Origin of the sequence: Mycobacterium cajalii (assembly GCF_045809005.2) — a bacterium.
In the GTDB taxonomy this organism is placed as follows: domain Bacteria; phylum Actinomycetota; class Actinomycetes; order Mycobacteriales; family Mycobacteriaceae; genus Mycobacterium.
The window spans coordinates 3363352-3421022 of sequence record NZ_CM141436.1; the positions used below are offsets into that span (position 1 = coordinate 3363352).

Genomic DNA, 57671 nt, shown 5'->3' on the forward strand with positions numbered 1-57671 from the left:
ACTCGTCCTGGATGGCGACGCCCCCTACCGTGCCGCGGATCCGATCTACGAATGGAGGCTGCGCCAACTGGCGGCAGCGGATGTCAAGAAGCTTGAGCGCAGGGGCAGTCAAGAGAACACGAGGGGATGATGATGACGACAGTCGATCAGGTTGGACCTGCGCTGCCCCACGGCGCAGCAGGATGCACCGACTGGCAGCTGGATGGCGACGAGCTATACAGGATCGTCTATACCGACGAGGAAAGCGTCGAGGGTTACGACGTCGGCGTACACCTGTCCGCCATTCAACACCCCAACGGAGAACTCAGCTCTCATGACTTCGTCGAGATCTACCTTGACATCGCTGGTAATGGTCCGCTGTCCGCGGAACAATCACGTGCGCTGGCTCGAATACTGCTCGACGCCGCCGAACAAGCCGAGCATTGGGCGACGGTGCTGGCGCGCTGAGATTTCAAAGTAGTCAAGCGCACTCGCCGGCATGGATCGTAAAGCACGACGGACACACCGCGTCACCTGAGCGTGTGCCAGCGGACTTCTGATCTATGCGCTGGGCCGCGAGCACCGCTTTCTGAAGCTCGCTCATGACGTGCTTGTTGCGGAGCGGAACATGTCAAGGCCGGTGAGACAGTTTCTTACGCGGATTTGATGAGTGCTTCGGGGGTTGGTTGGTTGATCCAGGCGACGGTGGGCAGTTTCGGTGGGGTGGGTCGGCGGTGCCGGAATCTGGCGGGGTTGGCGGCGTAGGTCGCATCCAGGGTGGCGGCGCGCTGGGCCTGGATCTGGGTTGCGGTGCCGTAGTGCACTGAGGCCGCGGTGTGTAGCGCAATGCCACTGTGACGATGTTCATGGTTGTAGTAATCGAAGAATGCGCCGCAGAAGGCGCGGGCGTCTTCGATGGAGCCGAACCGGGCCGGGAACGCCGGGCAGTACTTGAGGGTCTTGAAATTGGCCTCCGAGTAGGGATTGTCGTTGGATACATGCGGGCGGCTGTGGCTGCGGTCCACACCCAGGTCGGTCAGCAGTTGGGCGACCGGCTTGGAGGTCATCGAAGTGCCGCGATCGGCATGTAGGGCCAGTTGACCGGGCTCGATGCCGTGGCTGGCCAGCGTGTCGTCGATGAACTGCTTGGCCAACTCACCGGTCTCGGTGGCAGCGAGGGTCCAACCGACCACGTAGCGCGAGAAGATGTCGATGATCACATACAGCTGATAGAAGATACCGCGTTGCGGCCCTTGCAGTTTCGTTATGTCCCACGACCAGACCTGGTTGGGTGCGGTGGCGATCAGCTCGGGTTTCTTGCGCGCCGGGTGGGTGCGCTGACGGCGCCGCTCCCGATTCTCCCCGGCAATGGCTAAAAGCCGGTACATGGTGCGAATCGAGCACAAGTAGATGCCGTCATCGAGTAGCCGCGCCCACACCTGCGCCGGTGCCAGATCGCAGTACTCCGCCGATCGCAGCACCGTCAGGATCTGCTGGCGTTGGGCCTCGGTGAGCTTGTTGGGCGGCTCCGGCCGAGCCCGCGGCGCCGGGCGTGGTGGCGGGTTGCGGCGCCGATACAGCGTGGCCCGTGACGCGCCCAGCAACTCACACGCCCGCGTCGTCGACGTCGCCGCCTCCAGGGCGGGCAGATGCTCGCCGATCACGGCTTGCACCTCGGCTCGGAGTCCGCGCTCCCGGAGAGCATCTCCAAGAGCGCGTGTGCTTTTCCCGTGATCTCCAGGGCCAGCTTGGTGCGGCTCAGCTCGGCTTCCAGCGCCTTGGTGCGCCGCCGCAGCTTGTCCAGCTCGACCTGCTCAGCGCTGCGTTTCGGCTTGCCCCGCGACGCCAGCCCGGCACGGGCACCGGCGTCGCGGGCCTTGCGCCACTCGGCGATGTGCGAGCTATACAGGCCCTCGCGGCGCAGCAACGCACCACGCTCGGACGAACCCGCCGGCAGCGCGTCGTACTCATCGAGGATCCGGGCCTTGTACTCAGCGGTAAACGTGCGCCGCCGGGCCCGAGCACCTGGATCCGGCGCGCTGTCCACTTGATCAGTATCAGCGCACCCCTGCAGGGATGCGATCGTCATAGTCACGGAAATGGTGATCCTGTCTCGCCCTGTAGCGATAATCGGCTACTGCTGCTGTCTCACCTAACCCTGTCACACAGGGGAGCAGCCTGCCCACCCGTTCCACAAGTTCGCCAGCCGATAGCGATTGGCCGGCGGACACGGTGCGGCAGTACTGCTGCACCTCCCTCAAAGGCACAATATCGATCGTCCGGGGGCCGAGTTCGCGTGCGACGGTTAATGACTGGTTCCGCAGTCTGAAAGTCCGTGGTTTGTTACCGGACTGATTCAATGGGTTTTCCGACACGATGCGCTGCTGCCGCTCGGCAGCTGAAATAGCCCGATTGAGCAGACGCGAGAACTCATCGTGAGACTCTCGGCCCGTCGCGCACTTTCGGTAGACCTGGTGCAACCGCCACCCAGTCAGAGGACCCTCCGCACCCACGATGCGAACGATGTTGTCGATGACCCGGTCGGCAGGTGTCTGCGAGATCGGTGATAAAGGCTCAGAGAAAACGGGATACCTCTGCAGCGCGGGAGGCGCAGAGCTGGAGGTCTGCGGCCGCGCATCGCTGGTTGAAGCCGGTGATTGAAGGCGTTCTGGAACCACGCGACGGGGTCGGTCCACACGGCTCTCCGAACGAGTCAAGTTCTGCACTGGCGGTCCAGGTCTCACAACGCGGTGACGAGTCGCTGGTGCAGTCGGTCTGACAGATTCCGTCGTGGTCGTTGCCGGTCGAGATACGGTCGGCTTCTCAGTCGGGGGCGACGTCTTCGGTGGCTCATTTGGCGCTGTCGAGGGCGCGGTCTTCACCGATTGACCGAAAAGCCGCTCGCGTTCGGCAGCGATGATGTCGCGTGCGAGTTCGGCCTCTGTGACGTCGTAGGCTTCCGGGGCGCTTGCAGCGGTTTCACTTTCGCGGGCAAAGCTCTCGAAGAGTTCCTTCTTGGTGGCCAGGATCTCACGGAGTCTCTGATCGACTCCTTCGTCGGACAGAAGTCGGTGGACTTGAACGGATTCGAGCTGGCCCATGCGGTGCGCCCGTGCGATGGCTTGCCACTCGGTGGTCGGTTTGAGCTGCGGTTCGCAGATCACAACCACTGAGGCCGCCTGGATGTTGAGACCCACTCCGCCAGCGACGATTTGGGCAACCAGCACGGCCCCCTTGTTGGCAGCGGAGAAGTCGTCGACCATTACCTGGCGTTGGCTGGCGGCGACAGAGCCGGTCAGTGGTCCAAAGACCCGGCCCGGCATATGCCGTGCAACGTCGCTCAAAATATCGAGGAAGTGCGAAAAGACGACGACGCGGCGGCCGTTGGCCTCTGCCTCTTGAACGATCTCGACCAGGCGTTGCATCTTGGTCGATTTGATTCCCTGCTTCATCGTCGCCTGGCGCATCGCCATGAAGTTGCGCTGCTCCACGGCGGAGCGGTACGCCGCGGCGTCGTCGCCCGACATCGGCATCCACTCGTCGACCTCAACGAGTTCGGGAAGCTCGGTGAGGACATCTTCTTGGTTGCGGCGCAGGTATGCCGGCGCTACCTGGCGGCGAAACTTCTTAGGCGCGAATTCGTTCGCATCCAACACGAGGTCCGGGCGGAGGTAACCGACGAGGTTGCGGAACTCGTCAAGTCGATTCTCCAGTGGCGTGCCGGTGAGCAGAATCGCCCGTTCACACGAGTCGATGAGCTGCGCGGTTCGTTGCGTGCGAAGCGCATCGGGATTCTTAATGTAGTGCGCCTCGTCGACGACCACGCAACTGAGCGCCGGGATCGACACCTCATCGTTGAGCCATCGCAGCGTATCGAAGGTCGTGACGCCCACGCCGCCGTTGCGTTGCCAGTTCTTCGCCGCCCATTGCCGGTCGGGGCCGTGCAGACGGTGTACGGGCAGTTTTGACTTCGCGCTGACCTCGCGGACCCAGTTGGTCACCACGGCGGCGGGGCACACGACCAGGAAGTTGTGGTCACCCTTTGCTCGCAGGTGCGCCAGCGTGGCGATGGCCTCGACGGTCTTGCCCAGGCCCATCTCGTCTCCGATGATGACCTTGCGCTGGACCAGTGCGAAACGTGCCGCAAAGCTCTGGTAGCCGCGTAGCGATGCAGTGAGGTAGTCGCCCTTCAACTCGAAATCACGTACTGCTTCGATGATTTCGGTAGGCAGGTCACCGTGAGTCTTCTCGTCGTCCTCGGTGATGAATCCCAGTTCAGCCAGTAGTGCGAAGTAGTCGGCTGGCCGGGTGAGGAAGTCTTCCCAGGGATCGCCGGTTGTTGCGGCGTCTTGGGCGTCGGCGATCGCTCGGGCTGCTCGGGCGACTATCTGAACGGCGTCCCGGAAGTCCGCGACGGTCGACAAGGCGGTGGGGATGACGATGGCGTGGGTGACCGTGTTGTCGATGACTGCTGCGACGGGTGCCAACTCTTCGACGATTGCCATGTCCGCCGACGAAGCGGTGGCCCTACGCGCCGCGTCCCACCCGCGCAGGTGGCGAAGGAAGTCGGTGTGCTCCGGGGTGCGGTTCTTGATGTCGATGCGCATCGGCATCTCGTCGTAGGTGTTCTGCCGCAGCGTCCGGGCGGCTGCGCGAATGCGGGTTGCGGAGGTTTCCCCGATGCCGTCGAAGTGCTCGAGAATGCCTTCGTTAGCCAAGACAGCGAGGACAGTGGTGATGCCGTTGTCGGTTAGAGCGCCGATGCGGATCTTGTCGCGGGTGGCTTCGCGTAGCCGTTCCACGGACATGTCGGCCAGCATGCGATCGGTCTCTTTGGCGCGGACGGCGTTTCCCGCGTCGACCGCGGCTTTGCGCAGCTTGGACTCTTCAGTAGCCGCACGGTGGATGACGGCGGTGGCATTCGGGAGGATCGCGAAGGTCGTCGAGTCGACCAGCTCGGCAGTTTGGCCGTGGTCGGGTAGCTGCTGTTTGAAGCCCACCCAGTCGGTCAGGACGTCGCGGACAGTGAGGGCGCGGATCCGGGGATCGTCGATCGGCTTGGCCTGGTCGATCGCCTGTCCAACACCGCTAGTCAGGAACCACCGTCGGTAGTCGGTGAGGAACTGCGCCGCTTGATTGGCTTTGTCGCGGGTTCCGCCGAACAGCAGCAGGCGGCCGAACCCGGTGACTTTCCTTAGGTCCTCCGTGGCCGCCGCGACTTCGGTGGTGAGCCGGTCAAGTTCTCGCTGGACGTCTGGATGAATTGGCGGGAGGCAGGATGCCCTGGCGATGGTGTGGACGAGCGCCTGATCGTCGGTGCGTAGCGGGATGACGTGCCAGAGGTAGTGGTTGTTGCGCAGTGCCTTCGCGGTGCGTGCTCGTAGCGCGGCGGATTGGGTGGCGGCCGTGCTAGCAATCTCATGGCGTGCGACTGCCACCGCCTTGGCCGCGTCTACCCAGCCTCGTACTTCATCACCAATCGCCGCTGTTGACGGCTGTGCGTCGCTGCTCATGGTCCCCGTTGATCGACTTGCTTCCTGCGGGAGATTAGCGGACCTAGCGACGATTCGCGGACTACCCCGGATATTGTCGGGGAGGTCGACTAGCGTGGGTCAGCTATCTACCGGGGAGGACAAGAAGTGCTGCTGGAAGAGTTGAAGCCTGGCCTGCGGATCGACGGGTTGATCCCGGCGCAGGTGATCACAGTGATCTTTGCCCAGTGGCACGGCACCGACGCTTTGGAGCTGACCTATAAGACCAACGACGGTGCGCTCGGCCAGCAGGTGGTGTTCCGCAAGGACCAGGACAACCTCACCGTCGCCCAGACCGGAAGCCGGGCGTTCGACGCCAACGCCACCGACTTCAAGATGGTCGCCGAGGCCCAACGGATCACCCTGGCCGGATTGTTCGACCCGATGTTGGCCGTGGCCACCAGCGACGTCCGACCGCTCCCCCATCAAATCCGCGCGGTCTACGGCGAGCTTCTCCCCCGCACGCCGCTACGGTTCCTGCTCGCCGATGACCCAGGCGCCGGCAAGACCATCATGGCCGGCCTGTACATCAAAGAGCTGCTGTTGCGCGACGACGTGCGCCAATGCCTGATCGTCGCCCCCGGCGGTCTGGTGGAGCAGTGGCAGGACGAACTGTTCTTCAAGTTCGGGCTGCGCTTCGACCTGCTGACCAACCAGCTCATCGACGCCAACGTCAACCTCAACGTCTTCGAAAGCAACCCACTGCTGATCGCACGAATGGACCAGCTGTCGCGCAACGAGGAGCTCCAAGCCCAGCTCAAGGAGACCGAGTGGGACCTGATCATCGTCGACGAAGCCCACCGCATGGGCGCCCACTACTTCGGGGGCAAGCTGGAGAAGACCAAGCGCTTCCTGCTCGGTGAGATGCTCGGCCGCATCACCCGCCACCTGTTGCTGATGACCGCCACGCCGCACTCCGGCAAGGAAGAGGACTTCCAGCTCTTCCTCACCCTGCTGGACCGCGACCGCTTCGAAGGTAAGAACACCAAGACCGCCAACACTGACGGCATCATGCGCCGCATGGTCAAAGAAGACCTGCTGACCTTTGACGGGAAGAAGCTCTTTCCGGAGCGCCGCGCCGAGACCGTGCCCTACGAACTCACCGAACTGGAGTACTCGCTCTACGAGCAGGTGACCGCCTACGTCCGCGAGGGCATGAATCGCGCCGACCGGGTGGGCGGCAAACGCAAGAACACCGTCGGCTTCGCACTGACCGTGCTGCAGCGCCGCCTGGCATCGAGCCCCGAGGCCATCTACAAGAGCCTCGTGCGCCGCACTGAACGGCTCGAGCGCAAGAAGCTCGAAATTCTCAACGGCACCTACACCGACAGGGAGCCGACCGTCGACGTCGAAGGACTCGACGCCGATGACTACAGCTCCGAGCAGATCGAGGAGCTCGAAGAGGAGCTGCTCGACGCCGCCACAGCCGCGCAGACAGTCGAGGAACTTGATGCCGAACTGCTGGAACTAGCCGAGCTGACGACAGTCGCCAAGCAGGTTCGCGATTCCGGCACCGACCGCAAGTGGACCGAGTTGAGCCGCATCCTCCAGGACGAGGCGCTGACCGTCGACGCGAACGGATGGCCGCGCAAACTGATCATCTTCACTGAGCACCGGGACACCCTCGACTACCTGGCGGGTCGCATCCGGACCCTGATAGGCAAGCCCAACGCCGTGCAGGCGATCCACGGCGGAGTGCGCCGCAGAGAGCGGCGCATGATCACGGAGGAGTTCACCAAGAACAGGGACTGCCAGATCCTGCTGGCCACCGATGCCGCCGGCGAAGGCCTGAACCTGCAAGCGGCCCACCTCATGGTCAACTACGACCTGCCGTGGAACCCGAACCGGATCGAGCAGCGCTTCGGCCGTATCCACCGTATCGGCCAGGAGGAAGTCTGCCGTCTCTGGAACATCGTCGCCAGCAATACCCGCGAAGGTGACGTCTTCGTACGGCTGCTCGCCAAAATCGAGGAACAGCGAAAAGCCTATGGCGGCAAGGTCTTCGACGTCCTTGGGGAAGCTTTCTCGGAGACTCCGCTGCGGGAACTGCTTCTGGATGCGATCCGGTACGGCGAACTCCCCGAAGTCCGCGCCAAGATGCACGAAGTCATCGACCACAAGGTGTCCGACGGGCTAAAGGAATTGCTCGACGAACGAGCACTCGCTTCGGACCATCTCGCCGATGCCGACCTCGCCAAGCTTCGCGCCGCTATGGACGAGGCCCGTGCACGTCGACTCCAGCCGCACTACATCGAGCTGGCATTCAAGGCGGCGTTCACCCGACTCGGTGGCCGCATCGCCAGACGCGAGCGAGGCCGCTACGAGATCGCCAACGTGCCGGCGCAAATCAGAGCCAGCAAGTTCCAGCCAATCGCGACAAAGTATGACCGCGTCACCTTCGACCTTGAACATGTGCACTCCGAAGAACTGGCACGCGCCGACCTGCTCGCACCGGGACACCCGCTGCACGACGCAGTGATGGACGAAGCAATACGGCACTTTGGAGGCACCCTCAACAGCGGCACCGTGCTGGTGTCGGCGACGCTGGAGGAGCCTCACCTGCTCGTCGGTGTTGTCGAAGAGGTCGCCGATGCCACCGGTGCTGCGGTGTCCCGACGTTTCGGCTACGCCTATGTCGACAGCCTCGGCACCGTAACGCCTGCAGGGCCGGCACCCTATCTCGATTGCGTGGCCGCACCCGACACGCCAGCCGTCGCCGCAGCACGCCAACTCCCCTGGCTGGCTGACGCCGAAGACCGTGCCAACAGCTGGATCATCACGACCCAACTCCCCGAGTACTTGGCCGAGGTGCAGCCGTGGCGGGCGGCGGAACTGGCCAAGTGCCGCGACCTCGTGGTCAAACGGCTTGAGGGAGAACGTGACCGGATGCTTCTCGACGCTGCTGTGGCAGCCGAAAAGGAGCAGGCCGGCGAAAAGCCGAAGGAGTCCGCTGAGAGCCTCAACCGCAAGGCAGTCGAGCTCGATGCTCGCCTTCGCAACCGGCTTGAACTGCTCGACAAGCAGGCATTGATGTCGACCAAGCCCCCGCGCATTGTTACCGCAGCACTCGTGTTGCCCGTAGCGATGGTTGACGGTGAACTTCCCGCGTCGGCGCCTATTCATGCCAAGGAGACCAAAGAGGTCGAACGCCGCGGCGTCGATCTGGTGATGGCGACGGAACGGACGCTAGGCCGGAAACCAGTCGAACAACCCTTCAATAACAAGGGATTCGACATCCTGTCCTCGGACTCAGGCGGCGGCACATACCGCATCGAAGTCAAGGCCCGACTGGACGGTGCCTCCGACTTCTTCGTCACGCACAACGAGGTGATCGTCGGCAAGAACGCGGCACCTCGTTACCGGCTGGCTCTGGTCAAGGTGGATCCGCGAGGGCCAGCTCATGACGAAGTGCGTTATCTCGACAACCCGTTCTCCTCCACGGATCTTGGTGACTTCGATGCCACCGGGATCCGCGGCGACTGGAACAAAATGTGGAACAAGGGAACTGAGCCATTCTGATGACTTCTGACAAACAAGTGCCAAAGCGCAAACTGATCGAGGTCGCGCTGCCTCTGGAAGTAATCAACCGGGAATCAGCCCGGGAGAAGTCAATCCGGCACGGCCACCCCTCCACTCTGCATCTGTGGTGGGCTCGCCGCCCGCTCGCGGCCGCCCGCGCGGTCTTGTTCGCCCAGCTCGTCGACGACCCCTCCTCGCATCCCGAGGAATTCCCCACCGAGGAGCTGCAGCGCAAGGAACGCGAGCGCCTCCACAAGCTCATCGAGCGCCTGGTCGTGTGGGAGAACATCCGTGATGAGAAACTCCTCGCCGAGGCACACGCAGAGATACTCAAGTCCACAAACGGGAAGCCGCCGCCCATCCTTGACCCGTTTGCGGGTGGCGGGACGATCCCACTCGAGGCTCAGCGGCTCGGCCTTGAGGCACATGCATCAGATCTGAATCCGGTTGCAGTGCTGATAAATAAGGCGCTGATCGAGATACCTGCCAAGTTTCGAGATGAACCGCCAGCGTTTCCAGGCCTCGCTGAATCGGAGATTCGATCATGGACGGGGGCTGAAGGCCTTAAAGCTGACGTCAGCGCTTACGGCGCCTGGATTGCCAGAGAAGCCAAGCGACGCATTGGTCACCTATACCCGCCTGCTCAATTGGAGGACGGATCTCAGGCACCTGCCGTAGCTTGGCTCTGGGCACGTACAGCTAGATGCCCTAACCCTGCCTGCAGGATCGAAATGCCACTCACAAAGAGTTGGTGGTTGAGCAAGGGCCGTGGTACCGAGGCATACGTGGTGCCGACGGTTGTCGCAGACCAGGGCGACCAGTCTGGTCATCGAGTGCAGTTTCAAGTTATGACCGGCCTACGCGGTGCACCGGCCGCTGACGATGATGGAACTGTCTCTGGAAGAACTGGCGCCACTTGCATAGCTTGTCATACGGCCGTTCCGATGAAATACCTAAGGGTCTCCTGACGTTTCTGTGGGTCTGGTTTCATGCTGCTCGACCGGGCAGTGCGGGGCATAGGCCGCCGCGGGTGAGCATGGCCATGCCGATCATCGCCTCAGGGCTGTGAAACCCGTACGCACGCGTGGTCAATGCCCGCAGGTGGGTGTTCGTCGCCTCTGAGCGGGCATTCGACAGTTGGTGGTCGAGAGTGTTGCCGATGAGCTCCTTGTGACGGCGGACGGTGCGGGCTACGGCAACGAATTCCGGGATGCGCGAGTGCGACGCCCAGGACAACCAACCGGCCAGCAGGCGATGGCCGTCGCGGCCTTTGACCCGAAACACTTCGCGGAGTTGCTCTTTGAGCAGATACGCCCGATACAGCGTGGCGTTGGTAGCCGTGATCGACGCGAGGCTGGTGCGTTGCTCACCGGTCAGATCGGCCGGGTTCTTGCGGGTCGCCCACATCGCGTGCCGGTCGCGGACACCGGCGCGGGCCATGGTACGCACCCGCACCTTGTCGAGGGCCTTGAGCGCCCAGGCCACGACATGAAACGGATCCAGGCAGATCACCGCACCCGGGGCCCGGTCCCGCAGCACGGCGTGAATCCATTCCGCCCCATCACAGCTGACGTGAGTCAACGCCGCGGCACGTTGGGCGCCGAGCTGGTCGAAAAACCGGCCCAAGGTGTCCTGGTTGCGGCCTTCGGCTGCCCACACCAGCCGGCCTGTCGTGTGATCGATGACGCAGGTTACATAGCGGTGGCCTTTGCGGTAGGCGATCTCGTCGATGCCGATGCGGGTCAACCCGGCCAGCAGGTCGTTGGTGTCGCGGCCATCGGCGACCACCCGGCCCACGATCGCGGCGATGGTGCGCCAGGCCACCCGCAAAAACACCGCGACCACACTGATCGCGGCATGCGCGGTCAACCACGCGGCTGTGTCCTCAAACGCCCAGGTGTGACGGGCCCCGGGCCGCGCCCAGGGCAGGTGGGCCACCACCACTCCATGCTCGGGGCAGGCTACCCGCGGCGCTGCGGCCTGCAGATAGGCCTTCGTCGTCCCCAGATCCAGGGTGCGCCAGCGCCTGATCCCCTCCCCGCCGTCATAGCCCGCACAGCGTTTGCGGCACCGCGAGCACCGGCTGGCCTGGTTCGCCTTGGGCCGCACCTCAAACACCAGCACCTCGCTGGTCACCGGCTGTTTTCCGCGCGAAGTCTCCGTCTCGATCATCACGTCATCGACGACCATGTCCTGGCCACCGAGGACCGTCGCGAATACCCTGGATTTACCCAACGCCGTACACCCTCCTTCGTCTTGAACCCGATAACAGTCCAAAACGTAAGCAGGACACGGCGTTGGGCCACAAGCCCCCTGGTCACAGACCCACGACTACGGCAGAAGAGCCATACCTAAGATCCGAGGGGAAAGCCGGAAGACTCGGACAGACACTCCTCGCGATCGTCGCGGAAGGGCCGCGTCGACGGTTCTATGTCACCCCTGACCAGATGCAAATTAGCGCAGCGCAAGTAGCGCGCCCCGAGCACACAGTGACTGGCGATATTGCGGACAACCCTCGTTGGTTCTCGCCGCCGAGCTACGGTCTCGTCCAGTTCGCTGACCTATTTACGAACCGTCAGCTACAAGCGCTCTCGACGTTCAGCGATCTTGTGATGGAGGCGCGTCTACGGGTAATTGCCGACGGAGGCACCGCCAGCTACGCGGACGCTATTGCGACGTATCTGGCAATGGTGCTTTCCAAGGTCGCCGATCGCGGTTCATCCGTAGTCACTTGGGGCATTCAACGCGCTTCAACGAGGAACACCTTTGCGCGTCAGGCGATTCCGATGGCATGGGATTTCGTCGAAGCGAATCAGTTAGCCGACGGAACAGGCAGCTGGTCCGGCGCTCTTTCGTGGACCTGTGAATCCCTTGATGGACTACCCCTCCAAGGAAGTGTCGGCCAAGTCGAGCAGGAGGATGCGCGCGAGGCTGTTAAACGACAAGCAGTTATCGCTACTGACCCCCCGTACTACGACAACATCGGCTATTCAGACCTTTCCGACTTCTTCTACGTTTGGCTCCGTCGATCGTTGAGAGACATCTATCCAGATCTGTTCGGTACGATGCTCGTGCCCAAGGCGCTTGAACTGGTCGCGAACCCTTACCGACATGACGGTAAGTCCGGCGCAAAGGCGTTTTTCGAGAACGGTTTTCGCAAGGTCTTCACGGAGGCACGGGAGGTGACTCACGGCGACTACCCGATTTCCGTGTGGTACGCCTTCAAACAATCAGAGTCCGGCGAGGACGGCGAGGCGTCGAGCGGGTGGGAAACTCTCCTAGACGGCATGATCGGCTCCGGATGGGAGATAACTTCCACTTGGCCGATTCGCGGCGAACGCGGTGGTAGAACAATCAGCCTCGAGACTAATGCTCTCGCTTCTGCAATCGTTCTGACGCTTCGGCCGCGTAATACGTCGGCGCCTACTGTCGGCCGCAGGGACCTTATTGACGCCCTCAAAGCAGAACTGCCCCCAGCGCTACGCCAGCTTCAGCAGGGCCAGGTTGCACCCGTGGATCTACCTCAAGCCGCAATCGGGCCTGGTATGGCCGTATTTAGCCGCTACAGAGCTGTTCTGGAACCGGATGGCTCGCGGATGTCGGTACGCTCTGCGCTGGCCCGCATCAACGAGATCCTCGACCATGTGCTCAATGAGCAGGAAGGCGACTTCGACTCGACGAGCCGCTTCGCAATCGCGTGGTATCGCCAACATGGCTACGACATAGGCGTTTTCGGGGATGCAAACAACCTCGCCAACGCCCGAAACACCACCGTCGATGCAATGGACCGCGGTGGAATTCTGACCAGCCGGGCCGGCAAAGTCCAACTCATCAAGCCGTCAGATCTGAGCACGGACTACGACATTCTCGCGGACCTCCACGTCAGTAATTGGGAGGCACTGCACCACCTGATCAAGACACTCGAAGGCGAAGGCATCAGCGCGGCGGGTGATTTCTTACGTAACGCACTGAGTCGTCCCGACGGTGCGGTAGACGCCGACCTCATCAAAGAGTTGGCGCACCTGTTGTTCCGCATCGCGGAGAGCAACGGCTGGACCAAGGACGCATTGAGCTTCAACACTCTGGTCACCAGTTGGCCCGAGATATCCGACGCTGCGCGAACTGATACGTCTGCAAGCAGTTCGCAGAGTGCATTCGACTTCGATGAGGGGGACGACTGACATGGGTTTCCTGACACCGATGTACGAGTTGGGTGAGTACCTGAAGTGGACTCGCTCCGGGGAGATCCAGTTGCCGGACTTCCAGCGCGGATACAAATGGGAAGACGAACGCATCCGTCAGCTCTTGGTGACAGTGCTGCGCGGACACCCGATGGGTGCAGTCATGCTGCTGAAGACCGGGAACTCGCAGGTGCGCTTCAAGCCGCGCGCAATCGAGGGTGTCGACCTCAGCCCAGGCACCGAGGCGAAGTACCTGCTGTTGGACGGGCAGCAGCGTCTGACCTCACTGACGCAAGCCCTCAGCGGGAACGGTGTGGTCGCAACGAAAGACAGCCGCGGACGACTGCTCGACCGGCGCTACTTCGTCCACATGGAAACCGCACTCAGCGACCCGAACCGCGTCGACGAAGCAGTGATGTCGGTACCGGCCGACGGTGTCATCCGGTCAAACTTCGGCAAGGACGTGGTGCTTGACCTCAGCGACCAGGACAAGCAACACGAGCATGGCTACTTCCCGCTGAACCTGCTCTATGGCGACTACATGAGCTGGATTCTGGAACTGCAGAACCCGGCGCTAGGCAAGCAGTTTCATGACAAGTTCATCAAACAGGCAACCACCTACGACATTCCCGCGATCGTCTTGGACGAGGACACTGACAAAGCCGCCGTGGCCACCGTCTTCGAGAAGGTGAACATCGGTGGCCTGCCTCTCAACGTTTTCGAACTGCTCACCGCAGTCTTCGCCGGCGACGCCGACTACTACGCCAAGACCGGCGAAGACTTCCGGCTCAACGACGACTGGCGGGAGACCCAACTCAAGTGGTCGTCCTACCCGGTGCTGGCCGCCGTCGAGAACACCGACTTCCTCCAAGCGGTCACCATGCTCACCACCCGGCAACGCCACCTCGCCGACACCTCCGACAGGCCGTCGGCCATCTCGGCCAAGCGCGAGGACATCCTGAAGCTGACTTTGAGCGACTATCTGCAGTGGCGGGAACCTCTGCGCGAGGCGTTCATCTGGGCGTCAACATTCTTGGCTGACCGCCACATCTTCGCGCCACGAGACGTGCCCTACCCCAAACAGCTGGTTCCGCTGGCCGCGATCAAGGTGGTGCTGGGCAAGCAAGCCGATCTGATCAGTGTGAGTGAACGTCTCGTCCGCTGGTACTGGTGTGGCGTGCTCGGCGAACTCTACGGCTCGGCGATCGAATCACGGTTCGCCCGCGACATCGAGATGGTTCCGCCCTGGGCCACCGACGGTTCCGCGCCGGTGCCGAGGACCGTTCAGGACGCCAGCTTCACTGAATCCCGTCTGCACTCGCTGCGCACACGCAACGCGGCTGCCTATAAGGGCATCGCGGCGCTCATCCTCGCCGGAGGGGCTCGGGACTGGATGGAAGACAAAGCGCTCGACAAGATTCAATACGTCGACCTCGCGGTCGATATCCATCACATCTTCCCCCAGAAGTGGTGCGACACCAACGGCATCGATGCCGAGCACCGGGAGAGCATCGTCAACAAGACGACGATCAGCGCACGCACCAACCGCACGATCGGCGGTGTCGCCCCGTCGTCGTACCTTCCCGTGATCGAAACCCGCGCGCAGATCGACTCGGCACATCTCGACGGATTGGTGGCCACACACCTGATTCCGGCCGACTTCCTCCGCCAGGACCACTTTGAGAACTTCTTCCGTACGCGGCGCGAAGCACTGTGCGAGCTGGTCGAAAACGCGATCGGGAAAGCGGTGCAGCGAGACATCGACTTGGGATTCGCGGAGGAAGATTCGGCACAGTTCGAGCCCGATGAGTTTCCCAACGAAGCAGGCATGGAGAACGACTGATGGCACTGAGCAACCGCGACCGCATCGACCGCATGTTCCAGACGATGGCACCCCCGCTCGATGACTTCATCGCCTCCGTCATCGGCCAAGGCGATCCTGCGCTGGGAGCAGCGTGGACGAAACTGGTTCAACTCAAGGACGGGAAGAAGGGCGCGCCGTCGGACAAGACCTACAACCCGCTCGACCCGCAGGTCCAGTTCCGCATCCTCACCGAATCGAACATCACCAACGGCTTCAAGCCGGGGTGGTACCCGTTCAGCAAGACTCTCGGCAAAGCCGGCGAGTCCTTCGCGATCGAACTGCGCGAAGTCCGCAACAACTGGGCCCACAACGGCACCTTCAGCGACGATGACGCCTACCGCGCGTTGGACACCGGCGAGCGACTGCTCAAGCTCATCGGCGCCGCCAAGGAAGCCGACGAGGTTAACGCCATCCGGCTCAACCTGCGCCGCGTGGCCGCCGACAAGGACGACAAGAAGACACTCAAAGCCGCCGTCGACAACCCCGAGGCCGCCGGGCTCAAGCCCTGGCGCGAAGTCCTGCCACCCCACCACGACGTCGCCACCGGAAACTTCGCCGCCTCCGAGTTCGCCGCCGACCTCTACAAGGTCGCCTTCGGCGGTGAACAAGATTCCGGCTACGCCGACGCCGTCGAATTCTTCCGCCGCACCTACCTCACCGAAGGCCTGACCGATCTCGTCGGCCGCGCCGTCCGCCGGCTATCCGGCGACGACAACGCACCGCCTGTCATCAACCTGCAGACCAACTTCGGTGGCGGAAAGACACATTCGATGCTCGCCCTGTGGCATGTCGCCGCGGGGCTACCCGTCGGGCAGTTCCCCCAGGAAACGCAGGAACTGCTGACCAAGAACGGCTACACCGGCGCCAAGCTCAACCGGGTCGCCATCGTCGGCAACCACTTCAGCCCGGCCGGCACGACCAAGGACGACGGCACGCACGTCAACACCATCTGGGGCGAGCTCGCCTGGCAGCTTGGAGGCGCCGAGGCCTACGCACTGGTCGCCAAGGCCGACACAGACCGCACCACACCCGGCGAGGCCCTGCATGATCTGCTCGCCAAGTACTCCCCCGCCGTCATCCTGATCGACGAATGGGTCGCCTACGCCCGCTCACTCGTCGGCCGTGACGATCTGGCCGGCGGCACCTTCGACGACCAGTTCACCTTCGCACAATCCCTCACCGAGTCTGCAAAGGGCACTTCCGGTGTGCTGCTGGTCATTTCCATACCCGCGTCAGAAACCGGGGACGATTCCGACAAGATCGTCGCCGGCAACGCCGAAGAGGTCGGCGGCGCGCATGGCCTCGAAGCGCTCAAACGGCTGCAGAACGTCGTGCGTCGCGTCGCCGAACAATGGCGACCCGCCTCCTCAGCCGAGGCATATCAGATCGTCCGGCAACGCCTGTTCGTCCAACCTGACGGTGCGGCACTGGCCTCCATCGGCGCCACTGCGCGCGCGTACGTCGACATGTACCGCAAGTACACCGACGACTTCCCCCGAGAATCCCGCGACACCGCCTACGAAGACCGCATCAAACGGACCTACCCCATCCACCCCGAGCTGTTCGACCGACTCTACGAAGAGTGGTCGTCACTGGAGCGTTTCCAGCGCACCCGCGGCGTCCTGCGGCTGATGAGCACCGTCATCCACGCGCTGTGGACTGGCGAGGACGCATCACCGCTTATCATGCCCGGATCCATCCCGCTCGCCACCGCCAACGTGAACGCCGAACTCACCCAGTACCTGCAGGATTCCTGGAAAGCCATCATCGACGCCGATGTCGACGGGCCGAGCTCCGAACCGTCCCGGATCGACAAGGAGAAGCCCGTCTTCGGGCAGCGGTCGCTGACCAAGCGGCTGGCCCGCACGGTGTTCTTCGGCGCCGCACCCACCATCGGGTCGGCCCACAAGGGCCTCGAAACCCAGCGGGTCTTCCTGGGCACAGCAGTCCCGGGTGATGTTCCCGGGAACTTTCATTCCGCGCTGACCCAGCTTGGCGACCGGGCCACGTACTTCTACTCCGGTTCCGGCAAGTACTGGTATGACCTGCAGGCCAACATCACCCGCACCGCCAAGGACCAAGCGGAGCGGCTGCACAAGGAAGATGTCTGGGCCGAGATCGTCCGCCGGCTGCAGGGACAGGCGAAGACGCGCGGAGACTTCGCGGGCGTGCATGTGTGCCCCGAATCGAACGCGGACATCCCCGACACCGACGAAGCGCGACTGGTGATCCTGCATCCGAAGGTTGCGCACAAGCGCGGATCGGACTCACCGGCCAAGGCGTTCGCGCAGAAGGCGACCGAGCAGCGCGGCACCGCCAACCGATCCAACCGCAACATGCTGGTGTTCTTGGCAGCCGACGAAGCACGGCTTGAGGAACTTGACGCCGCTACGCGGGACTACCTTGGCTGGTCACACGTGCTGGCCAACGAGGCCGACCTGGATCTCACCCAGAACCAGAAGAATCAAGCGTCCACTCGGCAGGCGCAGGCCGACCAGACGGTGAAGTCTCGTCTGCTGCAGACGTTTACGTGGGCGTTGGTCCCGTCTCAGCCTGATGCGAGCGCTCCCTTCGTTGTGCGGGAAACGAAGGTCGAAGGTCAGTCGGAGTCGCTGGCTGAGCGGGTCTCCCGCCGGCTCGGAAACGACGGTGATCTGTCCGTTCGCCAAGCGGCCGTGACGATTCGCCTCGCCATCAATAAGGTGCCCCAAATCTGGAAGGACGGGCACGTCACTCTGGGCTCGCTATGGGGACTCTACTGCCAGTACCCGTACATGCCGCGGCTGCGGGATCGGCGCGTTCTTGAGGAGGGCGTGCTCGATCTTCCGATGATCTGGGAGACCGACGCGTTTGCCCTGGCAACCGGCATCGACGCCGCCACAGGACGGTTTGTCGGACTCTGGATCCCAGGAGACACCAATTCAGCACCCAGTCCAGCGGACTCGCTGCTCTTGGTGCGTCCTGACGTCGCGATCCATCAGCGAAAGCACGAGAAGAAAACCGAAGAGGGTTCCGACACCGGCACTGAAACCGAAGAGGGCACCGGGACTGGAACTGGGACTGGGACAAGCGCCGGAACTGGATCCGGCCCCGGCCCTATCGATATCGCGTTCACGCGGTTCTACGGAGTCAAGACGCTCAGCTCGGACAAGATCGCGATGGACTTCAAGAACATCGCCGATGAGGTGATCGCCAACCTTCGTGAACAGGGCATCAACCTGATCGTGAAGATCGAGATCGAGGCGGTCGACGCAACAGGCTTTGATGAGAACAAGATTCGTACGGTGTCGGAGAACGCGAAGACACTGAAGTTCGACCAGTCGGGGTTTGAAAAAGAATGACCGCCGGCAATTTCGCAGAGCGGAGCTGATGAGTTGTCCCGATTCGCACCACGGATACAGTCGACGCCGCTTCTTGGCCGAATATTCGGGTCCAGCGGCGACAACCGCACCGGCGAGCTCGACAAGTGGCTCGAAGAAACACTCAAGCGCGAGTTCAGGGTTGACGCGATAGAGCGTGACGAGGACGGCGACATTCCGATCCCCCACGGCAGCGCAGTCGTGTTCGTACACACCGCGGATGACGATCCGCCGCGCATCGAGATTTTCTCCCCGCTGCTGGAGGACTTCACCATGCGCCCCGAGGTGTTTGCGGCAGTGAATACCATCAATCGGAATACGCCGTTCGCCAAGGCGTATGTCGACCCGGACAATGCTCAAATCGTGCTGACCGCAGAGTTGTACATCTTCGATGGACTCTCCCCCGAGCAACTTCTGGCCACCATCGATCTTGTAGCCGACCGCGCGGACCATTACGACAGCCTTCTCCAGAAACGGTTCGGCGGCAGAACCATGCTCGACGACGATGAAGGCGACGAGTTCGATGTCTAACACACCGGGGCGGTTGCTCCGGCAGTTCAGTGACGAGATCATCGACCTGGCCGAGCGGGTTGTGCTCTCCACTGCCATCGTCAAGGGACAAACCCACGATTTCGAGGAAGGCGGCGGGTCGGCCTTCCTTTACGACGCCGAACACCTCGTCACGAACAATCATGTGATTGGAGGGATGGTCGAGCCGATCTATGTTCAGTTGCCCGGCGCGCAGCAGACCGAGGCGCGGGTTGTCGGCCGTGACCCGTTGACCGATCTAGCGGTCCTCCGCGTAGACCCGCAATCCGCTGAGCCACTGATAATTTCACCCATGGGGGCTCGACTTGGCGAACTCTGCTTCGCGTTCGGCAGCCCACTTGGCGAGTTCCCGGAAAGCATCAGCATCGGCATCGTGAGCGGGCTGAAGCGGAGCCTGCCAACAGGTGACAAGCAGGCGATTTTCGACGTCATTCAGACGGATGCTGCGATCAATCCGGGGAACTCCGGCGGCCCGTTGGTGAACGTCGACGGCCAAGTTATCGGAGTAAATACGGCAGCGATACCCGAGGCGGACGGCATCGGCTTCGCGGTTCCCGCCGACACCGTCGCTGAGGTCGCCCATGAGCTCATCACCTACGGAGCAGTTGAACGCGCGTCGCTCGGAGTCAGCGTCGCGCGCCGGGCCGTCGACCGCGCACCCGGTGGCCATGCTCTTGTGGTGACCGCTGTTCGCGATAATTCAGCAGGCCCTTTCGAGCGCGGTGATGCCATAGTCGCTGTCGGCGATCGCGACATTCAATCCCAGAATGACCTGCTGCGCGCATTGCGGAGAGATGTCGCCAACCGAAGGGTCAACGTTGTGGTTCTGCGTGGTAACCACGAAGTCTCGATCGAGTGTCGGCCCCGCAGCGTACGAACCTTCGGCTGATCGGAGGCAACGTTGATCGGTGTCTTCGAAGTGCCACCCCGAATCCGGCATCGCATGCACCTTCGAACGTCTCATCCCACTTCAAGCAATTCGGCGGTATGTAACAGTTGGTTCATGGTCCCTACTGGCGAATGCCCTCATGATTCAATTCGCGCAGAGATGCAGCAGATCCTGATCGACCACCCCCGCACCCGCTATGCCAAGGTGCTGATCGGCATGCTGCGCGGGCTTACCGACGCCGAAATGGCGAAAGAGGCCGCCGAAGCAGGGGAACCGATCAGTGCCGACAGCATTGCCAATGTTCGCAGGTTGGTTCGCTTGTCCATGGACGACAAACTTGTGCCGGCTCCGTCTGACGCCGAAGGGCAAGCTGGACTTTATCGCGAACTGCTGAACTACCGGCGTTCACCTGAACTGACACAACACATCAAGACCAAGCTGGCAAAGCTGCGGGAGCTAGACCCAAAGATTCTGCTGACGCCTCTCGGTCATGTCCATCTCGGCGCGAACGATCCCTCGAAGCCAGAGAAGCCGGAAAAAGTTTGTCCTTACTGCTATTTGGTGCATGCAGGAGAGTGTCCATGAGCACCAGACTTGGCGTTATCTCAGCTCACGTCCCGTGTCTCCAACGTGGCGCGGGCTATCCGGCATCAGACGTCGGGGCCACTGAGAAGTGAGTAACTCGGAAAACCCGCCACGCCTCTGCAATCTGAAGAACCCGGCGCACAAGGTCGAAATATGCCAGCGCTGCCAGCGATTGCTCCGCAGTCCGGAAGCTCGCCAAAACCTTCGCGAAAAGAGGAAGGCGGATCGACGCACTGAGAAGTATTATGACGCGAAGCGCAATCCTATTCGGGTCGTGCAAGGCGGGCTAGGGTCCGGCAACAAGTAGAACGGCGCGGCGCGAGGTCATGCTGCCGGATACATGCCATCTGATCGGGGAGGAGGCAGTCGATGGGATTTCACGGCGCGCAGTGCCTGCCATCCCACCTGAGCAGTTCCGCAGTGCAGGTGCCCTTTGGCGCATGAACGCATGCAGTCCACCGTGGCGTACTGGCGCAAATGCTCTTGCCGTCCGCTCCGGGGCCTGCAAGCTCGACTTTGATGAGGTCCCCCTCACCGGCCCAGTTCGCGGAACCCTTAACGACCGGGAACTCGAACGCCCTGGTACTGCCGCGGGACCGAGTTTCGGCTGACTGACGAACCGAGCTACCACTCCCCGTCAGGGACTACGTCGGGGCTGACCCCACCGATGGCGACCACTGTCTTCGGATCGATGGGAACAAACGGATCCTCCTTAGTGCCAAGCTTTCTGCCGACGCTCTCGACGTTCGACAAGATCTTGGACTGTGAGAGGTCCTGCGCATCGGCGTCGTAGTAGTCGAACCAAGGCAACCCGGCTTCTACGTAAGCGTCCCGGTCAACCGGAGTCGACGGCGGCACCTCTCCGGTGATCGCGGTCCACTGCGCGGCCGAGCACAGGTGGACGAAGACCCGCCGGGCGCCATCCTCGTCGTAGTCGGCCAGCGGGCGATCGTCGGCGTACACCTCTTGACGCATCCGGCCGCCAGCCCCCAATCCCATACTGCTCCCCGAGGGCGCCGGCAGCGGTCCGCCATCCGCAAGATCCTCGCAGCACATCACTTGCAGCGTCTGTTCGGCGTGCCACGCCGCCAACGCTTGCTCGGTCAGAGCGACAGCTCGGAGTTGCACGCCACCGTGGGTCTCCTCCCCCGTCACCTGCCCTTCGACTGTGGCTCCCGAACCGAGCGGCACGGCAACGAACTGGCGGATGAACCCATCCCCCGAGTTGATGCCGTCCAGCCAGGGCTGCTGGGGCAACGCCACGTAGTTCTGCGGGTCACCGACGAGGTGATCAATCCACGGCAAGCCGCTAACCGCGCACACCTTGCCCACGCCAATCTGCAGCGCTGCGGGCTCGGAAGCGCTGAACGACAGCCACATCGCCTCGCGCTGGTAGACCGGCAGCATCACCCCGCCACGAACTAGCCATTCGGCTGGTGCGGTATTGGGGTAGTCCGCGACCCGCCGCAACGGAAACCGGCCCAGACCCGGCGGCAGCGGATGCAACCCCGTCTCGGGGATACGCAGCGTCCTCTGAAAACTCACCGTCACTGCACCCAGCACCAGCGAATCGCTGACGATCTTTACCGGCGCGCTCTGCGTCATGACTACCTCCATCTAGACGGTATGGGCAGGCTGGGGCCTCGCTGCATGTGATCGTGGGTTGCCGACAGGAATCAGGTCCTGGCCGGTAGAGCCACAGATGTAGGAGGCCCCAGTGAAACGCCATCGTACGAGTGTTGGGTTGGATGTGCACGCACGATCAGTGGTCGCGTGCGCCTTGGACGGGGACACCGGGGAGGTGTTCGAACGGCGATTGACCCCGGACTATCGGGATGTCCTGGAATGGTTGCGGTCGCTGCCGGGCAGGGTGGCGGTGACGTATGAGGCGGGGCCAACCGGGTTCGGGTTGGCCCGGTTTCTGCTGGCCGCGGGGGTCATGTGTCTGGTGGCTGCGCCGTCGAAGCTGCAGCGCCCATCAGGGGATCGGGTCAAGACCGACGCCCGTGATGCCGCGCATCTGGCCCGGTTGCTGCATCTGGGACAAATCGTGGCGGTCACGATTCCCAGCGCGGATCAGGAAGCAGCCCGCGATCTGGTGCGCGCCCGTGAGGACTGCCGCGGCGATCTGATGAGTTCCCGGCACCGGGTATCGAAACTGCTGCTGCGCCAAGGGATCATCTACTCCGGCGGGCGGACTTGGACCGGTAAGCACGAGGCATGGCTACGGGCGCAACGCTTCGAAGCCACCCCATTGCAGCTGGCTTACGACACCGCCCTGGATACGATGCTGGCCACCGTTGATCGCCGCGACCGACTCGATGCCGCGATCGCCGAACTGGCCGCCGACAGTGCCTACACGCCGGTGGTCACGCGGTTGGGCTGCTTGCGTGGGGTCTCGACGTTGACCGCGTTCGGGCTGGCGGTCGAGATCGGTGACTGGGGCCGGTTGACCGGGCGCTCAATCGGGGCCTACCTCGGGCTGGTGCCATGCGAGTACACGTCGGGGAATTCACGCTCGCAGGGATCGATCACCAAGACCGGCAACGGGCATGCCCGCCGGTTGCTGATCGAAGCGGCCTGGCACCACCGTCAACCGTATCGGCCCGGGGTAGATCTGCGGCGGCGCTGGGATGCCGCCAGCCCGGCAGCACGGGCGCGGGGCCAGCAAGCCAACCGGCGTCTGCACCACCGCTGGGTGTCCTTCGATGCCCGCAAGAAGCGCCCCGTGGTCGCCAACACCGCCATCGCCCGGGAACTGGCCGGCTGGTGCTGGTCGCTGGCTGTGCTCGACACCTGAGCACCGGCCCATAACTGTCCGAACAACCCGGTGGTGGCGGCAGCGCCTGGGAGTGACCCGCGAACGCCCTATGAGCAATCATGTTGCAGTGCAGTCTGATTACGCTCGATCTCTAGACCCGCGATCCACTCCAGCAGAACAGTCCGTCCTGCGGTAACCAACCCGCGAATATCAGACTTGACGACGCGTCGACAAACGACACGCTCGCCACCACAGAGTCCCCGTTCGGTCAACGGAAGCGGCGTCCCCGGCGACGGTCGAGGACGCCGCTTCCCCCTGCGGTCTTGACAAAACCGATTCCATATCAGGGCGTACTGCACTATGGATAGCACCAGGCACTGACACCCGTGGGGTCGCGCCGCAGGCCGGGACCCCCGGTACCTCACCTTGCGCCACTCGACATTCACCGAGGTATCGGACAGGTGTGCAAGGCCGTGGATGTCGAACCTTTTCAGATTCGGTCGGATTGCACACTCGCGGTGCGAGTTCGGAGACGCGATTCGGCTGCGCTGCATGGAAAGCGTATTCACACCACCCGCTGTTAAGGGGCGTGACTCAACTCATGGAATCCAGTTGCGCCTGGCCGAGGGCGATCAGTATCTGATTAGTCGCGTCCCGCACCTGCGCAACGAACTCGTCCTGACCGTCGATCGCGAAAGCTTCTCCATCCGACCAGGTTCTGAGTATCTGCACGCCAGGGCGGACGTGGATCTGAATGCCGGCTTTCTTACTGTCCAGCCACTGGTGAAGGCTTTCCTCTTCGTCTGCGCGGGCGTACCCGCGCTCCACCAGCCACTGGAAGAAGCGCGGATCGGCTATCTCATCGCGGGTTCGACCGCCGGCGCGCCCGTCATGGAAATCGTCGACCCATTGCCGCAAGTAGTCGCCTGCGGACAGCAGTCTGGTCGGGAACCAGCGTTGAAGCGGTTGGGCAAACCGATGCGCAAGTTGAAAGTTGGGCTCGACAGTGAAACCGTCGTGAGTGTTCAGTTCAAGGAGGGCGTCGACTCTTGCCGAATTCGAGTACATATGCGTGTATTGCGGCTGGAGTTCCGCCGGCCAGACACCCAAATGAACGTACTTATCGTCAAAGAATAGAGCTGCGCGGTCGGCGCCGCGGACGTGATCGGCGGCGAATTTGATTGTGACGCCGGGCAACAGCGGGTCTCCCCGCGGGATAAGCGTTCCTTCCACCGCGCTGGCTTTCGGGGACAGCCCCGTCGCCTTCTGCAGAATCGTCTCGAGTCGATGCAGGGCGTTCGCCGTGTCGTCCGGCGTTGAGGTCGATGGCAGTGATGGCATCGGAGCGGATCTCCTTGGGGCAATGGCGGCTGGCTCGGGCGGGCGAGGATGACTGATGCCGCTTCCCCAGCCGATCTCCCACCCCGCACTGGCGTCGAAGTATTCGGCGTATGCGACGGGTGGCAACTGGAATTGCTCGACCAGGCGCATGAGTTCGGCGAACCAGGAAACGTAGGCGGGATCGTCATCGGTCGGAGCGGTCCCAGGCAGTTCGTTCAGGATCAGTTCGGCGACCGATTCGGGTCTGGTTGTCACGGTCACCTCACTCCCGGCGAATTCGGTAAGTCCGCCCGTCGAATACTGCAGTGCGGTGTCGAGGTCGATGACGTGTGGGAAGCTCACATGGTCCATCAGATTGTCAGCGGCGGTGATAGCGACGCGCCAGTACATCCCTGAGGGACTCACTCCCGGCAAAATGCGCAATCGATGGTAGCCGCGCTGATGCAGGACCTGAACCCCTTGCAAGATGCGAATCGGGGTCGACGAAGCCAAATGCATTAGCACTTGCTCGTGTATCTCGGAGTCGAAGGCCACCAGTCGCACCTCCTCGACACGAGTGTTGACGGCGGCAATGGTTTCGATCGCGGCGGCGATCGCATCTTGCCGTGGCCAGCCGAAGGCGCCTGTGCTGATGAGCGGAAAGGCAATGATGCGAGCGCCGAGTTCGTCAGCAACTTCCAAAGCCCGGCGGTAGCAGGATTCAAGAAGCGAACGGTCTCTCTGCCCAGTGTTGTAGTTCGGGCCGACGGTGTGGATGACCCACTGGGCAGGCAAGTCGCCTGCTGTCGTCCAACCGGCGTCACCTGTGGCCAGTCCGTCGGGGAACCGCTTGACGCAGTCGCGCAGAATCGCAGGGCCTCCCGCGCGATGAATCGCGCCATCCGCGCCGCCACCCCCGCGCATAGCGGTGTTCGCGGGGTTGACTATTGCGTCAACCTCTTGCTCCGCGATGTCGCCACGAACCGCGGTGATTGTCAGCACGCAGCCCAGTATGCATCTGGGCACCGACGTCAACGTGGTGTACGGCTACGGCGGCGGCGGACTTGCCCCGAACCCGTCCGTGACCATCCCGGCATCCCTTCGCGATCTTCGATCACCCCTGGCCGCGGTTAGCTGCAAAATTGGCGCTGAGCGGTTTGCGCTTTATCTCTGCTGTGCAGGTCAGCAGCTGCCGTCGGCGAGGGTCATCTGCAAACTGACACTGAATCAGCTTCCCAGACAACGTTTTCGGCGTCTGTAAGCGGTTCGTCAAAGTCTTCGGGAGCATGCAGATCTGGGAGCTGTCCAAATTTTCGCACCGGTAGCTTTGGGGCCGGCGCTGGTTCATCCATGGGTGCCCCGATCAGTGCAGAGTGTCGACCCCGCAGCGTGCGAACTTCCGGCTGACGAGACCGAACGGGCTACCACTCCCCGTCAGCGACTACGTCGGGGCTGACCCCGCCGATGGTGACCACCGTCTCCGGGTCGACGGGCACAAACGAATCCTCTTCGGTGCCAAGCTTTTTGCCTACACTCTTGACGTTCGACAAGATCTTGGACGGTGCGAGGTCCTGCGCGTCGGCGTCGTAATAGTCGAACCACGGCAGCCCGGCGTCCACGTAGGCGTCCCGGTCGACCGGGGTCGAGGGCGGCACCTCTCCGGTGATGGCGGTCCACTGCGCGGCCGAACACAGGTGGACGAAGACCCGCCGGGCGTCGTCCTCGTCGTAGTCGGCGAGGGGGCGATGATCCGAGTACACCTCCTGCCGCATCCGCCCGCCGGCCCCCAGCCCCATGCTCGCCGAGGGCGCCGGGAGTGGACCGCCGTCCGTCAGGCCCTCGCAGCACGCCGTGCGCAACGCCTGTGCTGCGTGCCATTCCGCAAGCGCCTGCTCGGTCAGACCGACGGCGCGGAGTTGGACTCCGCCATGGGTCTCCTGCCCGGTGACCTGTCCTTCGACTGTGGCGCCCGAACCCATTGGCACGGCTACGAACTGGCGAATGAACCCATCCCCCGAGTTGATGCCGTCCAGCCAGGGCTGCTGGGGCAGCGCCACGTAATTCTGCGGGTCTTTGACCAGGTGCTCGATCCACGGCAGACCGCTGACCGCGCACACCTTCCCCACACCGACCTGCAGAGCAGCGGGTTCAGAAGCATGGAATGACAGCCACACGGCCTCACGCTGGTAGATCGGCAGCATCACCCCGCCACGAGAAAGCCACTCCGCTGGTGCGGTGTCGGGGTAGTCCGTGACCCGCCGCAGCGGAAACCGGCCCAGACCCGGCGGCAGCGGATGCAACCCCGTCTCGGGGATCCGCAGCGTCCGCTGAAAATTCACCGTCACCGAACCCAGCACAAGCTGGTCACGGACAATTCTTACCGGCGCGCTGTGCGTCATGACTACCTCCATCTAGGCGTACTGCACTATGGATAGCACCAGGCACTGACACCTTGCGCCACTCGACATTCACCGAGGTATCGGACGGTGTGCAAGGCCCGGGGCGTCGAATCTTTTCAGATTCGGTCGGATTGCACACTCGTGGTGCGGGTTTCGGAGACGCAATTCGGCTGCGACTTCCACGGCCCGGCGGTAGCAGGACTCCAGCAGCGAACGGTCTGTTTGTCCAGTGCTGTAGTTCGGGCCGACCGTGTGAATAACCCACCCGGCCGGCAGGTCGCCTGCTGTCGTCCAGTCGGCGTCACCTGTAGCCAATCCGTTCGGGAACCGCTCGACGCAGTCACGCAGGATGGCGGGGCCTCCCGCGCGATGAATCGCGCCATCCGCGCCGCCACCCCCGCGTATAGCAGAGTTCGCGGGATTAACCACGGCGTCGACCTCCTGCGCGGTGATGTCGCCACAAACCGCGGTGATTCTCAGCACGCAGCCCAGTATGCATCTGGGCACCGACGTCAACCTGGTGGACGGCTACGGCGGCGACTGACTGGCCCCGAACCCGTCCGTGACCATCCCGGTATCCCTTCGGGATCTTCGATCACCCCTGGTCGCGGTTAGCTGCAAATTGACAGCTGAGGGGATTTCGCTATACCTCTGCCGTGCAGGTCAGCAGCTGCCGCTGGCGTCGGTAGCCTGCAATCTGACACGGACAACGCGATTACTCAACCAACCCCGACATCGGCGTCGTCGCCCCACAGCTTCAAATCATTGGTCGACGCGCTCATCGCGATGCAGCAACCCGCTCTGCCCGAGATCCGATCGGTGAGACTGCCGTCGTCATCGCCTGTAAACATCTGCGCGATGATCGACACGCTGAATCAGCACCAGTGAGCGGTCCTCGTCGATCCGGTACAACAGGCGGTATGAGCCGCGCCGGGCGCTATGCAGCCCGGTGAGTTCACGCCGCAGCGGCTTGCCGACGCGGCGTGGTTCGTGCGCTAGGTCGCCGAATGCGAACTCAATCACGGCCGAGAGCACGCGCGGCGGCAGCTTGTGCAGGTCACGCCGCGCGGTGCCGGTGAATCGAACCGTGTAACCCGCCGGCTGCATCAGCCGGGGCGCCGAGGCAGGCCGAACTCGGCACGAATTTCGTCCTCGTCGTAAGTGCGCCCAGCGGCAATGTCGGCGTCGGCCTCGGCGATCGATTCCTTGATCCCGGACTGGGAAAGCCAGTACAGCGTCTCCTGAAGTGATTCCCATTCCTCGGCGCCGACGAGCACCGCCGCGGGCGCACCGTTCTTGGTGATGGTGATTTGGTCTTGCGTTTTGGCGACCGCATCGACGTACTCGTTGAGCTTGTCTTTCATCTTCGAAATCGGAAGTATTCGCACGTCTCCATGTTAGCCTGAATATAAGCCAGCTTCAGGCTTAAATTAAGACCGACGGCCTCACACCAGGCCCTCGAAGAGGTCACCGGGCCGCAGCAGCACCTCTAGCGAGGTGGCCGGCGCTTGGCCAATGACCCCATCCACTTCCCTGGGCAGGAATTCGCGCCCCCTTGAACACGCACCATTACCAGCTCGCTTCGGTGGAGGCCATCAACCGAAGGCCCGGCTCGAACGAGTGGGCACAGTTCAAGGACACCCAGGCAGTGCGCATCCCCCAATCAGGTGGCGAACCCCCGACCGGCAGGTGCGGCTTCGCTCAGGTGAAAATGAGTCGTGGCCGTCCGGGCCACCCCCCGCCACCCGCAATACGTCACAGTGACGAATCATGTTCTGGCGCCGGGCCATTGAAGCCCCGCGCTGGAACATGACGGTCGACGCATGTCCGTTGCCAAAAGGTCTGAGGTATTGCCAACCTAGTTGAGGCATCGGCGTGTCTTTGTCAGGTTATCTGGGGTAACGCGCGTACCGTTGTTTTCGTGCGCGCAGCGCTGGCGGCTTCTTGGCCGCAGATCGTCGGTGGTGTCGAGCTTGAGTTCGAGACTGCCGGAGGTCGTTTGCGTTCGTCGCTCGCGCAGTGTTCGACGGTTCGGTTCGAATGCGACTGCTCGCCGGTGCGGGGCTTCTCGTCGTTTCGTGGTCAGACGAATTTCCCAGGTCTGTGGTGGTTTTCGACGACTCGTGAGCATGTGGGTTACGAGTCTTGGTTGGAGCGGGACCATTTGATGGCGTTCGACGCAGATGCCGCAGTCGTTGGTGTCCTGTCGCAGCCGTTCTGGTTTCATTGGAGTGACGGAAGACGCCATGCCCCTGACTATTTCGTGCGCTTGGCTGATGGATCAGCAGTAGTTATCGATGTTCGTGCCGACGACCGGATATCAGTTGGGGATGCTGAGCTGTTCGGCCGATCGCATGATGCGTGCGCCTTGGTGGGTTGGGAGTATCGCCGGGTAGGCGCTCTCGATCCGGTTAAAGCGGCGAATCTTCGATGGCTGTCTGGCTATCGGCATCCACGAACGCATCGCCCTGGCATCGCAGCGGCGTTGGAGGCAACGTTTGGATGCACGCGTCCGCTGATGGAGGGTACGCGATCGGTCGGCAACGCAATCATGGTGTTACCAGTACTTTTTCATATGCTCTGGCACGGTCGGTTGGTGGCTGACCTTTCATCGGGTGTGCTCAGCGGGCACACAATGGTCGGACTTGCGACACCGTGATGACCGGCACCCGGTTCGGTGTGGTGCGCGAAGGCGACGAAATTCGGTTATCTGATGGACTTTTCACCGTTGTGACGTTATCCGGTGGTGCTGCCCGACTCGCCGATGCCGTTGGCGAGCAGACTATTATCCCGATTTCACAGCTGCTGGGCGATCCCGCGTTGGAGTTGGTCTCGGGGTCGCGTCCACCGATGTGTTCGGAGGAAGTTCTCGCTGGCGTGCCCGATGCAGCCGCTGAACGGGCGCGATGGTGGGAACAACATGTGATGGAGATCCTGACAGGTCGGCGTCCAGATGCAGATCCGGGCACTCGTCCCCGAGCGGAGTTCGATCCGTCGGCGCATTCCTTGCGTCAGCGTGAGTTGGCCAAGCTGGCCGAACTGCGTTCCGCTGGTCACGGGGTCAGCCTGAACACGCTGCAGCGTCAACGGTTTGCTTATGAGCGCGACGGCCTGCTTGGAGTGGTCGACCGCCGTCACATCCCGCAGCGCCAGGTATTCGGCAATGCCGATGAGCGCCTGATCGCAGCGATGCGCCAGGTCATCGAGGATGAGACCGAGGTGTCCACCGGCACGGTCAGCCGCCTGCAGAGACGTGTGGCCAAGAAATTGATCGCGCAGTATGGCGCCGACGATGCACCGGCGATGCCCTCACAGCGAACGTTTTACCGCCTCGTCAAGAGGCTGTCGGAAGGTCGGCACACGTTCGGCTCAGCACGCACCCGGCGTTCACTGTCCAAGCAGCCAGACGGCCCGTTCGGTGTGCTGACGGTGGCCCGGCCCGGCGAGATGGTCGAGATCGACTCCACCCCTTTGGATGTGCGCGTGGTTCTCGATGACGGCACCACCGACCGCGTCGAGTTGACCGGCATGGTCGATAACGCGACCCGCTCGATTCCGTCCGCGGTGCTGCGACCCACGACCAAGGCGGTCGATGCGGCCTTGTTACTGGCCCGGGCGTTGACACCGGAACCGATGCGACCAGGCTGGTCAGATGCGCTGCGGATGTCGCGGTCTGTGCTGCCGCACCGGCATCTGGCAGATATCGATCAGCGGCTGGCCGACGCGGCCGCCCGCCCGGTGATCGCCCCCGAAACAATCGTGTGCGACCACGGGAAAGCCTATCTGTCGCAGACGTTTCGACAGGCATGCGCCACGTTGGGGATCAATCTGCAGCCAGCTCACCCGGACACACCGACCGACAAGCCCAAGATCGAGCGCACCCTGCAGTCAGTGGCGACCCTGTTCGCCCAGCATGTCGCCGGATATGTCGGCTCCAGCGTGGAACGGCGCGGCCCGAAGGCCGAGCAGGACGCAGTGTGGCCGATCGTGGAACTGCAAGCCCTGCTCGATGAGTGGATCGTCGCGGTCTGGCAGAACAGGCCCCATGACGGGTTACGTGATCCCGTCACGCCGGGAACGGCGATGACGCCGAACGAGAAGTACGCCGCGATGGTGGAGGTCGCCGGCTATGTTCCGGTGCCGTCGTCGGCCGACGACTACATCGAGCTGCTGCCGTCGTGCTGGCGGACCATCAACTCCTACGGCATTCGGGTCAACAACCGCACCTACGACGCCAAGGCGCTCAACCGGTACCGACGCCAGCATTCCGGTGTGGAGTCCAGAAAAGGTCAGTGGGAAGTGCATTACGACCCCTACGACGTGTCGCGGATCTGGGTGCGCAACCATCACGACGACGGATGGCTGGCTGCGACGTGGACTCACCTGCGGACCAGCCCGGTGCCGTTCGGCGACGCACTGTGGCAGCACGCGCGCACCGCGCTGACCCAGCGGGGCCAAGATCGCGCCACGGAAGCCGAGATCGCCCGGGTGGCTGACGACCTGCTCGACCGCGCCGCCCAAGGGCCGCCATCCTCGCCACGCGACCGCAAGGATCGCCGCGTCGCCGGGCGGGCACGGGCAACCGCGGAACCGTCGTGGCCTCGGCCCGATATCACCGAGCCGGCCACTGACGATGACCGTTGGCCGGGGCCCGATGAGGATGCCGAGGACACGTCGACCGCGCAGGTAATCCCGCTGCCGGTGTTCGACGCACGCAAGGAGGCAGAGCAGTGGCGGCTGTGAACACCTACACGCCGGTCAGCCAATTGGAGGACCGCCGCCAACCCACCACCACCCTGGAGGGATGGCGCCGGTTCGTCGACGCCGACCCACCCCAATTCGAGTTGCTGCCCGATGCCCAGTGGTCCGCCCTGTCCGATGAGGAACGGACCAGCTACAACGAAGCACGCGTGGCCCATCACAGTGAACTGGTTGTGGTCACGACCTCGGCGATCCAACGCATCACCAACGAAGGGCGGCTGTTGACCCTGCTCAATCAGCGCGAGATCGGCGCCCGCCGCGGCTTGATCGTGTCCGGGGACGCGGCCACCGGCAAGACCACCGCGGTCAAACAGCTTGGCCGCTTTCACGAACTGAGGATCCGCACCCGGTTCGGCGACAAGTCCCGCATCCCGGTGGTCTATGTGACCGCCCCGCCCAAAGGCTCACCCCGCAAGCTCGCGATGGAGTTCGCCCGGTTCCTCGGCTTACCGATGATTCAGCCGCGGATGAACGTCACCGACATCTCCGACGCGGTCTGTCGGGTTCTTATCGACGCCCGCACCGACATCGTGATCGTCGACGAGATCCACAATCTCAACCTCGACACCCGCGCCGGCGAGGAACTGTCCGATCATCTGAAGTACTTCACCGAACACCTGCCCGCCACGTTCGTCTATGCCGGCATCGATGTCGAACGCTCCGGGGTCTTCACCGGCACTCGCGGTCGACAGCTGGCCGGACGCTGCGGAGTCATCAACACCAGCCCGTTCCCCTACGCCAGCGAATGGAAGTCACTGGTGGCCGCGATGGAAGGCACTCTGCGCCTGCACTGCCACACCGCAGGAACTCTCGTTGCTGACGCCAAATACTTGCATCAACGCACCGGCGGCATGATCGGCAGCCTCGCCCACCTGATCCGCTCGGCGGCGATCCGCAGCATGCTCGATGAAACCGAAAGCGTCACCAGGGCACTGATGGACACCGTACTCATCGACTACGCCGCCCAAACATCATCGCGACGCCATGCCAGCTGACACGACAACCGTGCCGGCATGGCCGCAGGGTCCACCAGCAGCGCTGCCCCGAACTGTGGTCCCGTTTCACCGCGAAACCGTCGCGTCCTACATCGACCGGCTCGCCCACGCCAACCATCTCGAACCCACCCGGCTGCGGCGCTACCTGACCGACGCACGCATCGGCTGCCATCCGCAGCCCGACTGGCTGGCTACCGTTAGCGATCACCCGGTGCACCTGTTGCAGACCCGGCTGATCGGACTGAGCGAACGCGACCGAGACCTGAGCAGGCAACGACACCACGCTCGGCCGGCCTGCCGATTCTGCATGGCGCGCCGCGGTGTCACCGAACCGGTCTACTGCTGGCTTCCCGATCACCTCACCGTCTGCCACCGTCACTACCGGTGGATCGGCCCGGGCAACCGCACCGTCGACGATCAACGTGACTTGCGCGGTGCACCCGCGCTCCTAACCGCCGCGCGACGCCATGCCCGCCTACATCGCATTCACGGCGACGCCGCGGCCGTCACCTTGGCCGAGGCCACCCGCATCCTGCGGTGGTGGACCGCCACCCCGTCGAACACCTTGTCGACGGCCACGACCTGCGCCGACACCTACATCCGCGCATATCCCGACCTCATCGACCTGGCGAGCATCCTGGCCGACGGCAGCCGCAAGATCCTGAATACGCCCGCGGCAACCCTTGCTCGACATCGGGCGATCGATTGGGTCTATACCCGCGTGGCCACCCGGTTCCCGGACTATCGCACCCAGCGGCAACCGCTCGAACAATGGATCGGCGACCGGCGGATCGTCGCCGCCAGTATGTGCCAATCCGATGGCCGACCGCGGCCAACATTCCAGACACGCCTTGCACGACAAAGAATTCCGAGTTGCTACCGGAAATGACGATCACACAACTCGGGGCGTAGCGGCAGCCGGCGTCGGCTGTAGCCAAGCTCTTGTGGTGATACTCGGATACGGATTACACTGAGTAGTGTTCCAGTTGTGTGGCCGACCAGGCGCCGACAGACAGACAAAGTGTGTTCGGAAGGAGTGTGGGAGTGGCGATATTTCACATCGCATACCACGGGTATCGAAATAAGCCGTCCACTGAACAGTTCGAGGAGTTCGCGAGGATGCTCAACGCGCACTTTGCGGCCGCCCCGTATATCGAAGACGGGTCAGCCGGTCGTTATGGCGGCCATCCAGACGACGGATTCCACGATGCCGCGTGGGTGAAATTCAAGAGCATCGACGATTACGCGGTGCACATGCGCTCCCCGCATGGCGAGGACGAGGCAACGCACCTCAAGGAGACGGTCGCGCGGGTGCGGTCCTTCGACATCATCACACCCGACGAGCCCGACGATACCGCGGACAAGATCATCGAGCTCTACAAGGAACGGTGGGCACTGTTCCCCGACGTGGCCAAGGTGCTACGCGAGGACGTCGACGCCCATTTCCCATACCTGTAATCAACCACACTGCAACAGAAGTGGAGTAGCCAATGTTTCTGCGTGGTCAGATCGGCCCATGTCCGCAGTGGCTGGCCAAACTGGATGTCAGCGCCGAAGTCACGGCGATCGAAGAGAACTGGATCAAGCCGGGAAAAATGTTGTCGTGGCACAACATCACCGATGGCTTCCCGATCATCGGCCCAAAGCTCCTGGGCGTGGGCGAAGAAGACGGTTTGACGCTGTGGTTCTACACCTTCCCGACCTTCGAGTTGTTCAAGGAGTGGGCCTTGGGCGCCCCCGAGCACGTCGCGATCCACACCAGGCTGCTCGAAGCGATGCAAGCGCGTGTCGGCGCCGGCGAACAGGTGGATCCGAACGCTACGTTGCCGAGCTATTCCTTCCATGCCACCGATGCGCCCCGTGAGCAGATCCCGGCGATGCGCGCTGAACTGCGTGAGCTGTACCACCAGATCGAGGCCACCGACTGGGTGGGAGTGCCGTCGGGGGCCATTCAGCTGATGATGCTGGGCAATCATGACTGAGCTACAACGCCGTTCACCTCAACAACACCGGTACCGAGAAGTCGATGACACCCGACAGTCAGGAGATGTGAAATGAGGCTTGAGGGCAAGGTCGCCTTGGTCACCGGCGCTACCGGAGGTATGGGCGGCGCGTCAGCCCGCCTGTTCGCCAAGGAAGGCGCCGCCGTCCTGGTCGCCGCACGCCACCAAGAACTCGCCGACCCGATCCTGCAGGAGATCACCGACGCCGGCGGCAAGGCAGCGTACGTATCCCTGGACATCACCGAGCACGAACAGTGGGAGGCAGCCGTCCAGCAAGCCAAGGACCAGTTCGATGGACTGCACATCCTGATGAACGTCGTCGGAAGCAACGAGCTGGTGATGCTGCCCGACGTCGACCTGCAGGCGTGGAACAAAGTCTTCGAGATCAACGTCACCGCCACGATGGTCGGGATGCAGACCTGCGCACCGCTGATCCGTGACTCCGGTGGCGGCTCGATCGTCAATATCGGCTCGGTCGGCGGACTTTCGGGAACATTCTCCACCGCCTACTCATCGTCGAAGTGGGCACTGGAAGGCCTGTCACGCTCGGCGGCCTACATCTACGCCGACTGGGGCATCCGCTGCAACGTCATCCAGCCCGGATTCATCGCCACGAAAATGACGGCCCCCATGCAATCCAACCCCGCAATGAAGGCCGTGGTCGACCAGCAGATGAACGAGACTGTGCTGCTGCGCCGCATGGGCAAGCCGGAGGAAATCGCCAACACAGCACTGTTCCTTGCCAGCGACGAATCCTCCTACATCACCGGCACCGACATCGTGGTCGACGGCGGATGGTTCTCCGCCGCGGCATATCTCACCAATGAAAGACGCAACCACATGCTCGAAATGATGCAGCAGGCCAAGAAGTAACGCGGCCATGAGTGAGCTGCAACGCCTTTCACCTCAATAGCGAGAGAACAGAGGTTCACGATGAATGCACTGCAGTCGCCGCCGGGTCCGCCGAGTGTGGCCGACGATTTGGTGCAGGCCGCACTGCATGCCGCCGACGCGCTGGGCAAAGATGTCGCCGACGTCCCCGTGATCGCGATCGCGCGCGAGGCCGGGATCTCGCGTTCCACTCTGATTCGCCGCATGGGCGGTACCCGCGCGACGTTAGACGCCGCGGTCCGGGCCGCTGGGGTGGATCCCGGTGGCCAGGCCCCGGTACGTACCCGCGCGTTGGACGCTGCCGCGGATTTGATCGACAGCCAGGGGCTGGCGGCGGCCACCCTGGAAGCCATCGCCATCGAGGCACAATGCTCGGTGCACAGCCTGTACGCGGTGTTCGGCGGCCGTGACGAGCTGCTGCGGGCGCTGTTCGAACGACACAGCCCACTGCTGCAGATCGAGGATTTCTTCGACACCGACCACGGCGACCTGGCCGCCACGGTGCGCCACCTGTACGGCATGATCGCCCACACCCTGGCCGATGAACCCCGAGTCGCCCTGGCCTTGTTGGCTGAGGCGTTGGCCCGCCCGGACAGCCCGGCCATCCAGAACCTGCTGGGCCACAACGCTCCTCGCTTACTGGCCAGCATCGGTGCGTGGCTGACCGCCGAGATTGCGGCAGGCCGCATCCGGGACATGCCGGTGATCGTGCTGCTGCAATTGCTGATCGCCCCACTGTCGGTTCACATGCTGACCCGGCCCACCGTGGGCTCGATTGCCGGTATCGAGCTGCCCGACCTCGATGGCGTCTGCGACATCTTCGCAGATGCGTTCCTGCGGGCAGTTGCTGTCCCACCACCGACAACTACCACGACCACCAAGTCCAAATCTCGAAAGAAGGTAACAACGTGAGCACCCCAGATCCGACCCGCACTGCCCGCATCGTGTTGGGCACGGCGTTCACCGGCGCCGGTATCGCACACGTCGTCAAACACGAATTCTTCGAAAACCTGGTGCCCGAATCAATGTCGAAGTGGCGCAAGCCGATCAGTGCTGTCACTGCCGTGATTCAGTTCGTCGGCGGGATCAGCATGTTCATCCCACGCCTGCGCGGGCTTGCCCGCTGGACCAACCTGGCGATGCTGGTGCCGACTCTGCCGGCCGCGTTCGCCCAGACCCGACACCCTGAGCAGATGCGCGCACTCGGTGTGAACCCCAAGCTGGTCATCGCCCGTATACCCGCGCAAATGCTGGTGGCTGCGGCGACCTGGTGGGCCACCCGACCGCCGGCCGCCGAGCAGCATCAGTTGCCGAACTGAGCACCCGAGCCCGGAGAGGACGTTGCCATGTGGGAGTGGTTTGAACGCTATTGGAGCTCAGTCGGGCTGGGTGCCGCGATCGTCCTGCTCCTGCTGGTGTTTCTCACCAACACGCTTCGTGACCGGCCGGGGGTGTCGCGCTGGCGAGATCCGGTGTGGCTGGCCTGGCTGATGGTGGCGGCCTACCTGCTGCATAACTTCGAGGAATACGGCATCGACGCCAAAGGCCGCGCATTCCACTTCCCGGTTACCGCGTGCGCGCAATACGGTTTCGACTCTGTCGACGGCTGCCCGCTGGCCCCGTCGTTCTTTGTGGCGGTCAACATCCCGTTCATCTGGATCGCGCTGCCGATCGCCGCACGGTGGTGTCGCCGCAACCCGGCGGTCGGCCTGACCGGGCTCGGGTTGCTGTTCACCAACGCCCTGAGCCATATCGGCGGCGCCTTCACCCCGATGGGATATTCACCGGGAACACTGACGGCCGCAGCGATTTTCATTCCGCTGTCGGTGTGGGTGTTTGTCACCTTCTTCGGCAAGAACAAACTGCTGAGCTACCCGATCCTCGTCGCCATTGTGGTGGCTTCGATTCTGGCCCAGGCCGTTCTGCTGGCACTGCTGCTCGCGCTGTCGAATGACAGCATCTCGCTGCCCCTGGCCATCATCATCCAGAGCATAGCCCCGGTCCTGTTGTTGCTGCTGCCGTTGGCGGCCAGCCGCAAATGGCCACCGGCTCAGATTCCCACTGCGGCGACCGCGCCCTGACATCGACACAAAGGCACACAGTGACACGACAATACGGCCCGGCGATCCACATCGAGGGTCTGGTCAAAAAGTTCGGGGCCTTCACCGCGCTCAACGGTCTGAACCTGTCAGTGGCTGCCGGTGAGGTGCATGGGTTCCTCGGCCCGAACGGGGCGGGCAAATCCACCACCATCCGGGTGCTGTTGGGACTGTTGCGCCGCAACGCCGGAACCGTGTCGCTGCTCGGTGGTGATCCGTGGCGCGACGTCGTCGAGCTGCACCGCCGGCTGGCCTATGTGCCCGGCGATGTGGTGTTGTGGCCGGCGCTTTCCGGCGGTGAGGCGATCGACCTGCTGGGCACCCTGCGCGGCGGGTTGAACGAGGCCCGTCGTGCGGATTTGATCGAGCGGTTCGAACTGGACCCCACCAAACGTGGCCGGCAGTACTCCAAGGGCAACCGGCAGAAGGTCGCGATCATCGCGGCCTTGGCCTCCGATGTGGAGCTGCTGATTCTCGACGAACCGACCTCCGGGTTGGATCCGTTGATGGAGTCGGTGTTTCAGCAGGAGATCGCCGCCGACAAGGCTCGCGGACGCACCGTGTTGCTGTCCAGTCACATCCTCAGCGAAGTCGAGGCGCTGGCTGACCGGGTCAGCATCATCCGCAACGGGCAGGTGGTGCAGACGGGCACCCTCGATCAGCTGCGCGGCCAAACCCGCACGACCATCACCGCGACCTTGGGCCGCCCGCCACACGATCTGCGCCAGCTTCGCAGCATCCGCTATCCGCGGCTGGACGGTAACCGGCTGACCGCCACCTTGGACAACGGCGCCATCAACGTGGCCATGGCCGAACTGGTGCACTACGACATCACCGCACTCACCGTGACTCCGCCGTCCCTGGAGGATCTGTTCCTCCAGCAATACAGCACTGACGGGCAACGCCGGTGAGCCCGGCTGTCGCGATTACCGGCGGGGGTGCTACTGCCGGTCACGGCGAAAATCAACGCGCGGCGCATCGGCCCGTGGATCGTCGGGGTCAGTGCGCTGTCGGCATCCTCGATCCTGGCCTACCGGTTGATCTTTCCCGATGTCGCCGACCGCATGCCGCTGGCGGCCGCGCTGGGCGGAAACCCAGCGCTGTCACTGATCTTCGGTCCCGCCCACGACCTGCTCACCAACGACGGGTTCAACGCGTGGCGCTCCGGAGCCCTCGGTACGTTCTTCGCTGCACTGATGGCGATCCTGACCGTGGTATCGACCAGCCGCGCCGACGAGGACTCCGGGCAGGCCGAACTGCTGGCCTCTGGGGTGCTGGGGCGCCAGGCTCGCCTGGCAGTGGCGGTCGCATTGGCCGCTGTCGCCTCGCTGGTATTGGGTGTGGTGTGTTTCCTGATCACCATCGCCGTCGGCGGCGCGGTGGTGCCATCGCTACTGCTGGCGGCGACGTTTAGCGCCTCGGGCGCGATGTTCACCGGCGTGGCCGCCGTCGCTGTGCAACTGGGCTCAGAAGCCCGCTCGGCCAGCAGCATCGCCATCGGTGTTCTCGGAATCTGCTTTGTGCTGCGCGGGTTCATCGACACCATCGACGCCCCGGGCTGGGCGTCGTGGATCACCCCGTTCGGCTGGCTTGAACATGTCCGCCCCGCCACCGACAACAATCCCTGGCCGCTACTGGCCGCCCTCGCCTTGTCGGCTGTCCTGATCGGTGTCGCCTTCATCCTGGACCACCGCCGTGACTTCGGCGCCGGAATCATCGGGCCGCGCCCCGGGCCCGACCGCGGTGGGATGACATCGAATGTGTGGGGGCTAGCACTGCGCCTCAACCGTGCATCGCTGATCACCTGGGTGATCGCGTTCACCGGACTTGGGGTGATCTTCGGTTACCTCGCCGGCTCGATCACCGACCTGCTCGGGGCCAACGAATCCCTCAGTGACGTGTTCGCCGCCAACGGGGGCACCACGTCGAATCTGGTTTTCGCGTTCCTGGTCACCATCCTGCAGATGGCGGGGCTGATCGCCGCTATCGCCGGAGTGCAGATCGTCAACCGGATCGTGGTGGAAGAAGACGACTTCCGCGTCGAACCTCTGCTGGCCGGCTCGCTGCGCCGTGGCACCTACCTGGCCGCCAACCTCACCGTCGCCTACCTCGCACCCGCGGTGTTCTTGCTCATCGCCGCCGCCGTGATCGGCGTTCTCGCCGCAGATACCAGTGTGGCGTTCGGTGATGTGCTCGCCCAAGGGTTCGTGACGATACCGGCGGTATGGACACTGATCGCGGTGGCCGCCGCCGCGGTCGGAGCCCGCCCCGCCCTGCGCCTGGCCGGATGGATGTCCGTCCTGGCCGCGTTCGCACTCACCATCCTCGGACCCACATTCAAGCTCCCGGAATGGGCCTTGAGCATCAGCCCGCTGCACCATGTCCCCAATGTCACAGCAGCACAGCCGAATTGGACCGGCTTGGCCGCGGTAATCGGGGTGTTCGCCGTGCTCACAACGACCGCCTTCACCGGATTCCGGCACCGCGACATCGCCTGACCACCTCGAAGAGGGGCTGCCGAACGGGGCGGGCTAATCCAGCAGAACACCACAGTTGGTCCCATACCATGCCGCGCAGCCAGCAGACCCGGCCGCTATTACAGAACACGTCATACCCCAGATAAATTGGCAAACGCGGACTACAGCTCTGCCAACCTACTTGGAGCACTGCAGGTCAGCGGGCCGAATCCGCCTCAAATCGTCTGGCAACGGACAACGCACATACCCAGCCCGCCGGGTTCCGATACGTCACGGTGACGAATTGTGCTGTGGCGCACGCCGACAGCCCGCCGGGAACACGAGAAGTGCAGAAAGGCCAGTGGGCTGGTACGGAACAACCGCACCAGCCCACTGTCACGTTTGGAGTTACCTAGACGGCAGAGACTCCCACTGCCTGAGGTCCTTTGGCGCCTTGCGCAACCTCGAACTGAACACGCTGGTTTTCCTCGAGCGAACGGTAGCCGTTGCCCTGGATCTCCGAGTAGTGGACGAACAGGTCCTTCGCGCCGTCGTCCGGGGTGATGAAGCCGAAGCCCTTCTCACCGTTGAACCATTTCACAGTCCCCTGTGCCATTTACTTTCTTCTCTCATTTCAAATGCGGATATACCTAAAATATCCGCGCGATCAACGTAGCACGAGCCGTGCTATTTATTGACGGTTGTTGTCGCGCTGCGGCGACGAACCCTGGGAGCGAGCCGGGCGGCGACTGCGCCTGCGGCCGGCCGGACCGGAGCGGCGAGGCTGCGCCGGACGCTGCTGCGAGGCGTACGCAGGGACGACCTGCTTCGGCGCGGGGGCGCGCTGCGGCGCCACGTCCCCGGCCACCGCATGCACGGCGGCCGAGTCGACGGTGACCTCCTGCGGTGTGACGCGGATGCCGGCACGGCGCATCAACGCGTGCGTGTCCTTGCGCTGCTCGGGCAGGACGACGGTCACGACGTCACCGGCGTTGCCGGCCCGCGCGGTGCGCCCGGACCGGTGCAGGTACGCCTTGTGCTCGGCGGGCGGATCGATGTGCACGACCAGTTCGATTCCGTCGACATGGACACCGCGCGCGGCGATGTCGGTCGCCACCAACACGCGCGCGTCACCGGCGCTGAAAGCGGCCAGGTTTCGGTCGCGCGCGGGCTGAGACAGGTTGCCGTGCAAGTCGACAGCCGGGACACCGGATTCGGTGAGCTGCCGGGCGAGCTTGCGCGCCTGATGCTTGGTGCGCATGAACAGGATGCGGCGACCCGAGCCGGAGGCGAGCCGGTGGACCAGCTCCTTCTTGGCCTGCGCGTCGGAGACGTGGAACACGTGGTGGGTCATCTCGGGCACCGGCGAGTCGGAGCCGTCGACGGAGTGCAGCACCGCGTCGCGCAGGAACCGATTGACGAGCTTGTCGACGCCGTTGTCGAGGGTCGCGGAGAACAGCAACCGTTGGCCGCCCATCGGCGTGGCCGCCAGGATGCGGGTGACGCCGGGAAGGAAGCCGAGGTCGGCCATGTGATCGGCTTCGTCGATCACCGTGATCTCGACGGAGTCGAGGCTGATCAGACGTTGCTTCATCAGGTCTTCGAGCCGGCCGGGGCAGGCCACGACGACGTCGACGCCGGACTTCAGCGCCGCCACCTGCCTGCTTTGCGACACGCCGCCGAAGATCGTCGTCACACGTAGCCCGTTGGCGGCGGCCAGCGGCTCCAGCGTGGCGGTGATCTGGGTGGCGAGTTCCCGGGTCGGGGCCAGGATCAGACCCGTCGGGTGGGACGGACGGCGCCGGTGTCCGGCCAGCCTGCTGACCAGAGGAATCGAGAAGGCGAGCGTCTTGCCGCTGCCCGTCTTGCCGCGGCCGAGGACGTCTCGGCCGCTGAGGGTGTCGGGAAGCGTCTCGACCTGGATGGGAAACGGATGGCTGATCCCGCGGGCGGCGAGCACTTCGATGAGTGGTTCGCCCACGCGGAGATCGGCAAATGTCATGCCTGTAGTCACTGGATGTCTTTCAGCATCGGTGGTGCCGAGTTGGCGGCGAGATGCGCGCGTTCGGTCAGCACAAAGTGGCGAGATTGCCGGTGGGCAAAATCGATCGCCGCGATACGAACTGCGCCGGATTCTGTGCGCCAACCACTCGATGGGGCGGACGCCGGAAGGATGAAGAAGCGTTTCACGACGTGCCGGCCGCCGTAGGACGGCCAACATTGGTACCAGCATAGCGCATAGCGGCTCGGTGCGCGTCGGGGCGAAGAGTTGCGCGCGGCGCCCGCCCGGTGCCTGTACGGTTGAAGACGAACCGCCTGTCAGCGGTCATCGCGAATCGTCGGCGCACTAGAAAAGAGATCAGCGTGCGATTCGATCGTCGTCCGGCCGCCGATGCGAACCGGCCGACCTCCTCTTTCGTAAGGACACACATGGACAACTCGAACCTGTTTTCCCACCCCGAAGCGCCCGAATGCGTCGCCTCGGGCGAGGTCTCCGGGAAGCCCGTCGAACACCCGGTCTTCTCGGATCGGCCCAACGGCGACGCCGGAGCGCGTGCCAAAGAACGACACTGAGGTAGTCAGGGCGAAGTTTTCGCGGGGCGGTTGCGTCGCCTGCGTCACTATCGCGGCGGTGAGCGGGCTTGATCACATCCGCGCGACGGGGCCGTCCTTGCACCACACAATCGTGGGGTGCCCCACCACAAATTCACCGCGCTGTCGATGGGCAGCGCCGCAGCTGCGGCGCTGTGGACCGCCGGCGGCGAAGCGGCGGCAAGCCCCGCCGGCGCAAGCACTTTGGTGCCCCTCACCCAGAAGTTCAGGGCGTGCGACTTCACCCCGGCAATCAACATGCAGTCGAAGGGCCATGGCACCGCGCATGCCGTAATCGGCAGGGACGCAACGCAAACCGTGACAGCCCATGTCCATCTCGTGGCTGCCGAACCCGGAGTCCACTACACCGTCCGGTTGATTCAGGCGCCGAGTTCGTCGGTGTCGTGCACGGCCGGAAGCGCCGGGGTCACCACCGGTGTGATGGACACCGATCCGACCGGGACAGCGACACTGGCGCTGCGGGACGCTTTGTCACCGAATACCACCGGTGCGTGGGTCTTCGTCGAGCGCCCGTCGCAGAACTCGCAGACACCGTCCGAGTACTACACATCGGAGTTCATCGCCGCGCTCTGAACCGGCGCTGGGCCCTAACGCCGATATTGCGGACAGTACGCGGTGATCGCAGCGTTGACGGCTGCGCGCGCCTGCGCGGGCGTGGTGTTCGTGTTGCTCGCGGTTGCGGCAGCGGCATCGGCGGGACTCTCCCCGTACTGCAGTCCCGTACACATGGCATGGCCGGTGGCGATCGCCACCTTGGGGTCTGTGACGGTGACGCCGGGAATCTGCGCGGCCAGTTTGAGGTAGACCTGGTCAGCACTGGGCGCCGGTCGATGCGGCGCCGGGGCCCGCGGCGCCGGTGATGCCGGCGCGGGCTGAGCTCTTGCCGGCTTCGGGGGTGCGGGTGGCGGCGCCGGCGCACCCTTTGCCGCGGGGGCGGGCCGTTGCGGCGCCGCCGGGTGCGGCGGCTCGGCCTGGATGCGCGTCGACGCCCCGGGCGCCCCCTTGGCGGCCGGAGCCGGCGCCGGCTGCCGCGACGGATCATCCGGGTCAGCAATCGCCGGGGCCGCACCCCCCCAGCGCGACGACGATTCCGAGGATCGCCAACGCCGATTTCGCTGGGGTGCGGGCGGGTACGGAGGTGTGTGATCTCAATGGCGGCCGTCCATCGCTGTCGCAGGCGGGTTTTTGAACAGAGCCGGGTCGGCGAACATTTGCTGATCGGCCACGGTGACGCCTTCGGGCACATCGCCTTCCCGCGTTATGACCATCGGCGTCTTGTACACCGACCCCTGGTCGCCGCAGTTGCCGGCGACCACGGTGTCGGTCAGGAAGCCCCGGAGCGTTCCGTCGGGCTGGGGCTCCCACGACCAACTCAGCGTGTCGGTGTCGCTGGCCGTTCCGTCGGCGCCGGGAGGGCGCGGCGCCGGCGACTCGAGACGAGGCATGTCCTGCCAATGGCCGTCGACGAAATGAAGGACCTCCGCGGCGCCGGTCGCTTCGTAGTGGTTGATGTCGGACAACCGGGCGCCGGTGGCAACGCATCCCGTGGCCGTGCACACGGACCGAAATGCCCACCAATGCGTGGTTTTGGGGTTGCCGGTGGCGGGGGCACCATTGACGGTCTGGTTCGCATCGTCGTAGTCCAGCCGATAACGGCCATCGAGAACCGGGCCCGCCACGGCCGGCGCCGGGGTGCTCGCCGGGCGCGGCCCGGCAACGCCGGGATCGGCCACCGCGACACCCGGCGGCACTTCGCCGGTCCGCGTCGCTGCCACCGGAACCTCCAGGACGGAGCCTTGAAGGCTGCATTCATTGGTGAGAATGGTGCCGGTCAGCACGCCCCGCAACGTGCCGTCCTGCTGCGGCACCCACGACGACGTCCACTCCTCGGTGTCCTGCCCCGCTACGACTTTTCCCTGCGCGCCCAAGCACAGCCGCCGCTGCACCCGGCGACGCTCCACCGAGCCCCGCCAACTCCCATCCACCAGCTGGAAGTTGTTGGGGGGCTTGACATCGTGATCTATGCTGTCGGCGTGCGTCTGCGGCGTCCGGTGATCGTGGTCGTCCAACTGCGTGCCAGTGGCGACGCAACCCCGGGACGTGCATGAGGAACGAAACGCCCACCAGCTGGTGCGTCTGGCCTGCGGGTACGGTGCGCCGTTGGCCGTCTGCTTTGCATAGTCCCAGTCCAGGCGATAGGTGCCGTCGAGTACCGCGCTGGGCCGGCCGGGATCGGGGGCGGCGTGGTCCGTCTCGATGGCATAACCGGTGGTGCCGGCGGCGGTGAGCGCCGTAACGGCGGCCGCCGCCCCGAGGACGACGCGGTGTCGCTTGCGCCACCGAAGGGTTCCGGCGTCGGGGCGGTCCGCCTGCGGTGGCGTGCTGCCGGGCGGCCTGCTCGCCACAGGTGCCGGGCGGGTCGAGGCCGACGCGGTCGCATGGGCGCCGGAATCTACTGCCGCGGTGAAGGCTCGCGCAAAATCGGCGCACCGCGCGAATCGATCGGCAGGGTCTTTCGCCAACGCCATGTCGAGCACCGGATCGAACGCCGACAGCTCGGGACGCGACTCTGCCAATGTCGGCGGTGGCGCCGTCAGGTGGCGACTGATCACGACAGCCGGGTTGGTTTGCGGGAACAACGGTGAACCGGTCAGCAGATGGTAGGCCGTGGCGGCGAGGGCGTACTGATCGGCGCGCCCGTCGATCGGGTCGTCCACAAGCTGTTCCGGCGCGGCATACGGAACGGTGCCTATCGTCATGCTGGTAGCGGTAAGACCACTGATGTCACCGATCTTGCGAGCTATCCCGAAGTCCCCCAGCAGGATTCGTCGGTCATCATGTTCGGGATAGGTGAGCAGGATGTTCGCGGGCTTGATGTCGCGGTGCAGTAGACCGTTCTGATGCACGTAGTCCAGCGCGCTGGCGATCGCAGTGACGATCGTGGCAACCTCGTCTGCCGGCATACCGACCGGATAGCGGTCCTCCAGCAGGTTCGCCGCGGACTTCCCGTCGGCGAAGTCCATCGAGATCCACAGCTGGCCGTCGCACTCCCCCCGGTCGTTGATGCGCACGATGTTGGTCTGCCAGAGGGCCGCAGCCAGGTCGGCCTCCCTGATGAAGCGCCGGCGGTAGTCGTCGTCGCCTGAGATGTCGCTGTTCAGGATTTTGAGTGCCTCTCGCCGGGGTAGCCGGGGATGCTGGGCGAGGTAGACCTCACCCATCCCGCCGGCCCCCAGCAGTCGCAGGATGGTATAGCCAGCAAACCCTGCTCCGCTCTCCAATGGCATACCAAAAGCGTACCGTCGCCGTTCCCTCGAGCGACTTGGCGATCATCCTCCGTGCGAACAAATATCCGGTTCGCGAAAATTAATTTTGCGATCGGCTAAATTGGCAACACTTAGGTGAGGCGCGTGAAATAGCGGCACATTTACTCGTGATGAGAAACGCGGGACGCGGCCCGTCCCGCGGCCGATGACACCGCCGGCGCACCCACCGTCCCGGTCAACCCCAAGACAGGACACCGCGCTCACGATCGGTGCCCGTCACCTCGGCGCACCGAACCGTGCGCCTCTGGGCGCTATGGCGCCGACCTGCATGCCGCCGTCGGCGGCTTTGGACCAGGCCACCGCGCCATACTCGCCATTACTCTTACTTTGCAGTGTTTTTGGCTACTTCGGGAACGTCTCGGCTCCCGGTCACGGCGACCCGTGCGCCCGCGACGCGTGCGGGTGATGCCCGGTGAAGCGGCGGGCCGGACGAGCCGGTTCGCGGCGCCGACGACCACGTCGACACCGAGCCCCGACAGCGGGCGACCTCATAGGCGAACGCCGGCGCCGCCGACATTCCGACGCACTCACGGATGCTCGCGACTCAGCTCGCACCCGCGGGGTGGACCGACTTCCGCACCGGCAGGGAAAGCCGCACAGTGCTGCTGAATACCGCATACAAACGTCCCATTTACGGGAAAAGACTCATTCGCCTGTCCGCCAAATGCCGGGTTGCGAATACGCCGCCGTTGTTGCGACCATCGCGCGTCGCTATTGCATACAGCAAATTTTCACCGCGTGCGCGGGATACGAGTCGCCTCCCGGGACCTCCTGGCCGCGCCGGCGTTGGCGCACCAGCACCCCGCGCTGGACCCCGCCGTCGCCCGCGTCGGGGCTACGCCGGAACCGCGAGCCCCCGGTGCGCGGCAAGCGGCCGGTCTCACCACATTGAGCGATGAGAGCTTAGGTGGCGGCCGACCATCCCGGTGGTGCCGGGCAACCGGCGGAACGGCACCGAAAAATCCGCTCAGCGCAACCCCGTTGGCCCGAACGTGATCTGGCGCTCATTGCCGGCACGTCCGCCAAGCCGCCACGATGCGTGACGGTCGGTGCGGTATATTCACCCCCATGCGAGTCCAGAAAGCGGCTCTTTTGACGTGTCGACTGCGTGGGAGTGATCTGGTCGCGTGAGAAGCGGAAAAATCGCATCGCAAACGCCGGAAATCCTCTCTCGGAAGTCGCCTTAGGCGACATTGTCGCCGACCGGGCCGCGAGGATTCGTTGGTTGTGTACGTGTTGATCTGAACCTTATCGGGGGCTGTGAATGGCCAGGAGGCTTCTGCTCCGCCGTTGGCACCGCAACATGGAGGTGCGTGACGACGCCGAGTACGTGAGCAGCATCGCAACGTTGTCCGAGGGATCGGTGCGGCGGAACTTCAACCCCTATACCGACATCGACTGGGATGCCCCGGAGTTCGCGGTCATCGACAACGATCCCCGGTGGATACTCCCGGCTACCGATCCCCTTGGTCGCCACCCCTGGTACCAGGCGCAGTCCGAGGAACGCAAGATCAAGATCGGCATGTGGCGCCAGGCCAACGTCGCCAAGGTGGGCACCCATTTCGAGTCCGTCCTGATCCGCGGCCTGCTGAACTACGCTTTCTGGCTGCCCAACGGCTCCCCGGAATACCGCTATTGCCTGCACGAATCCGTCGAAGAGGGCAACCACACCCTGATGCTGCAGGAGATGGTCAACCGCGTCGACGCCGGCGTTCCGGGCATGCCACGCATCCTGCGCTGGATCTCGCCGCTGGTCCCCCTGGCCGCCGGCCCGCTGCCGGTGGCGTTCTTCATCGGGGTGCTCGCCGGCGAGGAACCACTGGACCACACCCAGAAGGATGTGCTGCGCGAGGGCAAGGCGCTGCATCCGATCATGGAGCGGGTGATGGCCATCCACGTGGCCGAGGAAGCGCGGCACATCTCCTTCGCGCACGAATTCTTGCGTAAGCGGTTACCGCAGCTGCCCAAATGGCAGCGTGTCTGGCTCTCGTTGTATTTCCCGTTGATCATGCGCTTGTTGTGCCACGCGATTGTGGTGCCGCCGGAGGCGTTTTGGCGGGAGTTCGATATTCCGCCCGAAGTAAAACGGGACCTGTTCTTCGGGTCACCGGAATCGCAGAAATTATTGCGGGACCTGTTCGCCGATATGCGGGCGCTGGCATACGACACCGGGATGATGAATCCGCTTTCCCACATGCTGTGGCGGGCGTGCGGGATCGACGGCGAGCCCTCGCGCTACCGCGGAGAGCCACAACGCCGGCGATCGAGCACCCCGCCCGACGACGATACGGCGCCGATGTCCGGCGACGACCCGCACGCAACATCTTCCAGGCATCGCGGCGCGCTGGCCTGACGCGACCCGGGACGCGCAGTTCCTGGTCGACCGCGCTCCCCCGCCCGTCAGGCGGCGTCGTGAAAAATCAAGCCGAGCGTGTAGCGCTGCCCCGAGCGGACCACGGACACCCCGTGACGCACGTGGACGGCCGACCATCCCCGCGTCGAACGGACCGGTCGCTCCCGGGTGGTGAAGACATAGCCGTGCCCCCGCGGCAGCGTGCTGGCCGTGCCACGCGACTGCGCCCGCGGCCGCTGCTCGACCAGCAGGAACTCGCCGCCGGTATGGGTCACGTCCGGTGCACTCAGATTGATGACGACCTGCAGCGGGAAGGCGAGATCCCCATAGAGGTCTCGGTGCAGGGCATTCCAGTCGCCCGGACCGTACTTGAGCAGTAGAGCCGTCGGTTTGGTCTGGCCGGCCCGGTGGCACAGGTCCAGCCATTCGTCGAGGGTGTCGGGCCAGGGGGCCTCCCGGCCCAGCTTGGCCCACCAGTCGCGGGCGATCGCCAACAACCGGGGGTAGAGCGCGTGTTTCAGTTCGTCGATGGGATGCGGACAGGGCCGGTCGAAGTAGCGGTACTCCCCTCGTCCGTAGCGATGGCGCGCCATGTCGACGGTGGCGCGAAACAAGCGGTCGTCGGCGTAGAGGGCGATGACTGCTGCACACTCGGTGGGAGTGAGCAGTTCGGACGTCAGCGCGCCGCCGAATTCGTTCATGTCGGCGGTGACGGCCTGCCAGTCCGCGCCGTCGACGCGCCGGCGCGACGTCGTTGCCATCAGGACGGTCTCCCGGGGTATGACACTTCACCGAGCCTGTAAATGCGCAGACGAAGTGCGAGTGCGAAGCTGCAAATCTACAGGCTCGGCGCAGGAACGCACGCCCGCTCACTCACCCGGCGACGACCAGTGCACCACCTTCACGGCCGTCATCTCGTCGAGCAGCTCGGGGCCGAAGCCGAAGCCGCTGCCGCTGGCCCGGCGCGGCTCGGATGCCCCGCCGGGGGCCCCGCCGAAGACGTCGTTGATCTTCACGGTGCCCACCGGCAGGCTGCGCCACGCCTCTTGCGCGTGCTTCATGTCGCCGGTCAGCACGGTCGCGGCCGGGCCGTAACGGTCGTCGGCCGCCTCCGCCAGCGCGGCCGCGAAGTCGGGCACCGTGCGCACCGGCGCCACCGGACCGAACGTTTCCTCGCGCATCACCGCCATGTCCGGTGTGCACCCGGTCAGCACCGTCGGTGGATAGAACGAGCCAGGACCGGGCCGCGGCTCGCCGCCGACCACCACGCGCGCCCCGCGCCGCGCCGCGTCCTGGACATGACCGTGCACCTGCTTGCGGTGGCGTTCGTCGACCAACGGCCCGATGCGATCGGCCCAGGCCACCGCCTCAGCGGCCAGCGCGTCGACGAACGCGTCGGCATCCGAACCCACGACATAGATCCGCTCCACCGCCACGCAGATCTGTCCCGCGTCGGCGAAGGCGCCGCGCGCGGCCTGGCCGGCCGCCCACACCGGGTCGACGTCGTCGTCGACGATCAACGCATCGTTTCCGCCGTTTTCCAGCAGCGCCTTGGCGCCGCGCTGCGCACACGCCTGCGCGATGGCGCGGCCGGTGGCGCTGCTGCCCACGTGGGCGACGACGTCGACGCCTTCCGTGGCCGCCAGCCGGGCACCGACCGTTCCGTCACCGTCGACGATCTGCAGCACCCCGCGGGCAGCCGCGCGGCGAGCAGCTCCGCGAACCGCCGGCCCGTCTGCGGACAGCGCTCGCTGGGCTTGTGGACGACGGTGTTGCCCGCCACCAGCGCCGCGCCCAGCAATCCGGCGGCCACCGCGACGGGATCGTTCCATGGCGTCAGCACCGCCACCACGCCGCGCGGCTGCGGAATCATCAGATCGGTCGCCGACCATCCACCCTGCAGGGCGCGTCCCCGGTGCAACGGTCCCAGCTCGGCGTACTGCAACAGGGTTCCCGCCCCGGCGTCCACGCCGCCCCGCGCGTCGCCGCGCAGCTTTCCCGTCTCCCGCTCGTTGAGTTCGGCGAGCTCGTCGCCGACAGCGCGCACGTCGGCGGCCGCGGCCGCCACGGCCGCCGCCCGCTTCGCGGGCGGGGTGCGAGCCCAGCCCGGGGCCGCCGCCGCGGCGAGCGCGAGCGCGGCATCGCATGCCGATGGCTCGGCGATGGGCACCTGTGTCACGAAGTCGCCGGTGCGGGGATCAAGAACGCTGATGACGTTTGTCATAGTCGACGACACACCGCGGGATACCCTTGCCGCACCCCACCCAACCAGCCGGTTCGAAGCCGTTCCGGAACGGCCCGGTCACTTTTCGCATCCTGTATGGTCATGCTGGCCTGTCGGCGCGCGGGAATCGAGGGCACCCATGGTGAGCGGATCCACTGACAAGGCCTTCACGACACGGCACGCCGTGGACCCCGGCCTACGCACCGCCGCGCGGTTCCTGCCCCGCGGATACGCGCTGCACCGCGGGTACAAGCTGCAGCGAAAGGTCATGGCGGCCCTGGGTAACGCCGGCCGGTTGCGCGACACGCCGGTCGCCGCCGTCAACGAGCACGTCACCGTTCGCCTGCACCGCCCGGCCGGGCTGCCCGACCGGGCACCCGCGCTGTTGTGGATCCACGGGGGCGGCACCATCATGGGGGTCGCCGCCCAGGACGACAAGTATCTCCGCAAGCTGTGCCGGCGCAGCGGGATCGCGGCGGCGGCCGTCGAACACCGGCTGGCGCCCGAGCATCCCTACCCCACGCCGGTCGAGGACTGCTATGCGGCCCTGCTGTGGCTGGCGCGCCAGCCGTGGGTGGACCCGGATCGGGTCGCCGTCGGGGGCGCCAGTGCCGGTGCGCATTTCGCGGCGGCAGTGGCCCAGCGCGCCCATGATCGGGGCGACGTCGAGCTGGCCTTCCAGATGCTGGTGTATCCGATGCTCGACGATCGCACCGGCGCCAGAGGCGATGGCCCCAAACGCATCATGTGGGCCGAGAGCGACAACCAGCTGGCGTGGCGCTGGTACCTCGACGGCGCGGATCCGCTCGAGGCGGTGCCGGGTCGGCGGAAAGACCTGTCCGGGCTCGCCCCGGCCTGGATCGGGGTCGGCACGTTGGACCTCTTCTACGCCGAGTGCGTGGAGTATGCCCAGCGGCTTCGCGACGCGGGTGTCCCCGTGCACGAGGAGATCGCGCCGGGCGGCTTCCATGCGTTCGACCAGATCGCGGACACGGCCCCCATTTCGGTGAACTTTCTCGACAGCCAGTGCGCCCACCTGAGCGCTGCGCTGGCGGCCCCGCATCGCTGACACCGGCCGGCTCGGCATGCGATCCGTCACGTTGTGACTGCATAGTTTGCAGTTTGTGCAACTATTGGGTGCTATGGCCAATCAGATCGGACTCCGCGAGCGCCGGCGTCGCCAGACCAGCATGGACATCCGGGACGCCGTCGTGCGCCTGGCCAGCGAACGCAGCTTCGACCGGGTCACGATCGACGAGATCTGCGTCGAGGCCGGCATCTCCTCGCGCACCTTCTTCAACTACTTCCCCAACAAAGAATCCGCGATCGCCTACGGCCCCTCAGACATCCCCCCGGAACTCGTCGCCGAATTCGTCGCGTCCGGACCCGCCCCCTACTCGGTGGTGCTGGCGGAACTGATCACCCTGGCGGCCCACCACCTTCGCGACGCGCCGCCCAAGCGCGAGCAGGCGGTGTGCATGTTGCAGCTCGCCAAAACCACCCCCGCGGTGCTGGCCGCCTTCCTCGCCGACCTGGAGCGCTTCCAAACCCACCTGACCGACATCGTCGCGCGACGACAGGGAATGCGGCCCGACGACGAGGTCCCCGCGATGATCTCCGCCCTGGCATTGACGGCCGTGCGCTCGGGCATCGAGCGCTGGTCCGACGGCAAGCCCGAGGATGCCGACGACACGCCGATGCCCTACGTGGAGCGTGCCGCCGCCCTGGTCCACAGCATCTTCACGAAGTGACGCAAAACACCGCCACCGAACTTGCATAGTCTGCAAAATATGCACAACATGTACTAAGCTCTGATCGCGGTGACGCGAAGCGGCCCGGGGGCGTGGATGCATCGCAGCATCTGACGATCGCCTGCGAATCCCCCTGTAGCACAAGCGATCAGCGCTGACCCCGTTCTCGCCCGCGGGGCAACCCGACGACGTCCACACCACCGTTGCGCGACGAGGAAGGAAAGCACCCGGGTGCAGATATCGAAGGTCGTACGCAACGCGTGGCTACCGCTGTTGATCACGGCGGTGGTCTTAGTCGGTGGCTTCACCGTGGCGCGCGTCAAGTCGTTCTTCGGGGAGAACAACACGGGCGTCATGATCAGCCCCCGGCGCGACGAATCCACACCGTTCAAGCCCAAAGTCGTCAAATACGAGGTCTTCGGCTCGGCCCCGCGCGCCAACGTGAACTATCTCGACCTCAGCGCCGACCCGCAGCGGGTCGACGGCGCACCGCTGCCGTGGACGCTGGTGCTGTCCACGACCGCGCCGTCGGTCTTCCCGAACATTTCGGCCCAAAGCGACGGTGACCAACTCGGTTGCCGCATCACCATCGACGACGAAGTCAAGGACGAGAACATGACCACCGGTGTGCATGCCCTGACCTTCTGCCTGGTGAAGTCGGCATGAGCAGACACCTCGACGACACCGCTCCGATCGCCACCGTCAAAGAGCGGCCCGCGATCCCCCGCCTCATCCGAAAGTTCGCCGTACCCGTCATCCTCGCCTGGATCGCGCTCATCGCGGTGCTCAACGTCGTCGTCCCCCAGCTGGACGAGGTCGGCAAGATGCGCTCGGTGTCGATGGCGCCCGACGATGCGCAATCGGTCATAGCGACAAAACGCATGGGCGCGGTGTTTCACGAGTACAAGTCCAACAGCTCGGCGATGATCGTGCTGGAGGGCCAACAGCCGCTCGGTGACGCCGCCCACGCCTACTACGACGAGATCGTCAAGAAGCTCGACGCCGACACCAAACACGTTGAGCACGTGCAGGACTTCTGGAGCGATCCCCTGACCGGGGCGGGCGCGCAGAGCAACGACGGCAAGGCCGCCTACGTGCAGGTCTACCTGGCCGGCAACCAGGGCGAAGCCCTGGCCAACGAGTCGGTCGAAGCGGTCCAGCGCATCGTCAAAAGTGTGCCCCCACCCAAAGGGGTGAAGGCCTACGTCACCGGGCCCGGGGCGCTGTCGGCGGACCAGCACGAGGCCGGCGACCGCAGCCTGCAACTCATCACGGCGGCGACCTTCACGGTGATCATCGCCATGCTGCTGCTGGTCTACCGGTCGGTCGTCACGGTGTTGCTCACCTTGTTGATGGTGGTGTTCGAGCTTTCCGCCGCCCGGGGAATGGTCGCCTTCCTGGGCTACTACAACATCATCGGGCTCTCCACCTTCGCCACGAACCTGTTGGTCACGCTGGCGATCGCGGCCGCCACCGACTATGCGATCTTCTTGATCGGCCGATATCAGGAGGCCCGGTCGGTCGGCGAATCCCGGGAAGACGCCTACTACACCATGTACGAGGGCACCGCCCACGTGGTACTCGGGTCGGGCCTGACCATCGCCGGCGCCACGTTCTGCCTGCACTTCACCAACCTGCCGTACTTCCAGACGCTGGGCATCCCGTTGGCGATCGGCATGGTGGTGGTCGTCGCGGCGGCGCTGACGCTCGGTCCTGCCGCCATCTCGTTGGCGTCACGCTTTCGTAAGACACTGGAACCCAAGCGGGCGCAACGGATTCGCGGATGGCGCAAGGTCGGCGCTCTCGTCGTGCGGTGGCCCGGACCCATCCTGGTGATGACGATCATGGTCGCACTGGTCGGCCTGCTCACCCTGCCCGGCTACCGCACCAACTACAACGACCGCAACTACCTGCCGGCGGACCTGCCCGCCAACGAGGGCTACTCCGCCGCGGATCGGCACTTCTCCAAGGCGCGGATGAATCCGGAAATGCTGATGATCGAAAGCGACCACGATCTGCGCAACTCCGCGGACTTCCTGGTCATCGACAAGATCGCCAAGGCGGTCTTCCGGGTCCCCGGAATCAGTCGCGTGCAGGCCATCACCCGGCCGGAGGGCACGCCGATCGAGCACACCTCGATCCCGTTCCAGATCAGCATGCAGGGCGTCGCCCAGCAGATGAACCAGAAGTACCAGCAAGACCAGATGGCCGACATGCTCCATCAGGCCGACATGATGCAGACGACCATCAACGACATGACCAAGATGCAGAGCATCACCACGCAGATGGCCGACAACATGCACGTCATGGTCAAAAAGATGCACGACATGACCATGGACGTGGCCCAATTGCGGGACAACATGGCCGATTTCGAGGACTTCTTCCGGCCCATCCGCAGCTACTTCTATTGGGAGAAGCACTGCTACGACATCCCGGTGTGCTATTCGCTGCGGTCCGTGTTCGACGCCCTCGACGGTATCGACACGATGACCGACGACATCCAGAGCCTGCTGCCCGTCATGGATCGCCTCGACGCACTGATGCCCCAGATGGTGGCGCTGATGCCCGGGATGATCGAGAACATGAAGGCCATGAAAACGACGATGCTGACCATGTATTCGACGCAGAAAGGGCTGCAGGATCAGCAGAACGAGGCGCAGAAGAACGCCAGCGCCATGGGTAAGGCGTTCGACGCGTCCAAGAACGACGACTCGTTCTATCTGCCGCCGGAGACGTTCAACAATGCCGAGTTCAAGAAGGGCATGAAGAACTTCATCTCCCCCGACGGCCATGCCGTGCGCTTCATCGTCAGCCACGACGGCGATCCGATGTCGGCCCAGGGCATCGCGCACATCGACGCGATCAAGAAGGCCGCCTACGAGGCAGTCAAAGGCACGCCGCTGGAGGGCTCGAAGATCTATCTCGGCGGGACCGCGGCAATGTACAAAGACCTCAGGGACGGCAACACCTACGACCTGTTGATCGCCGGAATCGCCTCGCTGTGCCTGATTTTCATCATCATGCTGATCATCACGCGCGGCGTCGTGGCCTCGGCGGTCATCGTGGGCACCGTCCTGCTGTCGCTGGGCGCGTCCTTCGGGCTCTCGGTGCTGATCTGGCAACACCTCATCGGCATCGAACTGCACTGGATGGTGCTCGCGATGTCGGTCATCATCCTGCTCGCCGTGGGCGCCGACTACAACCTGCTGCTGGTGGCGCGGTTCAAGGAGGAGATCTACGCCGGTTTGAACACCGGCATCATCCGGTCGATGGGCGGCACCGGGTCGGTCGTCACCTCGGCGGGGCTGGTGTTCGCCTTCACGATGATGACGATGGCGGTCAGCGAGCTGACCGTGATCGGCCAGGTCGGCACCACCATCGGCCTCGGCCTGCTCTTCGACACCCTGATCGTCAGGTCGCTGATGACCCCGGCGATCGCCGCGCTGCTGGGCAAGTGGTTCTGGTGGCCGCAGCGGGTCCGGCAGCGGCCCAAGCCTTCTCCGTGGCCCAAGCCGGCCCCGGCCCAGCAGCCCGAGTTCGCTTCGACCCTGCGCTGACGCGCGAGGCTACGTCACCCACTCCGGTTGCTCGCCGATGTCGGCCGCGGAGAAGTCCTTGTGGCCCAACCCTGCCGTGGTGCCGCCGTCCACGACGAACTCCGAACCGGTCGAATAGCTGGACTCGTCGCTGGCGAGATAGACCACCAGGTGGGAGACCTCTCTGGGGTCGGCGGCGCGCCCCAGCGCGGTCTGGAAGAGATCGTCGGGAACCCACTCGGTCATGGGCGTCTTGATGAGCCCGGGATGGATCGAGTTCACCCGGATCCCGCTCGGGCCCAGCTCCAGCGCCGCCGATTTGGTCAGCCCGCGGACGGCGAATTTGGTTGCGGTGTAACCGTGGCAGGCGATGGTGCCGGCCATCCCCTCGATGGAGGAGATGTTGATGATCGAGCCGCGTCCGGCTTCCTTCATGGGTTTGACCACCGCGCGGATGCCGAGGAAGACCCCGGTCAGGTTGATGTCGAGGATCCGCTGCCACTCGGAGAGCTCATAGTCCTCCAGGGTGCCGATGTTGATGATGCCGGCGTTGTTCACCAGCACGTCGACCCCGCCGAACTCGACCAGCGTGGTGGCGACCGCCGCCTCCCACTGCTCGGGTTTGGTGACGTCGAGGTGCACATAGCGGGCGGCGTCACCGACTTCGGCGGCCACCGCCTTGCCTTCGTCGTCGAGGATGTCGCCGAAGACCACCTTGGCGCCCTCCCCGACCAGCATCCGCACGTGCGAGGCCCCCATCCCCCGCGCGCCGCCGCTGACGAGCGCCACCTTTCCCGCCAACCGATCCGCCACCGCGTGTCTCCCGTCGTGTCGCAGGGTCGTAAGCACCATACAGATGCGTGCAGATGTATGACCAGAGGGTGAGGGCTTTCACCGGGACTTTCGGCCCTCGCGATCGGCGCCCCGACGCCGAAGCATGGATGCCAACCTCAAACTCAGATCCTGGCGAGGAACCCACATGCCTGATTCAGAAGACCGTGAACGCGACGTCTCCGCGTCGGGCAGCAGTCCGCGCGGGTCCGCACCGTGCTACCTGCCGAATGTGATCGCGGCGATCGCCGCGAGCGTGGGCATCCTGGTCGGCAGCGTGGGTCCCTGGGCGAGCCGCGCCTGGATCGCCGCGAACGGTGCCACAGCCGGCATCTGGTGGCAGGGACAAACCACCTTCGCCCTCGCGGCCGTTGCCGGCGTGGCGTTGTTCACCCTGCTGCACCGCGTGCGGACCGGGTCCGGCACGCGGTGGCTGCTCGCACTGGCATGGCTCGCCCCGGCCGCCGGGCTGGTGTGTCTGCTGATCGCGATGGTCAACATCGTCAACGTGACATCGGCCGCCGGCCAACTGGTCGGCCTCCACGTCGGTTGGGGCTTGTGGCTGGTCGCCATCTCCGCTGTGGTGCTGTGCGCCGTGGCATCCGTGGCCGCCGCACAGGTCGGTGCGGTGACCAGCGGTTCCCGGGCAGGGGTCCACACGGCGATCGCGATCTCGGTGCTGATCTTGCTCGGCGTCGCCCTCTACGTCCCGATCCGATGGGCCGCGGTCAGCCCGCATCCCGGGCGGGACCCGCAACCGCCGATCGGCGCGCCGGTGCCGGCGCTCTCACCGCAGTCGCCGCCATCGACGACGATTCCGGCCACCGTCGCGCCCCAATCGCCCGAAATCGCCGAGGTGCAGCAGATGTGGCTGACCGCCCTGCAGAAGCATCACC

At 64.4% G+C, this 57671-nt stretch carries 44 protein-coding genes and 4 pseudogenes (2 of these 48 only partly in view); 31 read left to right on the plus strand and 17 right to left on the minus strand.

Going from position 1 to position 57671, the window contains the following annotated elements; genetic code table 11:
* Together ACJ512_RS16020 and ACJ512_RS16025 are read left to right on the plus strand one after the other, a co-directional pair.
* A protein-coding gene (locus tag ACJ512_RS16020; protein WP_070940867.1) for a TniQ family protein crosses the window boundary here: on the plus strand, positions 1 to 130 show its end. 779 nt of this gene lie to the left of the window's left edge; 130 of the gene's 909 nt are visible here — the last part of the coding sequence; its start codon lies beyond the left edge, outside the window; its stop codon occupies positions 128 to 130.
* 2 nt (positions 131 to 132) lie between these two features.
* Positions 133 to 447, plus strand: a complete 315-nt coding sequence (locus tag ACJ512_RS16025) for a hypothetical protein (protein WP_125939735.1) — start codon at positions 133 to 135, stop codon at positions 445 to 447.
* Between the two features lie 185 nt (positions 448 to 632).
* Here the strand turns inward: ACJ512_RS16025 and ACJ512_RS16030 are convergent.
* Both ACJ512_RS16030 and ACJ512_RS16035 read right to left on the minus strand, forming a co-directional pair.
* A protein-coding gene (locus ACJ512_RS16030) for an IS3 family transposase (protein WP_407689799.1) occupies positions 633 to 2068 on the minus strand; the annotation gives its coding sequence in 2 pieces (ribosomal slippage) (positions 633 to 1708 and positions 1708 to 2068; 1437 coding nt in all).
* Positions 2037 to 5492, minus strand: coding sequence for a DEAD/DEAH box helicase (locus tag ACJ512_RS16035; protein WP_461479759.1), 3456 nt, complete (start codon positions 5490 to 5492; stop codon positions 2037 to 2039). Before ACJ512_RS16035 ends, ACJ512_RS16030 begins: the two co-directional genes overlap by 32 nt.
* A 126-nt stretch (positions 5493 to 5618) precedes the next feature.
* Here ACJ512_RS16035 and ACJ512_RS16040 point away from each other — a divergent pair, with 126 nt between their 5' ends.
* Entirely contained in the window at positions 5619 to 9029 is a 3411-nt protein-coding gene (locus ACJ512_RS16040) for a helicase-related protein (RefSeq protein ID WP_407689453.1), read from the plus strand.
* A pseudogene (locus ACJ512_RS16045) lies at positions 9029 to 9988 on the plus strand (DUF1156 domain-containing protein); the annotation flags it as partial. The gene ACJ512_RS16040 and the pseudogene ACJ512_RS16045, both read left to right, overlap by 1 nt.
* A gap of 28 nt (positions 9989 to 10016) precedes the next feature.
* Here the strand turns inward: ACJ512_RS16045 and ACJ512_RS16050 are convergent.
* On the minus strand, positions 10017 to 11264 hold the full coding sequence (locus ACJ512_RS16050; protein ID WP_407689820.1) for an ISL3 family transposase: 1248 nt from the start codon (positions 11262 to 11264) through the stop codon (positions 10017 to 10019).
* A 212-nt stretch (positions 11265 to 11476) separates the two neighbouring features.
* On the opposite strand from ACJ512_RS16050, the gene ACJ512_RS16055 reads away from it, so the two are divergent.
* From ACJ512_RS16055 to ACJ512_RS16080, 6 genes are all read left to right on the plus strand, one after another.
* A complete protein-coding gene (locus tag ACJ512_RS16055; protein ID WP_461479760.1) occupies positions 11477 to 13210 on the plus strand; it encodes a DUF1156 domain-containing protein in 1734 nt (577 codons plus the stop codon).
* Between the two features lies 1 nt (position 13211).
* A complete protein-coding gene (locus ACJ512_RS16060; RefSeq protein ID WP_407689187.1) occupies positions 13212 to 15053 on the plus strand; it encodes a GmrSD restriction endonuclease domain-containing protein in 1842 nt (613 codons plus the stop codon).
* A complete protein-coding gene (locus ACJ512_RS16065) occupies positions 15053 to 18415 on the plus strand; it encodes a Swt1 family HEPN domain-containing protein (protein ID WP_407689186.1) in 3363 nt (1120 codons plus the stop codon). Before ACJ512_RS16060 ends, ACJ512_RS16065 begins: the two co-directional genes overlap by 1 nt.
* 33 nt (positions 18416 to 18448) lie before the next feature.
* The gene (locus ACJ512_RS16070) at positions 18449 to 18964 is read left to right on the plus strand and encodes a T3SS (YopN, CesT) and YbjN peptide-binding chaperone 1 (protein WP_070354038.1); all 516 of its coding nucleotides are present in this window, start codon (positions 18449 to 18451) and stop codon (positions 18962 to 18964) included.
* The gene (locus ACJ512_RS16075) at positions 18939 to 19871 is read left to right on the plus strand and encodes a S1C family serine protease (protein WP_407689185.1); all 933 of its coding nucleotides are present in this window, start codon (positions 18939 to 18941) and stop codon (positions 19869 to 19871) included. Before ACJ512_RS16070 ends, ACJ512_RS16075 begins: the two co-directional genes overlap by 26 nt.
* A 159-nt stretch (positions 19872 to 20030) precedes the next feature.
* Positions 20031 to 20456, plus strand: coding sequence for a hypothetical protein (locus tag ACJ512_RS16080; RefSeq protein WP_234796089.1), 426 nt, complete (start codon positions 20031 to 20033; stop codon positions 20454 to 20456).
* 624 nt (positions 20457 to 21080) lie between these two features.
* Here the strand turns inward: ACJ512_RS16080 and ACJ512_RS16085 are convergent.
* A complete protein-coding gene (locus tag ACJ512_RS16085) occupies positions 21081 to 22061 on the minus strand; it encodes a hypothetical protein (protein WP_070354064.1) in 981 nt (326 codons plus the stop codon).
* 112 nt (positions 22062 to 22173) lie between these two features.
* Between ACJ512_RS16085 and ACJ512_RS16090 the strand changes: the two genes are divergently transcribed.
* The gene (locus tag ACJ512_RS16090) at positions 22174 to 23256 is read left to right on the plus strand and encodes an IS110 family RNA-guided transposase (RefSeq protein ID WP_461479761.1); all 1083 of its coding nucleotides are present in this window, start codon (positions 22174 to 22176) and stop codon (positions 23254 to 23256) included.
* Between the two features lie 555 nt (positions 23257 to 23811).
* Here the strand turns inward: ACJ512_RS16090 and ACJ512_RS16095 are convergent.
* The 5 genes and pseudogenes from ACJ512_RS16095 to ACJ512_RS16115 form a co-directional block, all read right to left on the minus strand.
* Entirely contained in the window at positions 23812 to 25539 is a 1728-nt protein-coding gene (locus ACJ512_RS16095; RefSeq protein ID WP_081343674.1) for a macro domain-containing protein, read from the minus strand.
* A 419-nt stretch (positions 25540 to 25958) separates the two neighbouring features.
* Positions 25959 to 26936 carry a hypothetical protein gene (locus ACJ512_RS16100; RefSeq protein ID WP_407688538.1) on the minus strand — a complete coding sequence of 326 codons (978 nt, stop codon included), beginning with the start codon at positions 26934 to 26936 and terminating at the stop codon, positions 25959 to 25961.
* 162 nt (positions 26937 to 27098) lie between these two features.
* Positions 27099 to 27419 (minus strand): annotated as a pseudogene (locus ACJ512_RS16105) (macro domain-containing protein); the annotation flags it as partial.
* 351 nt (positions 27420 to 27770) lie between these two features.
* Positions 27771 to 28043, minus strand: coding sequence for a type II toxin-antitoxin system RelE family toxin (locus ACJ512_RS16110; RefSeq protein ID WP_407688539.1), 273 nt, complete (start codon positions 28041 to 28043; stop codon positions 27771 to 27773).
* Positions 28043 to 28324, minus strand: coding sequence for a type II toxin-antitoxin system Phd/YefM family antitoxin (locus ACJ512_RS16115; protein WP_407688540.1), 282 nt, complete (start codon positions 28322 to 28324; stop codon positions 28043 to 28045). Before ACJ512_RS16115 ends, ACJ512_RS16110 begins: the two co-directional genes overlap by 1 nt.
* A gap of 533 nt (positions 28325 to 28857) precedes the next feature.
* Between ACJ512_RS16115 and ACJ512_RS16120 the strand changes: the two genes are divergently transcribed.
* From ACJ512_RS16120 to ACJ512_RS16175, 12 genes are all read left to right on the plus strand, one after another.
* On the plus strand, positions 28858 to 29595 hold the full coding sequence (locus ACJ512_RS16120; protein ID WP_407688541.1) for a TnsA-like heteromeric transposase endonuclease subunit: 738 nt from the start codon (positions 28858 to 28860) through the stop codon (positions 29593 to 29595).
* The gene (locus ACJ512_RS16125; protein WP_407688542.1) at positions 29595 to 31679 is read left to right on the plus strand and encodes a Mu transposase C-terminal domain-containing protein; all 2085 of its coding nucleotides are present in this window, start codon (positions 29595 to 29597) and stop codon (positions 31677 to 31679) included. The genes ACJ512_RS16120 and ACJ512_RS16125 overlap by 1 nt, the downstream gene beginning before the upstream one ends.
* A complete protein-coding gene (locus ACJ512_RS16130; protein ID WP_407688543.1) occupies positions 31667 to 32692 on the plus strand; it encodes a TniB family NTP-binding protein in 1026 nt (341 codons plus the stop codon). Before ACJ512_RS16125 ends, ACJ512_RS16130 begins: the two co-directional genes overlap by 13 nt.
* A gap of 220 nt (positions 32693 to 32912) precedes the next feature.
* Entirely contained in the window at positions 32913 to 33581 is a 669-nt protein-coding gene (locus ACJ512_RS16135; protein WP_407688544.1) for a hypothetical protein, read from the plus strand.
* A gap of 329 nt (positions 33582 to 33910) precedes the next feature.
* A complete protein-coding gene (locus tag ACJ512_RS16140) occupies positions 33911 to 34150 on the plus strand; it encodes a hypothetical protein (RefSeq protein WP_407688545.1) in 240 nt (79 codons plus the stop codon).
* 32 nt (positions 34151 to 34182) lie between these two features.
* Positions 34183 to 34674 carry a hypothetical protein gene (locus tag ACJ512_RS16145; RefSeq protein ID WP_407688546.1) on the plus strand — a complete coding sequence of 164 codons (492 nt, stop codon included), beginning with the start codon at positions 34183 to 34185 and terminating at the stop codon, positions 34672 to 34674.
* A 72-nt stretch (positions 34675 to 34746) separates the two neighbouring features.
* Positions 34747 to 35568: an SDR family NAD(P)-dependent oxidoreductase gene (locus tag ACJ512_RS16150; protein WP_407688547.1), complete on the plus strand. Its 822-nt coding sequence runs from the start codon at positions 34747 to 34749 to the stop codon at positions 35566 to 35568.
* 96 nt (positions 35569 to 35664) lie between these two features.
* The gene (locus ACJ512_RS16155; RefSeq protein WP_407688558.1) at positions 35665 to 36498 is read left to right on the plus strand and encodes a TetR/AcrR family transcriptional regulator; all 834 of its coding nucleotides are present in this window, start codon (positions 35665 to 35667) and stop codon (positions 36496 to 36498) included.
* Positions 36495 to 36905, plus strand: coding sequence for a DoxX family protein (locus ACJ512_RS16160; protein WP_407688548.1), 411 nt, complete (start codon positions 36495 to 36497; stop codon positions 36903 to 36905). The genes ACJ512_RS16155 and ACJ512_RS16160 overlap by 4 nt, the downstream gene beginning before the upstream one ends.
* Positions 36906 to 37058: 153 nt before the next feature.
* Complete coding sequence (locus tag ACJ512_RS16165) at positions 37059 to 37667, plus strand: HXXEE domain-containing protein (RefSeq protein ID WP_461479762.1); 609 nt, start codon at positions 37059 to 37061, stop codon at positions 37665 to 37667.
* A 20-nt stretch (positions 37668 to 37687) separates the two neighbouring features.
* Complete coding sequence (locus ACJ512_RS16170) at positions 37688 to 38596, plus strand: ABC transporter ATP-binding protein (protein WP_407688550.1); 909 nt, start codon at positions 37688 to 37690, stop codon at positions 38594 to 38596.
* 27 nt (positions 38597 to 38623) lie between these two features.
* Complete coding sequence (locus tag ACJ512_RS16175) at positions 38624 to 40183, plus strand: ABC transporter permease (protein ID WP_407688551.1); 1560 nt, start codon at positions 38624 to 38626, stop codon at positions 40181 to 40183.
* A 370-nt stretch (positions 40184 to 40553) separates the two neighbouring features.
* Here the strand turns inward: ACJ512_RS16175 and ACJ512_RS16180 are convergent, their stop codons facing one another.
* The 3 genes from ACJ512_RS16180 to ACJ512_RS16190 all read right to left on the minus strand — a co-directional run bounded on the left by ACJ512_RS16180 (position 40554) and on the right by ACJ512_RS16190 (position 42331).
* Positions 40554 to 40757, minus strand: a complete 204-nt coding sequence (locus ACJ512_RS16180; RefSeq protein ID WP_407688552.1) for a cold-shock protein — start codon at positions 40755 to 40757, stop codon at positions 40554 to 40556.
* A gap of 75 nt (positions 40758 to 40832) precedes the next feature.
* Positions 40833 to 42155, minus strand: coding sequence for a DEAD/DEAH box helicase (locus ACJ512_RS16185; RefSeq protein WP_407688553.1), 1323 nt, complete (start codon positions 42153 to 42155; stop codon positions 40833 to 40835).
* Positions 42152 to 42331 carry a hypothetical protein gene (locus ACJ512_RS16190; RefSeq protein ID WP_407688554.1) on the minus strand — a complete coding sequence of 60 codons (180 nt, stop codon included), beginning with the start codon at positions 42329 to 42331 and terminating at the stop codon, positions 42152 to 42154. Before ACJ512_RS16190 ends, ACJ512_RS16185 begins: the two co-directional genes overlap by 4 nt.
* 240 nt (positions 42332 to 42571) lie before the next feature.
* Here ACJ512_RS16190 and ACJ512_RS16195 point away from each other — a divergent pair, with 240 nt between their 5' ends.
* Positions 42572 to 42715, plus strand: a complete 144-nt coding sequence (locus ACJ512_RS16195; RefSeq protein ID WP_407688555.1) for a hypothetical protein — start codon at positions 42572 to 42574, stop codon at positions 42713 to 42715.
* A gap of 147 nt (positions 42716 to 42862) precedes the next feature.
* Positions 42863 to 43327 carry a hypothetical protein gene (locus tag ACJ512_RS16200; protein ID WP_407688556.1) on the plus strand — a complete coding sequence of 155 codons (465 nt, stop codon included), beginning with the start codon at positions 42863 to 42865 and terminating at the stop codon, positions 43325 to 43327.
* A gap of 14 nt (positions 43328 to 43341) precedes the next feature.
* On the opposite strand, the gene ACJ512_RS16205 is transcribed toward ACJ512_RS16200, so the two are convergent.
* Complete coding sequence (locus ACJ512_RS16205) at positions 43342 to 43809, minus strand: DUF732 domain-containing protein (protein ID WP_461480130.1); 468 nt, start codon at positions 43807 to 43809, stop codon at positions 43342 to 43344.
* A 93-nt stretch (positions 43810 to 43902) separates the two neighbouring features.
* The gene (locus tag ACJ512_RS16210; protein WP_407688925.1) at positions 43903 to 46041 is read right to left on the minus strand and encodes a serine/threonine-protein kinase; all 2139 of its coding nucleotides are present in this window, start codon (positions 46039 to 46041) and stop codon (positions 43903 to 43905) included.
* 1303 nt (positions 46042 to 47344) lie between these two features.
* Between ACJ512_RS16210 and ACJ512_RS16215 the strand changes: the two are divergent.
* A pseudogene (locus tag ACJ512_RS16215) lies at positions 47345 to 48358 on the plus strand (AurF N-oxygenase family protein); the annotation flags it as partial.
* Positions 48359 to 48480: 122 nt separating this feature from the next.
* Here the strand turns inward: ACJ512_RS16215 and ACJ512_RS16220 are convergent.
* Positions 48481 to 49194, minus strand: coding sequence for a 2OG-Fe(II) oxygenase (locus ACJ512_RS16220; protein WP_407688924.1), 714 nt, complete (start codon positions 49192 to 49194; stop codon positions 48481 to 48483).
* A 108-nt stretch (positions 49195 to 49302) separates the two neighbouring features.
* A pseudogene (locus ACJ512_RS16225) lies at positions 49303 to 50657 on the minus strand (aldehyde dehydrogenase family protein).
* Between the two features lie 142 nt (positions 50658 to 50799).
* Between ACJ512_RS16225 and ACJ512_RS16230 the strand changes: the two are divergent.
* The 4 genes from ACJ512_RS16230 (at position 50800) to ACJ512_RS16245 (ending at position 55965) form a co-directional block, all read left to right on the plus strand.
* Positions 50800 to 51726 carry an alpha/beta hydrolase gene (locus tag ACJ512_RS16230; RefSeq protein WP_407688923.1) on the plus strand — a complete coding sequence of 309 codons (927 nt, stop codon included), beginning with the start codon at positions 50800 to 50802 and terminating at the stop codon, positions 51724 to 51726.
* Between the two features lie 73 nt (positions 51727 to 51799).
* Positions 51800 to 52408: a TetR family transcriptional regulator gene (locus tag ACJ512_RS16235; protein WP_407688922.1), complete on the plus strand. Its 609-nt coding sequence runs from the start codon at positions 51800 to 51802 to the stop codon at positions 52406 to 52408.
* Positions 52409 to 52639: 231 nt separating this feature from the next.
* Positions 52640 to 53074 carry an MmpS family transport accessory protein gene (locus tag ACJ512_RS16240; RefSeq protein WP_407688921.1) on the plus strand — a complete coding sequence of 145 codons (435 nt, stop codon included), beginning with the start codon at positions 52640 to 52642 and terminating at the stop codon, positions 53072 to 53074.
* Complete coding sequence (locus ACJ512_RS16245; RefSeq protein ID WP_407688920.1) at positions 53071 to 55965, plus strand: MMPL/RND family transporter; 2895 nt, start codon at positions 53071 to 53073, stop codon at positions 55963 to 55965. Before ACJ512_RS16240 ends, ACJ512_RS16245 begins: the two co-directional genes overlap by 4 nt.
* Before the next feature lie 9 nt (positions 55966 to 55974).
* Here the strand turns inward: ACJ512_RS16245 and ACJ512_RS16250 are convergent, their stop codons facing one another.
* Positions 55975 to 56757, minus strand: a complete 783-nt coding sequence (locus ACJ512_RS16250) for an SDR family oxidoreductase (RefSeq protein ID WP_407688919.1) — start codon at positions 56755 to 56757, stop codon at positions 55975 to 55977.
* A 166-nt stretch (positions 56758 to 56923) separates the two neighbouring features.
* Between ACJ512_RS16250 and ACJ512_RS16255 the strand changes: the two genes are divergently transcribed.
* Positions 56924 to 57671 carry the 5' portion of a DUF732 domain-containing protein gene (locus ACJ512_RS16255; protein WP_407688918.1) on the plus strand. The gene runs 308 nt beyond the window's last position, so 748 of the gene's 1056 nt are visible here — the first part of the coding sequence; the start codon lies at positions 56924 to 56926; its stop codon lies beyond the right edge, outside the window.

What these genes read in the sequence shown, in the direction of transcription:
- ACJ512_RS16025 (WP_125939735.1), top strand. Translation starts at nt 133, where the DNA reads ATGACGACAGTCGATCAGGTTGGACCTGCGCTGCCCCACGGCGCAGCA.
- ACJ512_RS16035 (WP_461479759.1), bottom strand. Translation starts at nt 5,492, where the DNA reads ATGAGCAGCGACGCACAGCCGTCAACAGCGGCGATTGGTGATGAAGTA.
- ACJ512_RS16055 (WP_461479760.1), top strand. Translation starts at nt 11,477, where the DNA reads ATGCAAATTAGCGCAGCGCAAGTAGCGCGCCCCGAGCACACAGTGACT.
- ACJ512_RS16060 (WP_407689187.1), top strand. Translation starts at nt 13,212, where the DNA reads ATGGGTTTCCTGACACCGATGTACGAGTTGGGTGAGTACCTGAAGTGG.
- ACJ512_RS16065 (WP_407689186.1), top strand. Translation starts at nt 15,053, where the DNA reads ATGGCACTGAGCAACCGCGACCGCATCGACCGCATGTTCCAGACGATG.
- ACJ512_RS16075 (WP_407689185.1), top strand. Translation starts at nt 18,939, where the DNA reads ATGAAGGCGACGAGTTCGATGTCTAACACACCGGGGCGGTTGCTCCGG.
- ACJ512_RS16080 (WP_234796089.1), top strand. Translation starts at nt 20,031, where the DNA reads ATGCAGCAGATCCTGATCGACCACCCCCGCACCCGCTATGCCAAGGTG.
- ACJ512_RS16085 (WP_070354064.1), bottom strand. Translation starts at nt 22,061, where the DNA reads ATGACGCAGAGCGCGCCGGTAAAGATCGTCAGCGATTCGCTGGTGCTG.
- ACJ512_RS16100 (WP_407688538.1), bottom strand. Translation starts at nt 26,936, where the DNA reads ATGACGCACAGCGCGCCGGTAAGAATTGTCCGTGACCAGCTTGTGCTG.
- ACJ512_RS16110 (WP_407688539.1), bottom strand. Translation starts at nt 28,043, where the DNA reads ATGCAGCCGGCGGGTTACACGGTTCGATTCACCGGCACCGCGCGGCGT.
- ACJ512_RS16125 (WP_407688542.1), top strand. Translation starts at nt 29,595, where the DNA reads ATGACCGGCACCCGGTTCGGTGTGGTGCGCGAAGGCGACGAAATTCGG.
- ACJ512_RS16145 (WP_407688546.1), top strand. Translation starts at nt 34,183, where the DNA reads ATGTTTCTGCGTGGTCAGATCGGCCCATGTCCGCAGTGGCTGGCCAAA.
- ACJ512_RS16150 (WP_407688547.1), top strand. Translation starts at nt 34,747, where the DNA reads ATGAGGCTTGAGGGCAAGGTCGCCTTGGTCACCGGCGCTACCGGAGGT.
- ACJ512_RS16180 (WP_407688552.1), bottom strand. Translation starts at nt 40,757, where the DNA reads ATGGCACAGGGGACTGTGAAATGGTTCAACGGTGAGAAGGGCTTCGGC.
- ACJ512_RS16195 (WP_407688555.1), top strand. Translation starts at nt 42,572, where the DNA reads ATGGACAACTCGAACCTGTTTTCCCACCCCGAAGCGCCCGAATGCGTC.
- ACJ512_RS16200 (WP_407688556.1), top strand. Translation starts at nt 42,863, where the DNA reads ATGGGCAGCGCCGCAGCTGCGGCGCTGTGGACCGCCGGCGGCGAAGCG.
- ACJ512_RS16210 (WP_407688925.1), bottom strand. Translation starts at nt 46,041, where the DNA reads ATGCCATTGGAGAGCGGAGCAGGGTTTGCTGGCTATACCATCCTGCGA.
- ACJ512_RS16220 (WP_407688924.1), bottom strand. Translation starts at nt 49,194, where the DNA reads ATGGCAACGACGTCGCGCCGGCGCGTCGACGGCGCGGACTGGCAGGCC.
- ACJ512_RS16235 (WP_407688922.1), top strand. Translation starts at nt 51,800, where the DNA reads ATGGCCAATCAGATCGGACTCCGCGAGCGCCGGCGTCGCCAGACCAGC.
- ACJ512_RS16245 (WP_407688920.1), top strand. Translation starts at nt 53,071, where the DNA reads ATGAGCAGACACCTCGACGACACCGCTCCGATCGCCACCGTCAAAGAG.